The sequence below is a fragment of the Kitasatospora sp. CB01950 genome (assembly GCF_001905465.1).
Lineage (GTDB): Bacteria > Actinomycetota > Actinomycetes > Streptomycetales > Streptomycetaceae > Kitasatospora.
Window position 1 is genome coordinate 1 of sequence record NZ_LISX01000021.1, and the last position, 57,671, is coordinate 57,671.

44 protein-coding genes (1 of these 44 running past the window's edge) are annotated in these 57,671 nt (G+C 72.4%); 13 read left to right on the top strand and 31 right to left on the bottom strand.

Features of this window, described 5'->3' with window-relative positions; all coding sequences use genetic code 11:
• Nucleotides 1-278: 278 nt before the first annotated feature.
• The 9 genes from AMK19_RS32190 to eccD form a co-directional block, all read right to left on the bottom strand.
• Nucleotides 279-1,964 carry a ribonuclease J gene (locus AMK19_RS32190; protein WP_073818779.1) on the bottom strand — a complete coding sequence of 562 codons (1,686 nt, stop codon included), beginning with the start codon at nt 1,962-1,964 and terminating at the stop codon, nt 279-281.
• Nucleotides 1,965-2,136: 172 nt separating this feature from the next.
• The gene (dapA, locus tag AMK19_RS32195; protein WP_073818781.1) at nt 2,137-3,036 is read right to left on the bottom strand and encodes a 4-hydroxy-tetrahydrodipicolinate synthase; all 900 of its coding nucleotides are present in this window, start codon (nt 3,034-3,036) and stop codon (nt 2,137-2,139) included.
• A 318-nt stretch (nt 3,037-3,354) separates the two neighbouring features.
• Nucleotides 3,355-4,140 (bottom strand): FAD-dependent thymidylate synthase, encoded by a 786-nt coding sequence (thyX, locus tag AMK19_RS32200; protein WP_073818782.1) that lies wholly within the window; start codon nt 4,138-4,140, stop codon nt 3,355-3,357.
• Between the two features lie 33 nt (nt 4,141-4,173).
• Nucleotides 4,174-4,635 carry a hypothetical protein gene (locus AMK19_RS32205; protein WP_073818783.1) on the bottom strand — a complete coding sequence of 154 codons (462 nt, stop codon included), beginning with the start codon at nt 4,633-4,635 and terminating at the stop codon, nt 4,174-4,176.
• A gap of 1 nt (nt 4,636) precedes the next feature.
• On the bottom strand, nt 4,637-5,383 hold the full coding sequence (gene dapB / locus AMK19_RS32210; protein WP_073818785.1) for a 4-hydroxy-tetrahydrodipicolinate reductase: 747 nt from the start codon (nt 5,381-5,383) through the stop codon (nt 4,637-4,639).
• A gap of 30 nt (nt 5,384-5,413) precedes the next feature.
• On the bottom strand, nt 5,414-6,769 hold the full coding sequence (locus tag AMK19_RS32215; protein WP_241844693.1) for a M16 family metallopeptidase: 1,356 nt from the start codon (nt 6,767-6,769) through the stop codon (nt 5,414-5,416).
• Nucleotides 6,770-6,872: 103 nt separating this feature from the next.
• Entirely contained in the window at nt 6,873-9,083 is a 2,211-nt protein-coding gene (locus tag AMK19_RS32220) for a polyribonucleotide nucleotidyltransferase (protein ID WP_073818789.1), read from the bottom strand.
• A 376-nt stretch (nt 9,084-9,459) separates the two neighbouring features.
• Nucleotides 9,460-9,750 (bottom strand): 30S ribosomal protein S15, encoded by a 291-nt coding sequence (rpsO, locus tag AMK19_RS32225; RefSeq protein ID WP_073818791.1) that lies wholly within the window; start codon nt 9,748-9,750, stop codon nt 9,460-9,462.
• 91 nt (nt 9,751-9,841) lie between these two features.
• On the bottom strand, nt 9,842-11,308 hold the full coding sequence (gene eccD, locus AMK19_RS32230; RefSeq protein WP_073818793.1) for a type VII secretion integral membrane protein EccD: 1,467 nt from the start codon (nt 11,306-11,308) through the stop codon (nt 9,842-9,844).
• A 588-nt stretch (nt 11,309-11,896) separates the two neighbouring features.
• Between eccD and eccCa the strand changes: the two genes are divergently transcribed.
• Nucleotides 11,897-15,856 carry a type VII secretion protein EccCa gene (gene eccCa / locus AMK19_RS32235; RefSeq protein WP_073818795.1) on the top strand — a complete coding sequence of 1,320 codons (3,960 nt, stop codon included), beginning with the start codon at nt 11,897-11,899 and terminating at the stop codon, nt 15,854-15,856.
• 471 nt (nt 15,857-16,327) lie between these two features.
• Nucleotides 16,328-17,737: an APC family permease gene (locus AMK19_RS32240; protein WP_073818797.1), complete on the top strand. Its 1,410-nt coding sequence runs from the start codon at nt 16,328-16,330 to the stop codon at nt 17,735-17,737.
• Nucleotides 17,738-17,836: 99 nt separating this feature from the next.
• Here AMK19_RS32240 and AMK19_RS32245 read toward each other — a convergent pair whose 3' ends face one another.
• From AMK19_RS32245 to eccB, 4 genes are all read right to left on the bottom strand, one after another.
• The gene (locus AMK19_RS32245; protein ID WP_241844694.1) at nt 17,837-19,144 is read right to left on the bottom strand and encodes a S8 family serine peptidase; all 1,308 of its coding nucleotides are present in this window, start codon (nt 19,142-19,144) and stop codon (nt 17,837-17,839) included.
• Nucleotides 19,145-19,275: 131 nt separating this feature from the next.
• Nucleotides 19,276-19,560 carry a WXG100 family type VII secretion target gene (locus AMK19_RS32250; protein ID WP_073818801.1) on the bottom strand — a complete coding sequence of 95 codons (285 nt, stop codon included), beginning with the start codon at nt 19,558-19,560 and terminating at the stop codon, nt 19,276-19,278.
• 72 nt (nt 19,561-19,632) lie between these two features.
• Complete coding sequence (locus AMK19_RS32255) at nt 19,633-19,935, bottom strand: WXG100 family type VII secretion target (RefSeq protein WP_073818803.1); 303 nt, start codon at nt 19,933-19,935, stop codon at nt 19,633-19,635.
• Nucleotides 19,936-20,116: 181 nt separating this feature from the next.
• Nucleotides 20,117-21,685, bottom strand: coding sequence for a type VII secretion protein EccB (gene eccB, locus AMK19_RS32260; RefSeq protein WP_073818805.1), 1,569 nt, complete (start codon nt 21,683-21,685; stop codon nt 20,117-20,119).
• Between the two features lie 255 nt (nt 21,686-21,940).
• Between eccB and eccE the strand changes: the two genes are divergently transcribed.
• The 3 genes from eccE to AMK19_RS32275 all read left to right on the top strand — a co-directional run bounded on the left by eccE (nt 21,941) and on the right by AMK19_RS32275 (nt 26,364).
• Entirely contained in the window at nt 21,941-23,326 is a 1,386-nt protein-coding gene (gene eccE, locus AMK19_RS32265) for a type VII secretion protein EccE (RefSeq protein WP_083647545.1), read from the top strand.
• Nucleotides 23,326-24,084, top strand: coding sequence for a hypothetical protein (locus AMK19_RS32270; protein ID WP_073818807.1), 759 nt, complete (start codon nt 23,326-23,328; stop codon nt 24,082-24,084). The genes eccE and AMK19_RS32270 overlap by 1 nt, the downstream gene beginning before the upstream one ends.
• 210 nt (nt 24,085-24,294) lie before the next feature.
• Nucleotides 24,295-26,364, top strand: a complete 2,070-nt coding sequence (locus AMK19_RS32275; protein ID WP_073818809.1) for a MinD/ParA family ATP-binding protein — start codon at nt 24,295-24,297, stop codon at nt 26,362-26,364.
• A 60-nt stretch (nt 26,365-26,424) separates the two neighbouring features.
• On the opposite strand, the gene AMK19_RS32280 is transcribed toward AMK19_RS32275, so the two are convergent.
• Together AMK19_RS32280 and AMK19_RS32285 are read right to left on the bottom strand one after the other, a co-directional pair.
• Nucleotides 26,425-27,369, bottom strand: coding sequence for a bifunctional riboflavin kinase/FAD synthetase (locus AMK19_RS32280; RefSeq protein WP_073818811.1), 945 nt, complete (start codon nt 27,367-27,369; stop codon nt 26,425-26,427).
• A 63-nt stretch (nt 27,370-27,432) separates the two neighbouring features.
• Nucleotides 27,433-30,876 carry a serine protease gene (locus AMK19_RS32285; RefSeq protein WP_073818813.1) on the bottom strand — a complete coding sequence of 1,148 codons (3,444 nt, stop codon included), beginning with the start codon at nt 30,874-30,876 and terminating at the stop codon, nt 27,433-27,435.
• A 199-nt stretch (nt 30,877-31,075) separates the two neighbouring features.
• Here AMK19_RS32285 and AMK19_RS32290 point away from each other — a divergent pair, with 199 nt between their 5' ends.
• On the top strand, nt 31,076-31,642 hold the full coding sequence (locus tag AMK19_RS32290) for a GNAT family N-acetyltransferase (RefSeq protein ID WP_073818815.1): 567 nt from the start codon (nt 31,076-31,078) through the stop codon (nt 31,640-31,642).
• 7 nt (nt 31,643-31,649) lie between these two features.
• Here AMK19_RS32290 and truB read toward each other — a convergent pair whose 3' ends face one another.
• From truB to rimP, 8 genes are all read right to left on the bottom strand, one after another.
• On the bottom strand, nt 31,650-32,555 hold the full coding sequence (truB, locus tag AMK19_RS32295) for a tRNA pseudouridine(55) synthase TruB (protein WP_073818817.1): 906 nt from the start codon (nt 32,553-32,555) through the stop codon (nt 31,650-31,652).
• A 75-nt stretch (nt 32,556-32,630) separates the two neighbouring features.
• Nucleotides 32,631-33,749: a DHH family phosphoesterase gene (locus AMK19_RS32300; protein WP_241844696.1), complete on the bottom strand. Its 1,119-nt coding sequence runs from the start codon at nt 33,747-33,749 to the stop codon at nt 32,631-32,633.
• Nucleotides 33,746-34,183: a 30S ribosome-binding factor RbfA gene (gene rbfA, locus AMK19_RS32305; protein WP_073818819.1), complete on the bottom strand. Its 438-nt coding sequence runs from the start codon at nt 34,181-34,183 to the stop codon at nt 33,746-33,748. Before rbfA ends, AMK19_RS32300 begins: the two co-directional genes overlap by 4 nt.
• 144 nt (nt 34,184-34,327) lie before the next feature.
• The gene (locus tag AMK19_RS32310; protein WP_073818821.1) at nt 34,328-34,624 is read right to left on the bottom strand and encodes a DUF503 domain-containing protein; all 297 of its coding nucleotides are present in this window, start codon (nt 34,622-34,624) and stop codon (nt 34,328-34,330) included.
• A gap of 124 nt (nt 34,625-34,748) precedes the next feature.
• The gene (gene infB / locus AMK19_RS32315) at nt 34,749-37,850 is read right to left on the bottom strand and encodes a translation initiation factor IF-2 (protein ID WP_073818823.1); all 3,102 of its coding nucleotides are present in this window, start codon (nt 37,848-37,850) and stop codon (nt 34,749-34,751) included.
• Between the two features lie 192 nt (nt 37,851-38,042).
• On the bottom strand, nt 38,043-38,345 hold the full coding sequence (locus tag AMK19_RS32320) for a YlxR family protein (RefSeq protein WP_073818871.1): 303 nt from the start codon (nt 38,343-38,345) through the stop codon (nt 38,043-38,045).
• A 70-nt stretch (nt 38,346-38,415) separates the two neighbouring features.
• Nucleotides 38,416-39,417 carry a transcription termination factor NusA gene (gene nusA / locus AMK19_RS32325; protein WP_073818825.1) on the bottom strand — a complete coding sequence of 334 codons (1,002 nt, stop codon included), beginning with the start codon at nt 39,415-39,417 and terminating at the stop codon, nt 38,416-38,418.
• Between the two features lie 2 nt (nt 39,418-39,419).
• Entirely contained in the window at nt 39,420-39,962 is a 543-nt protein-coding gene (rimP, locus tag AMK19_RS32330; protein ID WP_073818827.1) for a ribosome maturation factor RimP, read from the bottom strand.
• 225 nt (nt 39,963-40,187) lie between these two features.
• On the opposite strand from rimP, the gene AMK19_RS38355 reads away from it, so the two are divergent.
• The 3 genes from AMK19_RS38355 to AMK19_RS32345 are packed head-to-tail and all read left to right on the top strand — an operon-like array spanning nt 40,188 to nt 42,712.
• Nucleotides 40,188-41,150, top strand: coding sequence for a ferritin-like domain-containing protein (locus AMK19_RS38355; RefSeq protein WP_083647546.1), 963 nt, complete (start codon nt 40,188-40,190; stop codon nt 41,148-41,150).
• Nucleotides 41,151-41,196: 46 nt separating this feature from the next.
• Nucleotides 41,197-42,111, top strand: coding sequence for an aminoglycoside phosphotransferase family protein (locus AMK19_RS32340; protein WP_073818829.1), 915 nt, complete (start codon nt 41,197-41,199; stop codon nt 42,109-42,111).
• Between the two features lie 49 nt (nt 42,112-42,160).
• Nucleotides 42,161-42,712 (top strand): GNAT family N-acetyltransferase, encoded by a 552-nt coding sequence (locus AMK19_RS32345; protein ID WP_073818831.1) that lies wholly within the window; start codon nt 42,161-42,163, stop codon nt 42,710-42,712.
• Between the two features lie 7 nt (nt 42,713-42,719).
• Here AMK19_RS32345 and AMK19_RS32350 read toward each other — a convergent pair whose 3' ends face one another.
• The 7 genes from AMK19_RS32350 to AMK19_RS32380 all read right to left on the bottom strand — a co-directional run bounded on the left by AMK19_RS32350 (nt 42,720) and on the right by AMK19_RS32380 (nt 53,096).
• Nucleotides 42,720-43,595: a GNAT family N-acetyltransferase gene (locus AMK19_RS32350; protein ID WP_073818833.1), complete on the bottom strand. Its 876-nt coding sequence runs from the start codon at nt 43,593-43,595 to the stop codon at nt 42,720-42,722.
• Nucleotides 43,596-43,678: 83 nt separating this feature from the next.
• Nucleotides 43,679-44,839, bottom strand: a complete 1,161-nt coding sequence (ispG, locus tag AMK19_RS32355; RefSeq protein ID WP_073818835.1) for a flavodoxin-dependent (E)-4-hydroxy-3-methylbut-2-enyl-diphosphate synthase — start codon at nt 44,837-44,839, stop codon at nt 43,679-43,681.
• Nucleotides 44,840-44,961: 122 nt separating this feature from the next.
• Nucleotides 44,962-46,269: a M50 family metallopeptidase gene (locus AMK19_RS32360; protein WP_143200517.1), complete on the bottom strand. Its 1,308-nt coding sequence runs from the start codon at nt 46,267-46,269 to the stop codon at nt 44,962-44,964.
• Nucleotides 46,270-46,294: 25 nt separating this feature from the next.
• Nucleotides 46,295-47,524, bottom strand: a complete 1,230-nt coding sequence (gene dxr / locus AMK19_RS32365; RefSeq protein WP_073818837.1) for a 1-deoxy-D-xylulose-5-phosphate reductoisomerase — start codon at nt 47,522-47,524, stop codon at nt 46,295-46,297.
• 238 nt (nt 47,525-47,762) lie between these two features.
• The gene (locus AMK19_RS32370) at nt 47,763-49,205 is read right to left on the bottom strand and encodes an aldehyde dehydrogenase family protein (protein WP_073818838.1); all 1,443 of its coding nucleotides are present in this window, start codon (nt 49,203-49,205) and stop codon (nt 47,763-47,765) included.
• Between the two features lie 139 nt (nt 49,206-49,344).
• Entirely contained in the window at nt 49,345-50,910 is a 1,566-nt protein-coding gene (locus AMK19_RS32375; protein WP_073818840.1) for a PucR family transcriptional regulator, read from the bottom strand.
• A gap of 176 nt (nt 50,911-51,086) precedes the next feature.
• Entirely contained in the window at nt 51,087-53,096 is a 2,010-nt protein-coding gene (locus AMK19_RS32380; protein ID WP_198953512.1) for an ATP-binding protein, read from the bottom strand.
• Between the two features lie 223 nt (nt 53,097-53,319).
• Here AMK19_RS32380 and gabT point away from each other — a divergent pair, with 223 nt between their 5' ends.
• The 3 genes from gabT to AMK19_RS32395 all read left to right on the top strand — a co-directional run bounded on the left by gabT (nt 53,320) and on the right by AMK19_RS32395 (nt 56,870).
• A complete protein-coding gene (gene gabT / locus AMK19_RS32385; RefSeq protein ID WP_073818842.1) occupies nt 53,320-54,660 on the top strand; it encodes a 4-aminobutyrate--2-oxoglutarate transaminase in 1,341 nt (446 codons plus the stop codon).
• Between the two features lie 376 nt (nt 54,661-55,036).
• Entirely contained in the window at nt 55,037-55,669 is a 633-nt protein-coding gene (locus AMK19_RS32390; protein ID WP_073818843.1) for a phosphatase PAP2 family protein, read from the top strand.
• A gap of 121 nt (nt 55,670-55,790) precedes the next feature.
• Nucleotides 55,791-56,870: a glycoside hydrolase family 18 protein gene (locus AMK19_RS32395; RefSeq protein ID WP_143200519.1), complete on the top strand. Its 1,080-nt coding sequence runs from the start codon at nt 55,791-55,793 to the stop codon at nt 56,868-56,870.
• Between the two features lie 2 nt (nt 56,871-56,872).
• On the opposite strand, the gene AMK19_RS32400 is transcribed toward AMK19_RS32395, so the two are convergent.
• A complete protein-coding gene (locus AMK19_RS32400) occupies nt 56,873-57,205 on the bottom strand; it encodes a DUF2218 domain-containing protein (protein ID WP_073818847.1) in 333 nt (110 codons plus the stop codon).
• 132 nt (nt 57,206-57,337) lie between these two features.
• On the opposite strand from AMK19_RS32400, the gene AMK19_RS32405 reads away from it, so the two are divergent.
• On the top strand, nt 57,338-57,671 hold the 5' portion of the coding sequence (locus AMK19_RS32405; RefSeq protein WP_073818849.1) for a MarR family winged helix-turn-helix transcriptional regulator. It continues 137 nt past the right edge of the window; 334 of the gene's 471 nt are visible here — the first part of the coding sequence; it begins with the start codon at nt 57,338-57,340; its stop codon lies beyond the right edge, outside the window.

Sequence of the window (57,671 nt, forward strand, 5' to 3'; positions counted from 1 at the left end):
AAGGAACGGACGCTTCCTTCAGGCGGCCTTCCGACCGGCCCTCCGGGCGCTTCGTTCTTTCGTGTTTCCAGCTTATCAGATGTTTTCCGCTCCGTTTTCCGGAGTTTCATTCGATCCGATTTGCTTTTGCCTTTCGGCGCTCCCGAACTCTATCAGAGTTTCTCGGCCTGTTTTCCCCGCCCCATTCGAACGAATTCGAATCCGGAGCGAAGCCGCACGACCGTGGGGCAACCCGGAGAACATTACGCACCGGGCTGCCCCAGGTCAAATCAGGTCGGTCAGACCTCGACGACGACCGGGAGGATCATCGGGCGGCGCCGGTAGTTGTCGGCGACCCACTTGCCGACGGTCCGGCGGACCAGCTGCTGCACCTGGCGGACCTCCAGGACGCCTTCCCCGGCGGAGCGGGTGAGGGCTTCCTCCAGCTTGCCGGCGATGGACGCGAAGGCGCCGTCGTCGATGCCGGAGCCGCGGGCCTGGATGGTGGGGCTGCCGACCATCTTGCCGTTGGCGGAGTCGACCACCACGAAGACGGAGATGAAGCCCTCTTCGCCGAGAATGCGGCGGTCCTTGAGCGACGCCTCGGTGATGTCGCCGACGGAGGAGCCGTCCACGTAGACGTAGCCGGCCTGGACCTTGCCGACGATCCGGGCGACGCCCTTCTCCAGGTCGACGCAGACGCCGTCCTCGGCGATCACCACGCGGTTGCGCGGAATGCCGGTGGCGATGCCGAGGTCGGCGGCGGCACGCAGGTGCCGCCATTCGCCGTGCACCGGCATCAGGTTCTTCGGCTTGCAGATGTTGAAGAAGTACAGCAGTTCGCCGGCCGAGGCGTGGCCGGAGACGTGCACCTTGGCGTTGCCCTTGTGGACGACCTTCGCGCCCCAGCGGGTGAGGCCGTTGATGACCCGGTAGACGGCGTTCTCGTTGCCGGGGATCAACGAGGAGGCGAGGACGACGGTGTCGCCCTCGACGATGCGGATCTGGTGGTCACGGTTGGCCATCCGGGACAGCGCGGCCATCGGCTCGCCCTGGGAGCCGGTGCAGATCAGCACCACCTCCTTATCGGGGAGGTCGTCGAGGGTCTTGACGTCGACGATCAGGTTGCCGGGGACCTTCAGGTAGCCGAGCTCACGGGCGATGCCCATGTTGCGGACCATCGAGCGGCCGACGAAGGCGACCTTGCGCTTGTACTCGTGCGCGGCGTCCAGCACCTGCTGGATGCGGTGCACGTGGCTGGCGAACGACGCGACGATGATCCGGCGGTCGGCGTTCGCGAAGACGTTGCGCAGCGCGGCGGAGATGTCGCGCTCGTGCGGGATGAAGCCGGGGACCTCGGCGTTGGTGGAGTCCACCAGGAGGAGGTCCATGCCCTCTTCGGCCAGCTTGGCGAAGGTCGGCAGGTCGGTGAGACGGCCGTCCAGCGGGAGCTGGTCCATCTTGAAGTCACCGGTGGCGACGACCATGCCCGCGGGGGTGCGGACGGCGACGGCCAGGGCGTCGGGGATGGAGTGGTTGACCGCGATGAACTGGCAGTCGAAGGGGCCGATCCGCTCGCGGTCGCCCTCGGTGACCTCCAGCACGTAGGGGCGGATCCGGTGCTCGGCGAGCTTGGCCTCGATCAGGGCGAGGGTGAGCTTGGAGCCGATCAGCGGGATGTCCGGGTTCTCCCGGAGCAGGTAGGGGACGGCGCCGATGTGGTCCTCGTGGCCGTGGGTCAGGACGATGCCGTCGATCTTGTCGAGGCGGTCCCGGATGTAGCTGAAGTCGGGGAGGATCAGGTCGACGCCGGGCTGCTCGTCCTCGGGGAAGAGCACGCCGCAGTCGATGATCAGGATGCGGTCGCCGTACTCGAGGACCGTCATGTTGCGGCCGATCTCGCCGAGACCGCCCAGCGGGGTGATGCGGAGGGCGCCCTCCTTGAGTGCGGGGGGAGCGCCGAGTTCGGGGTGCGGGTGGCTCAAAAGACTCTCCTCACGACGCACGCCATATGCCCGGGGGGTTCCTCCCCCGGTGACATATGGCGTGCGTCCATCGTGGTTACCTGACTGCCGATTGCCGCGCGCCTTCGGTCCCGGTCCAGCGGCGGACCCGGGTGGGGTCCGGCGAGCCGGGGGCGCGCACGTCTGTTGTTGGTTACAGGTGTACCCCGCCGGCGGCGAGATCCTCCTTCAACCGGGCGATCTCCGCGTCCGTGGCGGAGATCAGGGGCAGCCGGAGCGGGCCGGCCGGGTGTCCCTGCAGGTTCAACGCAGCCTTGGAGAGGATCACTCCCTGGGTGCGGAAGATTCCGGTGTAGACCGGCAGCAGGGCCTGGTGGACGGCGAGTGCCTTGGCGTGGTCGCCGGCGACGAACGCCTCGATCATGGCGCGCATCTCGGCGGCGACGACGTGGCCGACCACGCTGACCACGCCGACGGCTCCGACCGAGAGCAGCGGCAGGGTCAGGTTGTCGTCGCCGGAGTACCAGGCGAGGCCGGTGTCGGCGATGGCGCGGGCGGCGGCGGCGACGTCGCCCTTGGCGTCCTTGTTGGCGACGATCCGCGGGTGCTCGCCGAGGCGGACCAGGGTGTCGTGTTCGAGGGCGACGGCGGCACGGCCGGGGATGTCGTAGAGCATGACCGGCAGGTCGGTCGCGTCGGCGACGGCGACGGTGTGCCGGTACAGGCCTTCCTGCGGGGGCTTGCTGTAGTACGGGGTGACCGCGAGCAGGCCGTGGGCGCCGGCGGCCTGGGCCTGGCGGGCCAGTTCGACGCTGTGGTGCGTGTTGTTGGTGCCGACGCCGGTGATGACGTGGGCGCGGTCTCCGACCGCCTCGACCACGGCCCGGACCAGCTGGGCCTTCTCCGCTTCGGTGGTGGTGGGGGATTCGCCGGTGGTGCCGTTGAGCACCAGGCCGTCGTTACCGGAGTCCACCAGGTGGGCGGCGAGGCGCTGGGCGCCGTCGAGGTCGAGCTCGCCGTCGGCGGTGAACGGGGTGACCATCGCGGTCAGGACCCGGCCGAAGGGCGTCTGCGGTGTGGAGGTCGGAGCCATGGGTCCAAAGCTACTCGTAGGGCGGGGTCCGTCAGCCACGCAGGTCCAGGGTTTGGACAGTCCCGGAGGCCGTGAGCCGGGCCCGACATGGGATTCCGGTGCTGCGCGCTCGGGGGTTCACGCAGCACCGGAATCCGTGTCCTGAGCGTAGGGAGCGCCCGAGAACGCCGCAATCCGGGCATCTCGGACGAGTCCGGCCATCTGCCCGTCGGCGCAGGTCAGCGGCCGGTTCGCGGCGCGCTGCGAGGTGGCCGCACGAGTGAGCAGGCCCGGGCCGGGGTCCGACGGTCCGTCAGACCCCGGTTCCGAGGTCGGACGTCAGACCTTGTGCCAGCCGGGGACCCAGGCGCCGTCCTCGACGGTGTAGTCGCCGAACAGCGAGGGCGCCTCCTTGACCATCAGCTCGCCGATCTTGCCGAACAGCAGCCGGATCTCCTCCTCGGCGCCCGGCGCGGTGCGGTTCTCGATGACGTGGCGCAGGGTGCGCACGTTCGCCGTCCAGACCAGGCCGGTGGCCAGGCCCTCGGGGGCGAAGCGGCGCATGAAGGAGGTCTTCTCCTTCTTCTCGTGGAACTTGACGCCTTCCTCGTCCAGCCCGAAGTGGTCGGCCATCCAGTGCTGGAACTCCTCGATCTGCTGCATCAGGCCGGTGGCGCGGCCCATCAGCTCCTCGTCCTGCTGGGCCCACTCGGGGAACCAGAACGGGATGTCGTCGAGGCGGACGAAGCGCAGCGACTCCTGGGAGACGGCGACGCCGGCCCGGTGGCGGACCAGTTCGTGGGTGACCACGCGGCTGACGTTGTGCAGCACGAAGGTGAAGGAGACGTGCTCCAGCACCGAGCCGTGCGCGCTGGCCAGGATGTTCTTCAGGTAGACGTCCTGGTCGGTGCGGACCTTGGTGACGTTCGGGTTGAGGCCCGGCTTCCACGAGCGGTAGCAGATCCGGCCGGCGAACTCGGCGAGGTTCTGGGCGTCGTCCAGGTCACCGCGGTCGACCCGCTCCAGCCAGCTCTCGCCGCCGACGTCCTGCAGGTAGGCCGCGACCTCGTCGTAGTCGAGCTCGGGGCGGGCGATCAGGTGGACCTGGGGTTCGACTGCGCGCATGGGTGATGTCCTGGCTGTTGGGGGCGGTACGTGTCAGTTTACGGCGGGCGCCGCGGCGTCCCGGCCATGCAGCTTGATCGCGTGCTGCATGGCTTTACGGGCCCGCGGGACGTCTCCGGCGTCCGCGTAGGCGACGGCGAGCCGGAAGAAGTTCCGCCAGTCGGTCGGGTCGGCCTCGGCCTCGCGCTTGCGGCGGGCGAACACCGCGTCGGCGGAGGCCCGGTCGATGCGGCCGCCGCCGGTGCGCCGGAGCTCGTCCACGGGCAGGCCGCCCTCGGCCTCCAGCTGGCGGGCGAGCCGCTCGCCGGCCCGGCCGAAGCGGACGGTCTGGCGGAGGAACCAGACGCCGATCACCGGGATGACGAAGGCGCACGCGCCGATGCCGATGCCTAGCGGCTTGCCGGTGGCGACGAGCTGGACGCCCTCGCCCACGCAGACCACGCTGACCAGCAGCAGGATGCCGGAGAGGACGAAGAAGCCGGTGCGAGAGGTCATGTCACAGGTCCAGGAAGTGTTCCAGGCCGAAGGTCAGGCCCGGGTGGTCGGCGATCTTCCGCACGCCGAGCAGGATGCCGGGCATGAAGCTGCTGTGGTGCATCGAGTCGTGCCGGATGGTCAGGGTCTCGCCGGTGTCGCCGAACATCACCTGCTGGTGGGCGAGCAGGCCGCGCAGCCGCACCGCGTGCACGGGGACGCCGTCCACGTCGGCGCCGCGGGCACCGGGCAGGCTGTGCGTGGTCGGGTCCTGCTGCGGCGGCAGGCCGGCCGCGGCGCGGGCGGCGGCGATCAGCTGCGCGGTGCGGGTGGCGGTGCCGGACGGAGCGTCGGCCTTGCGGTCGTGGTGTAGCTCGACCACCTCGACGGACTCGAAGTACTTGGCCGCCAGCTGCGAGAACTTCATGCCGAGGATCGCGCCGATGGAGAAGTTCGGGGCGATCAGCAGGCCGACGGCCGGGTTCTGGTCGAGCAGGCCGCGGACGGTCTCCAGGCGCTCCTCGGTCCAGCCGGTGGTGCCGGTGACCACGTGGATGCCGTTGCGCAGGCAGTGGTCGAGGTTGCCCATCACCGAGTCGGGGTGGGTGAGTTCGACGGCGACGTCGACCCCGGCGTCGGTGAGGTCGGTGAGCTTCGAGTCGCGGCCGAGGGTGGCCACCAGCTCCAGGCCGTCGGCGGCCTGTACGGCCTTGACCGCCTCGGAGCCGATCCGGCCCTTGGCGCCGATCACGGCGACGCGCAGCGTCATGTCAGTTGTCCTTCCGAACGAACGGGCGAATCAGGCGAGCAGGTCGGCCAGTTTGGCGGCCCGCCGGTCGTTGATCGGGCCGATCAGCGCGAGCGAGGGCCGGTGCGCCCCCAGCACATCACGGGCGACGGCGTGCACGTCCTCCAGGGTGACCTCGGCCATCTTGCGCAGCATCTCGTCCACCGACAGGTGGTGGCCGTAGGAGAGTTCGGCCTTGCCGATGCGGTTCATCAGCGAGCCGGAGTCCTCCATGCCGAGCACGGTGGAGCCGGAGATCTGGCCGATCGCGCGGCTCAGTTCCTCCTCGGTGATGCCTTCCTCGACGACCCGGGCGAGTTCCTCGCGGCAGATCTTCAGCACTTCCTCGACCCGCTTGGGCTGGCAGCCGGCGTAGATGCCGAACAGGCCGGTGTCGGCGTACGAGGAGGAGTAGGAGTACACCGAGTACGCCAGGCCGCGCTTCTCCCGGACCTCCTGGAAGAGGCGGGAGCTCATGCCGCCGCCGAGGGCGGCGTTCAGCACGCCCAGCGCCCAGCGGCGCTCGTCGTGGCGCGGGATGCCGGGGACGCCGAGGACCAGGTGGGCCTGCTCGGTGGGGCGGTTGAGGACGGCGGCCTTGCCGGAGGTGCGGACCGCCTTGACGCCGCGCCGGGGGTCGGCGGGGTGGCCCTGGGACTTGGCGAGCACCGGCGCGAAGGCCTTCTCGACCAGCTTGACCACCTTGGCGTGGTCGAGGTTGCCGGCCGCCGCGACCACCAGGTTCTCCGGCTTGTAGCGGCGGTGGTAGAAGCCCGCGATCTGCTCGCGGCTCAGCGCGGAGACGGTCTCCTGGGTGCCCAGGATCGGGCGGCCGAGCGGGCCGCTCCCGAAGATCACCTTGGCGAACAGGTCGTGCACCACGTCGCCCGGGTCGTCCTCAGCCATCGCCATCTCTTCCAGGATGACGCCGCGTTCGGACTCCACGTCCTCGGGGCGGATCAGCGAGCCGGTGAGCATGTCGCACACCACGTCGATGGCCAGCGGCAGGTCGGTGTCCAGCACCCGGGCGTAGTAGCAGGTGTTCTCCTTGGCGGTGAAGGCGTTCATCTCGCCGCCGACCGCGTCCAGCGCGGCGGAGATCTCCAGTGCGTCGCGCCGGGCGGTGCCCTTGAAGAGCAGGTGCTCCAGGTAGTGCGTGGCGCCGTTCAGGACGGGGGTCTCGTCCCGGGAGCCGACGCCGACCCAGATGCCGAAGGTGGCGCTGCGCACCGTCGGGAGAGTCTCGGTGACGACCCGCAGGCCGCCGGGGAGCACGGTGCGGCGGACGGTGTTCGCGCCGCCTTCGGTGCCCTTGAGCAGGGTCCGGGTGGTGCCGGGGCGCTGCTTCGCCGCCGAGGCCTGGGCCACGGGTCTTCCTTCCAGCTACTGCTTCACGAGGGGAGCTTCACGAACAGGGCGCGGCCCGCACGCGCCGAGTGGGGCGTGCGGGCCGCAGGGTGTTACCGGGGTGTCACTCGGAGGCGGCGGCGTCGCCGCCCTCCTCGCCCTCGATGACGGGGATCAGCGACAGCTTGCCGCGCGGGTCGATCTCGGCGATCTCGACCTGCACCTTGGCGCCGACGCCGAGGACGTCCTCGACGTTCTCGACGCGCTTGCCACCGGCCAGCTTGCGGATCTGCGAGATGTGCAGCAGACCGTCCTTGCCCGGCATGAGCGAGACGAAGGCGCCGAAGGTGGTGGTCTTCACCACGGTGCCCAGGTAGCGCTCGCCGACCTCCGGCATGGTCGGGTTGGCGATCTGGTTGATCGTCGAGCGGGCGGCCTCGGCGGCCGGGCCGTCGGAGGCACCGATGTAGATGGTGCCGTCGTCCTCGATGGTGATCTCGGCGCCGGTGTCCTCCTGGATCTGGTTGATCATCTTGCCCTTGGGGCCGATGACCTCGCCGATCTTGTCCACCGGGATCTTGATGGTGATGATCCGCGGCGCGTTCGGGGACATCTCGTCGGGCGAGTCGATGGCCTCGTTCATGACGTCGAGGATGTGCAGGCGGGCGTCGCGGGCCTGCTTCAGCGCGGCGGCCAGCACGGAGGCCGGGATGCCGTCGAGCTTGGTGTCCAGCTGCAGCGCGGTGATGAAGTTGCGGGTACCGGCGACCTTGAAGTCCATGTCGCCGTACGCGTCCTCGGCGCCGAGGATGTCGGTGAGCGTCACGTAGTGGGTCTCACCGTCGATCTCCTGCGAGATCAGGCCCATGGCGATGCCGGCGACGGCGGCCTTCAGCGGCACACCGGCGTTCAGCAGCGACATGGTGGACGCGCAGACCGAGCCCATCGAGGTGGAGCCGTTGGAGCTCAGCGCCTCGGAGACCTGGCGGATCGCGTAGGGGAACTCCTCGCGGGTCGGCAGGACCGGGAGGATCGCGCGCTCGGCGAGGGCGCCGTGGCCGATCTCGCGGCGCTTCGGCGAACCGACGCGACCGGTCTCGCCCACCGAGTACGGCGGGAAGTTGTAGTTGTGCATGTAGCGCCGACGGGTCTCCGGGGAGAGGGTGTCGAGCTGCTGCTCCATGCGCAGCATGTTCAGCGTGGTGACGCCCAGGATCTGGGTCTCGCCGCGCTCGAACAGGGCCGAGCCGTGCACCCGCGGGATGGCCTCGACCTCGGCGGCCAGGGTGCGGATGTCGGTGACGCCGCGGCCGTCGATGCGGACCTTGTCCTTGATGACGCGCTCGCGGACGATCTTCTTGGTGAGCGCGTTGTAGGCGCCGCTGATCTCCTTCTCGCGGCCCTCGAACTCCGGGAGCAGCTTGTCGGCGGCGACGGCCTTGATGCGGTCCAGCTCGTTCTGGCGCTCCTGCTTGCCGGCGATGGTCAGCGCCTTGGCCAGCTCGTCCTTGACGGCGGCGGTCAGCGCGGCCAGCACGTCGTCCTGGTAGTCCAGGAAGCGCGGGAACTCGCCGGTCGGCTTGGCGGCCTGCTTGGCCAGCTGGGCCTGCGCGGCGCACAGCACCTTGATGAACGGCTTCGCGGCCTCCAGGCCGGAGGCGACGACCTCTTCGGTGGGAGCGTCGGCGCCGCCCTCGACCAGCTTGATGGTCTGGTTGGTGGCCTCGGCCTCGACCATCATGATCGCGACGTCGCCGTCCGGCAGGGCGCGACCGGCGACGACCATGTCGAAGACGGCCGACTCCAGCTCGGAGTGGGTCGGGAAGGCCACCCACTGGCCGTTGATCAGCGCGACGCGGACGCCGCCGATCGGGCCGGAGAACGGCAGGCCGGCCAGCTGGGTGGAGGCGGAGGCCGCGTTGATGGCCACCACGTCGTACAGGTGGTCGGGGTTGAGCGCCATGACGGTGACGACGACCTGGACCTCGTTGCGCAGGCCCTTGACGAAGGACGGGCGCAGCGGGCGGTCGATCAGGCGGCAGGTGAGGATCGCGTCCTCGGACGGCCGGCCCTCACGACGGAAGAACGAGCCGGGGATGCGGCCGGCGGCGTACATCCGCTCCTCGACGTCCACCGTCAGGGGGAAGAAGTCGAAGTGCTCCTTGGGCTGCTTCGAGGCGCTGGTGGCCGACAGCACCATGGTGTCGTCGTCCAGGTAAGCCACGGCGGAGCCGGCGGCCTGACGGGCCAGACGGCCGGTCTCGAAGCGGATGGTGCGGGTACCGAAGCTGCCGTTGTCGATGACGGCTTCGGCGTAGAAAACGTTCTCTTCCACCTGGAAGATCTCCTCTTTTGTACGTCTCCCCAGGAGCGCCGCTGCGCTTGCCTGCCGTGGCCCGGGCAGTTGGGCCGGTCTTCGATCGAAGCCACCGGGTCCGTCCCCGCATGTCGGGGGTTCCGGCGGCCACTACCGAGGACCGGCGCCTTTCGGCGTGCGGCGGCGTCTGCGTGTGGACGCTCCTGCGGTGCGGGCGGCTTCCGTTTGAAGCCTTGTCGGCCCGCAAGGGCGGGCATGCCCTTTACCTTACAAATTCACACCCTATCGAGCGCGCCTTTACGGCCGGGCTGTTCGCGGGGTGTGGTCGCGGGGTGGCGCGGAAAGCGCCGAAGGGCGGCTCCCCCGGTGAGGGGAGCCGCCCCTACGAGCGGTGTCAGCGGGCGCCGCCGGCGGCACCGCGGCGGATGCCGAGGCGGTCCACCAGGGTACGGAAGCGCTCGATGTCCTTCTTGGCCAGGTACTGCAGCAGGCGGCGACGCTGGCCGACCAGGATCAGCAGGCCACGGCGCGAGTGGTGGTCGTGCTTGTGGAGCTTCAGGTGCCCGGTCAGGTCCGAGATGCGGCGGGAGAGCATGGCCACCTGGACCTCGGGGGAGCCGGTGTCGCCCTCCTTCTGGCCGAACTCGGCGATGATCTGCTTCTTGACGTCAGCGGCGAGGGCCACGGGCATCTCCTTCGGTATGAGTGACCGAGCGGTCCTGGTCGAAAGCACAGGACCTGACAAGACTCGGACGGGTCAACGATACCAGCGCGGCTCAGCCGGTCGCGCCGCGCACCACGTTGTAGATGTTGAGCACGGCCAGCGCCAGCGGCACCAGGGCGATCAGCATCAGGCTGTCCACCATGTCCAGGATGCGGCCCCAGAACGGGGACACCCCGGAGCGGGGGACGATCAGCGCGATCGCGGTCATGATCGCCGCGCCGGCCGCGATGGACGCGGACAGCCACACGGTGCGCAGGTCGCCGCTGCCGCCGCCCGGAGTGGCCGCGGCCAGTGCCAGGTGCAGCGGGGTGTGCAGGGCGAGGCCGAGGATCAGCAGCGCCAGGCCGACCAGGCCGGCGATGGTGAGCGCGAACACCTGGGCGGTGTAGCGGAACAGCCGGGCGCGCAGCATGGTCGAGACGCCGATGGTCAGGGCCAGCAGTTCGGCCCAGGTGCGGTCGCTGAAGCCGAGCACGGTGCAGGCGCCGACGATGGTGGTGGCGGCGCCGCCCACCAGGCCGACCAGCACCTCGTGGCCGCGGCGGGCCTGGGCGGCGATCCGCTCGTACTGGACGGTCTCGGCGTTGCTGTTCTCCTCGCCGTAGGCGGTGCCGCGGGTGCGGGCCTGGCCGGGGGCGCTGAAGCCGACGGGCAGTCGGGCGAAGCGGGCGGAGAGCGCGGGCAGGAAGCCGACCGCGGCGACCGAGGCGACGCCGGTGACGGCGGCGATGTCGGTGATCGCGGTGCCGGACATCAGCACTGCGGCGAAGGTGGCCAGGGTGCCGGCCGCGGCGACGAAGGCGGCGGCGACGAACACCGAGTCCTTCTCCGGCAGCAGGCCGACCAGCAGGACGGAGACCACCAGCACGGTGACGCAGCCGACCAGGAACTGGAGGCGTCCGGGGCCGTCGCCCGCGTTCGGGACGTCGATGATGCCGGAGCCGGCCAGCATGGCGTGCGGCAGCGCGCCGAGGCCGAGCGCGAGCGCGGCGACGTGGTCGTCGTACACCCGGGCGCGGACGGCGGAGAAGGTCACCAGCACGACGGCGGTGACGCCGGACAGGATGCCCGGCAGGCCGAACATGTTGTGCCGCAGGTCGGAGTACCACAGCGCGAACGCCAGCAGCACGAGCAGCATCGTGCCGGCGATCAGGCCGAAGGCCCGCATCAGGTCGGGGCTCCAGAACCGGCGGTCGGCCTCGACCGCGGAGGCGATGGCGTCGGCGACGTCGTCGTAGACGGCCGGCGGCAGCGACTCGGAGAACGGGCGCAGGCTCAGCAGGTCGCCGTCGCGAACCTGCTGGGCTGCCAGCGGAAGTCCGCTGTCGAGCACGGTGCCGTCCCGCCGCACCAGGTGGAACCCGGTCGGCGTCCCGTCCACCTGCGTCTGCCCGGAGAGCCGCAGCACTTCCGGGTAGATGTCGGCGAGCGGGACGTCCTCCGGCAGTGCGACGTCGATCCGGCTGTCCGGTGCCACCACGGTGACCCGGCAAAAACCGGTCGTAGCGTTGTTGCTCACCGGCCTTCTCCCCCTCGTTGGCTAGTCGGCAAGTCTGCAGACCACTCGTCGACGGGGTTCCGGAACTGTCACGGCCCGAACGAGAGTTGGCGCGGCGTCACCTTACCCCCTCAGGGCAAGGGTGCACTGCGGTGGGGGCGCGCACGGTGCGGAGGCGGCGTGCGGGGGTGGAGGCGGTGCGCAGGTGCGCCGAGGGTTGTGTGCTGACGGCAGGTCAGTACTCTGCGGGTGGGCGACCCCGTGGACGAACGGCTTGGCCCGCGCAGTAGGATCGGCCCCTGCGCACGGCGTACGGGGGCGGCGATCGAGACGCGACAGCCCCGCGCGCCTGCGGTTCGGCGGAGCGGGGGCGGCGTCATCACACGGGGCGCCCTCACCGTACGTATCCAGATGCGTGAGGGCGGATTGTGAGCGAGCGATGGGGGTGCCCCCGACCCTGTGCCCGGGGAGGGCGCACCGTTGACGACGGGGAGTCGCGCGCTGCGGCTGCCGCTGGGGGCGGGGTGGTCGCGTGAGTGAGCGAAGCGAGCTCACCATCAAGAGGCGCGTGTGTACGAAGTGCCCGCCGAGCGCCAGCGAGGTGGTCGCATGAGTACGGTGACGGTGAAGCGCCCGCCACGGGCGTTCCCGCCTCCGGCGTCGGAGGAGCCGGTCGAACTGGTTCCGCCGCCGGAGCTGCCGCGGGGCGGTGGCGAGGACTGGATGATGTCGCTGCTGCCGCTGCTCGGCATGGGCGGTTCGGCAGCGTTCTTCTTCTCTCCGGGCGCACAGGGCCCGATGAAGATGATGGGTGTCCTGATGGTCGCGTCGACCGCCGCGATGGCGGTGGCGCAGATCGTCAAGGCGCGCAAGGGCGGTAGTGCGGCCACCTCGGACGAGCGCCGCGACTACCTGAAGTACCTGCAGCAGAAGCGCCGCGAGGTGCGTCGAACGGCCGAGCGTCAGCGCGGGTCGCTGCTGTTCACCCACCCGGAGCCGGACCAGCTGTGGTCGATCGTGGCCGAGGGCCGCCGGCTGTGGGAACGCAGGCCGACGGATGCGGACTTCGCGCAGATCCGGGTGGGCCTCGGCCCGTTGCAGCTGTCGACGCCGCTGGTGGCGCCGCAGACCGCCCCGATGGACGAGTTGGAGCCGCTCGCCGCGGAGGCGATGGGCACCTTCATCAAGACCCACGGCACGCTGCAGGACCTGCCGTTGGCGGTGTCGCTGCGCGCCTTCTACCACATCACGGTGTGCGGCGACCCGGACTCGGTGTACGGCAACGTGCGGGCGATGGTGGCCCAGTTGGCGACCCTGCACTCCCCCGAGGACCTGATGATCGGGGTGGCCGCCGCGCCCGGCGCGGTGGAGGAGTGGGAGTGGGCGAAGTGGCTGCCGCACACCCAGCACCGCAAGGAGAGCGACGGCGCCGGTTCGCGTCGTCTGATCGCCGCCGGGCTGGGCGAGTTGGAGGAGCTGCTGGCCAACGAGCTGGCCGGCCGCAAGGGCTTCTCCCGTGACAGCACGCCGAGTTCGGACCAGCCGCACCTGGTGGTCATCATGGACGGCGCCTCGGTGCCGGTCGACTCGGTGATCGCCGGTCCGGAGGGCGTCCAGGGCGTCACCGTGATCGAGGTCGTCCCGGGTGACCTGGACGAGCCGAACGGCCACCTGGTGATCACCGTCGGCAAGAACGAGCTGCTGCTGGAGGCCGCCTCCGGGGCGAGTTACCCGGGCACGCCGGACACCCTGTCGAGCTGGCAGGCCGAGGCGCTGTCACGCCAGTTGGCGCCGTTCCGGGCGTCCGCGGGCGGCGACGACAGCGACCCGTCGCTGGTGTCGATGGACTTCACCGAGATGATGCACACCGGCGACCCGGGTTCCTTCGACCCGGCCCGGCACTGGCGTCCCAAGCCGATCCGGGAGAAGCTGCGCGTCCCGCTGGGCGTCGGCTCGAACGGCGAGTACGTCTGGCTGGACATCAAGGAAGCCTCGCTGGAGGGCATGGGCCCGCACGGCATGTGCGTCGGCGCGACCGGTTCCGGCAAGTCCGAGGTGCTGCGCACCATCGTGCTGGCGCTGGCGGTCACCCACTCGTCCGAGGTGCTGAACCTGGTCCTCGCGGACTTCAAGGGTGGTGCGACCTTCGCCGGTATGTCGGAGATGCCGCACACCGCGGCCGTGATCACCAACCTTGAGGGCGAAGCCACCCTGATCGACCGCATGCGCGACGCGATCGAGGGCGAGATGAACCGCCGTCAGGAGCTGCTGCGTGCGGCGGGCAACTACGCGAACATCAACGAGTACGAGCGGGCCCGTACCGCGGGCGCGCCGCTCGACCCGCTGCCCTCGCTGCTGATGATCATCGACGAGTTCTCCGAGCTGCTCACCGCGAAGCCGGACTTCATCGACCTGTTCATCCAGATCGGCCGTATCGGCCGTTCGCTCGGTATGCACATGCTGCTCGCCTCGCAGCGACTGGAGGAGGGCAAGCTCCGCGGTCTGGACACCTTCCTCTCCTACCGCCTGGGTCTGCGCACCTTCTCGGCCGCCGAGTCGCGGGCCGCGATCGGTGTGCCGGACGCCTACCACCTGCCGCCGATCCCCGGCGTGGGCTACCTCAAGTTCGGCTCCGACGTGATGGAGCGCTTCCGGGCCGCGTACGTGTCCGGCAAGTACCGTCCGCCGGGCCAGCAGCGCGCGGTCGGCGGCCGGGTGGTCACCGCCCAGGCGGTGCTGTTCACCGCCGCCGAGGTCGAGATCATCGAGCCCGAGGTGGAGGAGATCCTCCCCGACCCGACCGAGGAGGAGGAGAAGGACGACGCGCTGCTGGACACCATGCTCGACGTGTTCGTCCAGCGCATGATCGGCCAGGGCCCGCCGGCCCACCAGGTGTGGCTGCCCCCGCTGGAGGCTCCGCCGTCGGTGGACAGCCTGCTGGAGCCGCTGCTGGTCAGCCCGGAGCGCGGTCTGACCCCGGCCTCGATCCGCCAGGGCAACCTGGTCGTCCCGGTCGGCATCGTCGACAAGCCGCGCGACCAGCGCCGCGACGTGATGTATCTGGACTACGCGGGTGCGGCCGGTCACGGCATGATCGTCGGCGGTCCGCGGTCCGGAAAGTCGACCATGGTGCGCACCATCGTGGCGGGCTTCTCGGTCACCCACACTCCGGTGGAGACGCAGTTCTACCTGCTCGACTTCGGCGGTGGCGGTTTCGGCTCCTTGGCCGACCTGCCGCACGTCGGCGGCGTCGCGGGCCGACTGGACGTCGAGAAGGTCCGCCGCATGGTCAGCGAGGTGCACGGGGTGCTCAACCGCCGCGAGGAGCTGTTCCGCTCCTCCGGCATCGACACCATCACCACCTACCGCACCCGTCGGGCCAACGGGCAGCTGCCGGACGAGCAGTTCGGCGACGTCTTCCTGTTCATCGACGGCTGGCTGACCTTCAAGCAGGAGTTCGAGGTCCTGGAGCCGGTCATCGCCGACATCGCGCTGCGCGGTCTCGGCTACGGCGTCCACGTGGTGATCACCGCGGCCCGGTACGCCGAGGTCCGACCGGCGCTGAAGGACCAGCTGCAGAACCGTGTCGAGCTCAAGCTCGGTGACTCCATGGAGTCGGAGATCGGCCGCAAGGCCGCCGCGAACGTGCCGGCGATCCCGGGTCGTGGTCTGACCCACGAGCAGCTGCACTTCCTGTCCGGTCTGCCGCGCATCGACGGTGCCAGCTCCACCGAGGACCTGGTCGACGGCGTCGCCGACATGATCGCCCAGATCAACGCGGCGTGGACCGGCCCGCGCGCGCCCCAGGTGCGCATGCTGCCGCCGGTGCTCGACGGCAACTCGCTGCCCAAGGGCTTCGAGCACCCCGAGCTGGGTATCGCGTTCGGTGTCGACGAGGTCGAGCTGGCGCCGGTGTTCATCAACTTCGACACCGACCCGCTGTTCGTCGTCTTCGGCGAGAGCGAGTCCGGCAAGTCGGCGATGCTGCGCATGCTGATCAAGCAGATCACCGAGCGGTACACCCCGGACCAGGCCGGCATCGTGGTCGGTGACTTCCGCCGCTCGCTGCTGGGCGTCGTCCCGCCGGAGTACCTGGTGGAGTACGCGGCCGCCGCGCCCGCCATGTCGGCGATCGTGGAGATGCTGCGCGGCGCCTGCGGGCGTCGTCTGCCCGGTCCGGACGTCACGCCGGAGCAGCTGCGCAACCGCAGCTGGTACACCGGCAAGGACATGTTCGTGATCGTGGACGACTACGAGCTGGTCGCCACCCAGTCGGGCAACCCGATGGCGCCGCTGGCGGAGTTCCTGCCGTTCGCGCGCGACATCGGTCTGCGTCTGATCATCGCCCGTAACGCGGGTGGCGCCGGCCGCTCGCTGTTCGAGCCGGTGATGCAGCGCATGCGCGAGCTGGGCGGCCAGGGTCTGGTCATGTCCGGTGACAAGGGCGAGGGCGCGCTGCTGGGCACGGTCAAGCCGCAGCCGCAGCCGCCGGGCCGTGGTGTGTTCGTCTCCCGCCGCATTCAGGCGGGCCAGACGGTGCAGACGGGTTGGCTGCCGATCCAGCAGTAGCCGTGGGGCGGACGTCACGCACCGTGACCGATGGGGCCGGGTTCCGAAAGGGATCCGGCCCTTCGGCATCCCGGACCCCGAACGGTGTCATAACGTTATCTTCTGACTTTTGGCCGTCTCCTTCGGTTCCCGTACCTCGAAGGCCGGGCGGCCTTGGTTTTCGGGCCATCGATCGTTCCGGCACAGCGCCTTTGAATCGGAGTTGCGCAGATCACTTCACCTTCGATTCAAGCGCAGTTCACCGGAGTTGACACCACCGAAACATGCGCCCGACCGACCGCGGGGCTGTGTTCCGCAGGAAAAGCTTGGTTTCCGCAACGGATTCCGCAGCCGATCGCGCGTTGACGACGCCTTTTCCCCCAGGCAACCTGGCGCATCAGGGAGCGAAGCAGAACCAGACCCGCGAGAACGTGTTTCGGAGGCGATACCGCTCCCACCCCCATCACCGCCGTACAGCCGATCGGATGCCCCATGACCGACACGCTTCCTCCGCAGGCAGCCGCCCCCGCCACGGGGACCGCCACTGGCGCGGACGCCCCGAAGAAGCTCGCCCGATCGCTCGGCGTCGTGGGCGGCACGCTCCTCACGCTCTCCTGCGTGACTCCGGCGTCCTCACTCTTCGTGCTCGTCCCCGAGCTGTTCAAGGGCCTCGGCACCTTCACCCTGATGGCGATCGTCATCGGCACGGTGATCTGCATCGCGGTGGCGTTCTGCTACTCCGAGCTCGGCACCCTGGTGCCCTCGGCCGGCGGCGAGTACGCGATGGTCGGCACGCTGGCGGGCAAGTTCGCGGGCTGGCTGGTCTTCATCCAGTCGCTGATCGTGGTGATGATCGTCCCGTCGATCATCGCGATGGGAACCGCCGAGTACCTCGAACCGATCATCCACGTCGACCCGATGATCGCCGGCGCCGTGGTGATGATCGCGGCCACCGTCGCGGGTCTGCTGGACCTGCGGGCCAACGCCTGGATCACCGGCGTCTTCCTGGTGCTGGAGGTCATCGCCTGCGCGGTCGTCTCCTTCCTCGGCTTCACCCACACCGAGCGCGGCGCGGACACCATGCTGCACGGCACCGTGGCCGACGCCGCCGGCGCCACCTCCGGCGTGGGCCTCGGCGCGATCCTGGCCCTGATGGGCACCGCGCTCTTCGTCACCCAGGGCTTCTCCACCGCGATCTACCTCTCCGAGGAGCTGGAGAACCCGCGCAAGAACGTCGCCCGCACCGTGCTGTGGACGCTGGGCCTGTCGGTCGCCATCATCGTGATCCCGGTCGCCGCCATCACCATGGGCGCCCCGGACCTGACCGCGCTGACCGAGGGCAACATCTCGCAGCTGGTGATCGGCTGGAGCAACAGCGGCGTCGGCACCTTCATCAGCCTCTGCATCGCGCTGGCCATCATCAACGCCGGCATCGTGATGGTCATCCAGAACTCCCGGGTGCTGTTCGCCTCCGGCCGCGACAAGGCCTGGCCCGAGCCGGTCAACAACGCCTTCGGCACCCTCAACAAGTTCAGCGCCCCGTGGGTCTCCACCCTGGCGGTCGGCATCCCCGGCGCGGTGCTCTGCTTCGTGCCGCAGACCCTGCTGATCGACATCACCGGTGTCGCGGTCGCCGCGCTGTACCTGCTGGTCGCCGTCGGCGCGCTGTTCTCCCGCCGCGGCCACCACAAGCACGCCCCGGCCTGGCGCCAGCCGCTCTGGCCCGCGCTGCCGGTCCTGGTGATCGTGGCGCTCTGCTTCACCCTCTTCAAGCTGGCCGGCCCCGGCCTCTGGTGGACCCTCGGCATCACCGCCGCCGCCAGCCTGTACTGGCTCGTCTACCTGCGCCCCCGCCAGGAGACCCGCTGGGTGATCACCCTCCCCGAGGACGAGCGGGTCTGACCCCCCTGCAGTCCGCTCCCTCCCGGCCCCGTCGGTTCCCCGAAACCGACGGGGCCGACCCCTTTCCAGGAGCCGGCCCCGCGCGGTGTCCACAGGCCGTCAGGGGCGGCGGCGACGCCCCATGTCACGGGTGACGATCGCGCCGCCGGCCAGGCCCGCCACCAGCAGGCCGCCGGCGCCGAGCACGAAGGTGGCGGTCCTCCGGTCCCGGTCGGCCTGGGTCTCCGCGATGCCGAGCGGCTGCGCGATCAGCGGAGCGGCGTCCAGCTTGGTCGGCGCGTCGGGGTGCGGGGTGGCCTCGGGCACGCCTTCGAAGTTGACCGCCTTGACCGGGTCGACGACGCCCCAGCCGATCCACTTGTTGGGGCCGTGCTCGGTGCGCTGGGCGGTCTGCTCGATCACGGTACGGATCTGCTTGGCGGTCCAGTCCGTGTGCTGGCCCTTGAGCACCGCGGCCAGGCCGGCGACGTAGGGCGCGGAGAAGCTGGTGCCGTTGTCGGTGCACTGGCCGCCCCCGGGGACGGTGGAGAGCATGTCGACACCCGGCGCGACCACGTCGACGAAGTCGCCGTACTGCGAGAACGGAGCCCGCTCGTTGTTGCGGTCGGACGCGCCCACGGCCAGCACGGTGTCGTACTTGGCCGGGTAGGTGGGGCCCTCGGCGCCGTCGTTGCCGGACGACGCGACCACCACGATCTGCCTGGACTCGGCCTTGTTCAGCACCGCCTGCAGCTGCGTGTCCTCGGCGAACGCCGGTGCGTCGGCGGGCTTGGTGGCATCCACCTCGACCCGGACGTCCTGCGAGATGTTGATGACGTCGACCTTCGCGTCGATCGCCGCGTTGATGGCATCGATCAGCGTCTTGACGCTGCCGTGGCCCTCCGCGTCGTTCTGCCGGATCGAGAGGATCGTGGCGTCCTTGGCCAGGCCGACGAAGCCGACCTTGTCCTTCTGCGCGGCCCCGATGATGCCCGCCACCTTGGTGCCGTGCCCGACCGGATCGGTCCGGCTGTCGCCCTCCGGCTTCTTCTGGTCGGCCGGCGTCGAGGAGCCGAGCAGGTCCGGCCCCGCGATCACCTTGCCCGGGGCGCTCAGCTGCTGGTTGACGACGTCCACGCCGGTGTCGATCACTGCGACCTTGACCCCGGCCCCGGTGTGCGGGTTCTTGGAGTTGGTCCCCCACAGCTCGTCCAGGAAGACCCGCTGGAGGGCCCAGGGCTTGGCCTCGACGTCCTTCGAGGGGAAGGTGCAGTCACCGGCCGCCGCGATGACCGGCCGAGCCCGGTGCTTGTCCCCCTCCGAGGCTGTGGGTGACGGCTCGGCGAAAGCGGGTCCGGCGGCGGTAGTGCCGACCACACCGAGCACCAGCAGCACCGCGCCGGCCCGGCGCAACGATCCTGACGACACCTGAACTCCACCCCTCATTGCATCCACCCGTGTTCGGCGCGTGCCCCGTGCAACGCGCGAAGGGCGGGCGCCCCGTGGGACGCCCGCCCTTGAGAAGTGCGCTGGTCGCGCAGAGTCCCCGAGTGGGAGACTCAGCCCCAGAGCGACGCGTTCGAGTTCTCGGTCTGCTGGTAGCTCTGCGCGGCGTTGTCCAGCGCGGTCGCGATCTGGGTCAGCGTCTGCTGCAGGTCGGCGGCCTTGGCGTCCCACTGGGCCTGGCGGGCCTGGTAGCCCTCCTGAGCCGAGCCCTCCCACGAGGAGGCGATGCGCTGCACGCCGGACTTCAGGTCGTCGAGCTGCGACTGGACACGGGCCGCGGTCTGACGGACCTCGGAGCTCGCGTTCTGGATGGTCTGAAAATTGACGAGAATGGCCATGATTGTCTCCCCTTCGATGGATGCACGGCGCGCCCCCGCGAGGGCGCGATGTGGCGGTTACCGAATCCGGCGTCAGCCGGAGACGCCACCGACCGCGGCAGCCTGCTCGTCTTCGGTCATCGAGTAGGCCTTGGTGGTCGCCTCGATCGCCTGACGGATCTCGTCGAGCACCTTGTTGAGCGCGTTCGCGTCGTCGTTGACCCGCGACTGCATCTGCTGGTACGCGGTCGCAGCCGCGCCCTTCCAGCCGGACGCGATCTCGGAGACCAGGTTGTTCAGGCGGCTGATCTCGCCCTGGACCTGCTGGTTGACCTCGCCGATGCGGTTAGCGAACGCGGTCATTTCTTCCGCGGTCGTCGTGAACTGACCTGCCATGATCCACCGTCCCCCATGAGACAGATTTCGTCCGGGCACCCCTGTGGCGAACGCCCGCACGGGCACCACTTGGTGTGGTGCTCTGTAGCACTGTAACGGCCAAGTGCGGTTGGCCCAACACCGGGTAGCGGGTAGTTACCAGACCATGACACTGAACTCCCGCACCGGCGTTGACGCTTCGTCAGGCGTTCTGGGCCTGAAGTGCGGTGTTCGTGTTGAGCACCGGTCCGGCCGGCACCAGCCTCGACCATTCGTCCGGTACGAACTGCGGATTGATCGACTTGTAGCCCAGTCGCACCTGGGACTCGTTCGTACCCTTCTTGTCGCCGCCCTGCGCATTCGGACTGGGGCTCGGCGTCGCACCGGCGCCGCCGTCGTTGTTGGCGGGCAGCGAGTAGCGCAGACCGGAGTCGGTGATCAGGAAGTCGCGACCGGAACTGCCGTCGTTGGGCCCGACCTTGCCCTCCAGCGCGCGGTACAGCAGGCCGTGGCCGGGCGTCATGTGCGCGCTGACCGCGTCCCCGCTGACGTCCGTCGGGTACGCGGTGCCGGCCCACACCGTCTGCTGGATCTTGTTGTCCACGTAGCCGTTGAACGTCGAACAGACCACCGTGCGGGCGTCCTTCTCGCCGAGGTTGACCGCCGGGGACTTCTGCTTGGGCAGGTTCCCGGACTTGTTCAGGAGTTCCGTGGAGGTCTTCCCCGCGAGGTTGTTCAGGTCGCCCGCGCCGAGCGTGCCGAAGGCCGGCGGGCTGCTGTACGCCTTCTGCGTCTCGGGGTCGTTGAGCATCAGGTTCGCCTGGAACTCGGTGATCTCGTACAGCTTGCTGAGCCCGACCACGTAGTACTTGTTGTCCTGGAACTTCAGCAGGCGGCCGACCTTCTTCTCCGAAGGCTGCGAGAGGTCGAGCGTGGACGCGGCGCCGACCGCGCCGTCGACCCGGGTGAACTCCACCGGGTCGCCGTCCTCCAGGGTGGCGAGCCACTCCTTGGTGACCTTCTGGGCCTGCGCGTTCGGGCCGAACAGCGCGGTGACCAGCGCGGTCCGGTCCGTGCCGGGGGTCTCCATGACGCCGACCGCGTGCCGCTTGCCACTGGGGTCCACCAGAAACCTCGTCCCGGTCTGGCTCGCCGACAGGTCCGGCTCCTGGACGAACAGCGACTGCCCGTCGCCGAGCTTCCGGTCCCCCTGGAGGGTCTTGGTGTCCGCCCCGGCCGCCACGAACACCGACTGGGCGATCGAGGACTGCAGGTTGTCCTTGCCCTGCTTGTCGCACACCGACCACAGCTTCACGGCGCTCGCGTCGTCCGCCTTGGGCAGCTTGTCCGGGGCGTACGGGATGCCGATCGCCGCGCCGCGGCGCGGGTACTTGTCGAGCACGTCGTCGGCCACGGTCTGCACGGTGGCGCCCTCGGAGAGCACCAGGCGGGCCGAGGACATGTTCAGCACCTGGTGCAGCGTCGGCTGACCGGTCTTCGAGTCGGGCAGGATCACGTAGCGCGTGGTCGACGACTTGCCCTGCAGGATGTACTTGCCGTTGTCCCAGTTCGGCGGCGCACTGGGCTTGATGACGCCCCACATGCCGAAGCCGGCGACGACCACCGCGCCGATCACGAAGCTCGGCAGCACCGCGCGGATCGGACGCGGCGCGTCCTCGTCGTTGCCGCCGCCCCCCGGCTGCAGGAAGGCCCCGACCATCCGCTTGCGGGCGAAGGTGTAGGCGTTCAGCTCGTCCCGGCGTGATGCCATGCTCGTCCCCGTCTCCCCTGTGTGACCCGACGTGCGGGTGTCAACGCGCTTGTGCTGTGCGTGAGTCTGCCACCCGACGGGCGTCCGGAACGGCCAACCCTCTACGATGCGACAGCAGACGGTGAGTACGGTAACGGGTAGGCTCCGACGGTCCGCCATCCGGGCTGTCGACCCGGCCCGCGACCGACGGCCCTGATGGCCGCAGCCGCACGGGGATCTGACGGCACATCTGAAGCAGAGAGGGCAATTCGGGGGATGCCAAGCCAGTCCGCTCCAGCACGACGACGCTCCACCTCGCAGGGCCGGAGGCCGGACGCCCAGGGCGGGCGGCGGGCCCGTACCGCCCCGGTCGCGGCGGCCACCGGCCCGGTCGGCCTGCGGCTGCTGCCCAGGCCCGGGCTGCTCGCACGCCGGCTGGAACTCAAGCAAATCGTCCAACTCGAGGTAGCCGTCGCCCTGGTGGCGGTCGGCTGGTCGGTGAACAAGCTGGTGGCCGCGGTGCTCGCGGTGCCCGCGGTGATCCTCGTGGTGGTGGCGCTGCTGCGTCTCGGCGGCCGCACCACGGGCGAGGCGTTGGGGGTCCGCTCCGCGTACAACTCCCGCCGCCGCGAGGCCAAGTACAACGTTCCGCCGCCCGGCACCGACCCGGCGCTGGCGCCGGTGATGGAGCTGGAGCCGGCGCTGAGCACCTGCACCCACGCCATCGAGACCGACCTCGGCGACGGACGTCCGCTGCGCCGGGAGACCGGCATGGTCGGCGACGGCACGTTCTTCACCTCGGTGCTGCTGGTGCAGTCCAAGGACCAGCCGCTGCGTCCGGGTCGCGCCAACTCCGCGCTGCCGCTGGACATCATCTGCTCGGTCCTGCGGGTCGACGACATCCCGCTGGAGTCGGTGCAGCTGATCCAGCACACCCAGCCGGCGCCCGCGCCGCACCTGCCGGAGCACGCGCTGGCCGCGCGCGCCTACCAGCAGGCACCCGGAGGAGTGAATACTCCTGCGCTGCGGTTGACCTGGGTCGCCATCAAGCTCGACCCCGAGCGCGCCTCCACCGCCGTCGTGGCGCGCGGCGGCGGCGAGGAGGGCGCCCGCAAGGCCCTCCAGCGCGTCACCGACCAGCTGGCCGGGCGGCTGAACAGCGCCGGCTTCACCGCCACCGTCCTGGACGAGCGGGAGCTGATCGCGGCGCTGGCCATCTCGGTGTGCGCCAACCCGGTGGCGGTGGCGGGCCGTCAGGGTTCCGGCGGCGGCGGGGTCGGCGTCCGCCGGGCCCAGGAGTCCGCGAAGTTCTGCCGGATCGACGATCGCTGGCACGCCACCTACTGGATCTCCAAGTGGCCGGAGCTGACCCGGCCCGGCGCCGGCGGCGGCCGGGTCACCGCGCCCGAGCTGGTCAACCAACTCACCAGCACCCCGGCGGCGTTCGCGTCCACGTTCTCCGTCACCGCGACCCGCGCGATGGGCGGCGCGGTGGCGCTCAGCGGGCACGTCCGGCTGACCGCGCGCAGCGAGAGCGAGATCGCCCAGGTGGGCCGTCTGGTGGAGTCCCGCGCGCAGCACTCCGGCACCGCGCTGACCCGCCTCGACCAGGAGCACGGCCCGGGCCTGCTCGCCACGCTGCCCCTGGGAGGGACGTCCTGATGGCCTACCAGACCTACTCCGGCCAGGCCCCGCAGCCCGCCGATCAGCAGCGGGTGCGGGTCCGTCCCGGCTTCGGCCTGCGCGGTCCGCGCCGGGAGAAGCACGTGCTGACCGTCGAGGACCTGGCGGCGCTGGCCTTCCCGGTCGGCGACGACGGCGTCGTGATCGGCCTGGACCAGCAGCAACAGCCCGCCGTGATAGGGCTGTTCCGGCCCACCCAGTACGACGTGGTGCTGGTCGGCGGCATGTGGACGGCGCAGCTGATCGCGCTGCGCGCCGCGGCCACCGGCGCCCGGATCGCGGTGGAGACCGGCCGTCCGCAGGCGTGGGCGCCGATGGCGCAGGCCGCGGGCGGCGGGCAGCCGTGCGTGACGGTCCACCAGGTCGGCCGTCTGGGCGCGCAGGGCGCGTCGGTGGCGTCACCCGTCCTGGTGGTTCGCGACCTGGGCGCGCGGCCCTCGCGCAGCCGGCTGTCGGCGGCGCCGTGGCAGACCACGCTGACGGTGCTGCCGTACCTGGGCCCGAACGCGAGCCGGGTGCTGAACGCGGCCGACCTGGTCGGCCTGCAGCGCGTGTCGCCGCAGGAGGCCGAACTCGTGGGCCGGCTGCTGTCGTTGTCGCCGGGCGACGTGAGCACGCTGCCGACGATGCCGGACCACATCACCCTGTGGGCGACCCGGATGCGCCGTCAGTACGTGATGACCAATCCGGGCGAGGCCGAGACCCAGGTGCTGGGCGGCCCGCGCCGCATGGACTGAAGCGGTGCGGCCGGGCGGGCCGCGTCGCACGGGCCGGCCGGCCGGTGCGCCTGACGGGGACGGTGTTTCCCGAGGGACGGACCGGTCGGCCGACCCGCTCCGATCTGCCGTCAGGTCGGGCTCCGCCTTCAGCGAAGCGGCCTGCACGGCCTAGTCTTGTTGCCCGAAGGCAACCGCCGAAGCAATGTCGGCGAGAACGAGGGAGCCCCAGTGAGCAGCGATCGGGACGGCGTCTACGTCGGCGACAACGCGGCCGAGGACGACGATGACTGGTCCGATGCCCCGGACTACACCGCTCCGTCCTGGTACACCCAGAGCGCCGCTCCCGGCCCGGCCCAGCCGCCCGTCCAGCAGCAGCCTCCGGTGCAGCAGGCTCCCGTCCAGCAGGCTCCGGTGCAGCAACCGCCGGTCCAGCAGGCCCCCGTGCAGCCCGAGGTGCAGCAGCAGGCGCCCGCGCCGCAGCCTCCGGTGGCCCCCGAGCAGCCCCAGCCCCAGCTCGTACAGCCCCAGCCCGTGCAGCCCCAGCCCGTGCAGGCGCAGGTTCCGCCGGTCGCCGCACCGCCGGTGACGGGTGTTCCGGAGGCGGCTCCGCAGCAGCCCGTGCCGGGCCCCCAGCAGCACGCCGGTCCGGCCACCAACGGGCAGGGCGTGGCCTCGCCGCCGATGGAGCTGGCGTCCGCGCCGCCGCCGGTGCAGGAGGCCCCGCAGCAGCAGCCCCCGGTCCAGCAGCCGCCCGTGCAGCAGCCGCCTCCCGTGTACCCGCAGCAGGGTCAGCAGCCACCGGTCCAGCAGCCGTGGCCCAACCAGCCGCAGCCGCCGGCGTATCCGCAGCAGGGCCAGCAGCCGCCCGTGCAGCAGCCGCCGGTCCAGCAGCCCCCGGTCCAGCAGCCGCCCCCGGCGTATCCGCAGCAGGGTCAGCAGCAGTGGGGCGGGCAGCCGCCGGCCGATCCGCGGGCGGGCGGCTGGCCGCAGGCCGGTCCCGGTCCCGGCCCGGCCTACCAGCAGCACTCGGGCCCGCAGAACGCCCCGCAGGCGCCGGCCCATTTCCAGCAGCCCGGCCCGCAGGCGGCGGCGCACGGCGCGGCGCTGGGCTACACGGCGGCCGTCGAGCTCTCCTCGGACCGACTGCTGCGCGGCCAGCCGAAGGTGCAGAAGCAGCCGCGGTTCCAGTTCGGCGGCAAGTCGGCGCAGGCCGGCAAGCAGCAGAAGCTGGAGCTGATCCGGCACCCGGTGATGACCTGCTACCGGATCGCGGTGATCAGCCTCAAGGGCGGCGTCGGCAAGACCACCACCACCACCTCGCTGGGCGCGACGCTGGCCAGCGAGCGGCAGGACAAGGTCATCGCGATCGACGCGAACCCGGACGCGGGCACCCTGGGCCGCCGCATCAAGCGGCAGACCGGGGCGACCATCCGCGACCTGGTGACGGCGATCCCGCACGTGCGCAGCTACATGGACATCCGTCAGTTCACCTCGCAGGACCCGAACTCGGGCCTGGAGATCGTCGCCAACGACGTGGACCCGGCGGTCTCCACCACCTTCGACGACTCGGACTACCGCCAGGTCATCCAGGTGCTCGGGCAGCACTACCCGATCATCCTGACCGACTCGGGCACCGGTCTGCTGTACTCGGCGATGCGCGGTGTGCTGGACCTCGCGGACCAGCTGATCGTGGTGGCCACGCCCAGCGTGGACGGTGCGTCCAGTGCCTCCACCACGCTGGACTGGCTGTCCGCGCACGGCTACGCGGACTTGGTGCAGCGGTCGATCACGGTGGTCTCCGGGGTGCGCGAGACCAGCAAGATGATCAAGATCGAGGACATCGTGGCGCACTTCCAGACCCGCTGCCGCGGCGTCGTGGTGGTGCCGTTCGACGAGAGCCTGGCGGCCGGCGCCGAGGTCAACCTGGCGATGATGCGGCCGAAGGTCCGGGACGCCTACTTCGAGCTGGCGGCGCTGGTCGGCGAGGACATCGCCCGGGCCCAGCAGCAGGGCGGCTGGCAGGCGCAGCAGCAACAGCAGCAGGGCGGCTGGCAGCAGCAACAGCAGGGCGTCCCGCCGCAGCAGCAGCCCTACCCGCAGCAGTACCCGCAGCAGGGCGGCTACCCGGCGGCCGGTCAGCCGTGGCAGCAGCCGCCGCAGCAGCCGTACCCGCAGCAGGGGGCTCCGCAGCAGGGCGGCTACCCGCCGCAGGGCCCGCCGGTGCCGGGGTACGGCTACCCGCCGCCGCACGAGGCGCCGCCGCCCGGTTACGGGTACCCACCGCCGCAGCACGGCTGAGCGAGCGACAGAAAGCCCCCCGCGAAGGGTTCTTCGCGGGGGGCTTTCCGACGGCCGGGGTCAGGGGCGCTCGGTGAGCTCCCGGGCGCGCTTGACGTCCTCGGCCATCCGCTCCAGCAGGGCGTCGATGCTGTCGAACTTCTCCATCCCGCGCAGCCAGGTGAGGAAGTCGACGGCGACGTGCATGCCGTACAGGTCGAGGCCCACGCGGTCGATGGCGTAGGCCTCGACGGTGCGGGTGGTGCCGTCGAAGGTCGGGTTGGTGCCGACCGAGATCGCGGCGGGCATGGTCTCGCCGTCGGCGGTCAGCCAGCCCGCGTACACGCCGTCGGCGGGGATCGCCGAGTGCGGCACGGTGTCCACGTTGGCGGTGGGGTAGCCGAGTTCGCGGCCGCGCTGGGCGCCCCGGACGACCTCACCCTCGACCCGGTGCGGGCGGCCGAGGACCTCGGCGACGCCCGCCATGTCGCCGGCCGCGACCAGGCGGCGGCACAGGCTGGACGAGAACGGCTCGCCGTCGCCGGCGGTGCCGCGCACCTGGAGGTCGACCACCTCGACCGCGAAGTCGTCGGCCCGGCCGAGTTCGGCGAGCAGTTCGACGTTGCCCGCCGCGCGGTGTCCGAAGCGGAAGTTGGGGCCCTCGACGACGGCCTTCGCGCGCAGCGCGTCGACCAGCACCGACTGCACGAACTGCTCGGGCGACTCCTTGGAGAACGCCGCGGTGAACGGCAGCACCAGGACGGCGTCCACGCCGAGCTGCTCGACGAGTTCGGCCCGCCGGGGCTGCGGGGCGAGCAGCGGCGGGTGGCTGCCCGGACGGACCACCTCGCTGGGGTGCGGGTCGAAGGTGACGACGACGGACTTCGCCCCCAGTTCCCCGGCGAGCTCGACCACCCGATTGATGATCAACTGGTGTCCGCGGTGGACCCCGTCGAACGATCCGATGGTGACGACGCTGCGCCCCCAGTCCCCGGGGATCTCCTCCAGGCCGTGCCAGCGCTGCACCTGACCGCTCCTTGTTCCTACGGTGTGCACACCCGGTGCACTCGAAAGACCGAAACCGAACCCCTATAGCGTGCCATGCGACCGGCCCTGTCCAGGTACCGGAAGGCCTCCGGTGTGACCGGTCAGACGGCCGCCGGGGCGGTCGACCTGCCGTTCGGCCTCCGCGGCGGCGTACTGCGGGTCGCGGCCGGCCGCGGTGAGCGTCCGCATCCTGGTCAGTCGGGGCCCTTCGGGCGGCGGTGCGGCGTCTGCGGGCCAGTCGGCCAGCAGCCTGGCGAAACCGGCCCAGCGGCCCGCGCAGCGCACCAGGACGGCGTCCGCGCCGGGCCAGTGGTCGGCGATCCGGCGGAGCAACTCGCGCACCCGGGACGGCGGGTGGCCGGCGTGGCGGGCCGCCAGCGCCTCCACCACGGCGCCCAGCACCACGGGTGCCCGCTCGGCGGCCAGCAGGGCGTCCAGCAGCCCTGCACGGCCCGTGCCGGGGGCGGCCAGCACCGGGGCGAAGCGGGCCCGCGCCGGGGGCGCTGCGGCGAGCACGGCGGGCAGCAGCGGGCGGCCGTCCCGTCCGGCGTCCAGCAGCCGGTCCAGGTGGTCGGCGACCTGCCCGGCCCGCTCGGGCTGTTCGCGCAGCAGTTCGGCGGCGAACAGCAGCCCGGACCGCACCACCTCCGGGTCCGCGGCCCGGCCGAGCGCCCGCAGTCCGTCGCCGCCCCGGGCCCCGGGCAGCCGCAGCCGTTCGCGGACGGCGGCCAGCACCTCGGCCGGGTACTCCTCGACGAGGTCGCCGAGGACCTCCTCGGTGAGGAACGGGTCGCCGTCCCGGTAGGCGGCCAGCGCGGCGGGCAGGTGCTCGGCGCGGGCCTGCGGGTCGCGCACCAGCAGCGCCAGCGCGGCGCCGTGCAGCGCCGGTTCGTCGTCCCGGCCGAGCAGGGTGCGGGCGGCCAGCCGCAGCAGTTGCGCGCCCGATCCGCCCGCGTGCGGCGCGGTGCGCAGGGCGTGGACGGCGGCCGCGACGTGGCGTTCGGGGCGCGGGTCGTGGCTCCAGCGGTCGACGGCGCGGCACAGCGCGGACGGTTCGCGTTCGGCGAGGCGGCCGAGCAGCGCGTCGGCCCGGGGGTGCGCGGCGGCGACCAGAGCCTCCGTCAACTCGTCGAGGGCGAACTCCCGGTGGTCGAACAGCAGGGTGTCGGCGAGGTCGGCGGCGCCCGGACCCGCGTGCTCGTACCAGCCGCACAGCAGCGGCAGCACGGTGTGCGGGTCGGCGGCGAGCAGGTCGGCGACCCGCTCGCGGACGGCGCGGGCCAGGTCGGCGGGGCCGTCGGCGAGGCGGCCGAGCAGCGCGACCCGGTCGGCGGCGGGCAGCGGCAGGGCGGCCCAGAACGCCGGGCCGAAGCGTTCGTCCCGGCCGGCCCGGTCGGTGAGCAGCTCCAGCAGCTCGCGGTGCGCGCCCGGCTCGGGGCTGCCGGCGATCCCGGCGGCCAGCAGGCGGCCGGCCCACCAGTCGGGGGCGCCGCCGGGTTCGGCGCGTTCCAGGGCCAGCCGGATGCGGTGCAGCCAACCGTCCAGCGCGGCCGCGCCGCGGGCCGCCGCGACCCGGCGCAGCGCCCCCGCCACGACGCCGACCCGGGCCCGGCCGACGGCGCCCTGGCGGCTCTTGGCCGCGGCCGCCGCCACGGGCGGGAGGACGTTGCGGGCCACCGGGTCGCGGGGGGTGTCGCGGGGGGTGTCGGCGGGGGTGTCGCCGCCGGTGGCCTCGTCCTCGGCGAGCAGCAGGCGCAGCGCCGCGTCGAGGTCCAGGTGCAGGCTCTGCAGCCACTCCCCCCACTCCTCGTGGCCGGCCCGGTGGCCGGTGCCGGCGGGCACCAGCAGGCGTTCCTCGTGGACGGCCCGCGCCCAGCCGCCGGCGGCGGGGAACAGCCGGTCGAACTCCTCGGCGGGCAGCGCCCCGTCGCCCGCGCCGAGCATCAGCCGGGCGGCCTCGTGCAGCCGTCCGGCGGCGACGGCGGCCAGTCGGCGCACCTGGCGGGCGTCCTCACCGGGCGGGACGGGGCCGCCGCGCCGGTGGCGGCGCTGGCCGCCGGAGGCGAGCGCGATCCGGCGTGCGACGGTCAGGCAGGCCAGGTCGAGCCAGCCGTCGAAGAGTTCGGTGCGGTCGGCGACCGGCCCGTGCACGCCGGCGCCGTGCAGGTCGCCGGCCAGTCGCAGCGCCAGCGGGTGGCCGTGGTCGGCGGGGCCGAGGAAGGACTCGGGCAGGCCGTAGCGCCGGCCGGCGCGGGCGGCGGCGTCGTCGGTGAGCGGGCCGAGCCAGAGCGCCCGGGCGGCGGCCCGCCAGGGGCCGAGCTGCTGCCAGCCGTCGGGGCGGCAGGCGACCAGGGCGCGCGCCCGGTGGGCCCGCAGCCAGTCCAGGCCGTCGGCCAACCAGCGGGCGGACAGCGCGAGTTGGGCCTCCTCGGGCCCGTCGAGGACGAGCAGCAGCGGGCGTCCGCCGTCGGCGCAGCGTTCGGCGAGCTCCGCCGGGGCGACCTCGGGGACGCCCAACTGTCGGGCGGCGGCGGCGAGTCGGCGGCGCAGGGTGTCGTCGAGGGCCTGGTCGTCGAGGGCGAGGTCGGCGCCGCGCAGCCAGAGCGTGGGCAGGGGTTCGGCGGCGCCGGCCCGGCGGACGGCGAGCGCGGCGAGTTCGGTGGTGCGCCCGCTGCCGGCTTCGCCGAGCAGCACGGTGAGGGTGTCCTGCGGTTCCTCGCCGCTGAGGCCGTCGGGCCGGTCGACGCGGTCGGCGGCGAGTTCGGTGATCCGGCCGGGCCCGGCGGTGGCGGCGTCCAGCTGGGTGGCCGTCAGGCGCAGTCCGCCGGCCAGGTTGAGGGCGCGGCCGAACGCGGGCACGCCGGAGGCGTTGCGGGCCAGCAGCAGGCCGAGCGGGCCGTCTCCCGGCGGTCCGGCCACGGACAGCGGGACGGCGGCCACCCCGGCCCCGCCGGCGGTGCGGACCCGGGGTGCGACGACGGCCAGCACCGCGCCGGTCTCGGGGTCGAGGACGGGCGCGCCGGCCACCGGCGCCGCCGGGAGGTCGAGCAGCAGCACGCCCGGCACGGTACGGGTCTGCGCGCCCTCCCCGCAGCGGCCGTTCTCCCGACCGAGCAGGCCGCCGCGGGCCAGTGCGGGCGCGCCGTCCTCCCAGCGCTGGTGCGGCACCACGACGGCCCCGCCGACGTCGCCGCGCCCGATCGGCAGCGCGCGGCCGGGCACGCCGCCGACGGCGGTGGTGCGCAGCAGGGCGAGGCCGTGCTCGGGCAGCAGGTCGACGCTGTCCGGTCCGAGCACCCTGGACTGCCCGCCCGGGGTGTGCAGCACCAGCCTGGGCAGGCCTGCCACCGCCTCGTGCGCGGTCACCACCGTGCCCTGCCGGTCGGCGACGAACCCGAGGCCGCACAGCCGGCCCTGCACGTCCCGGATCCGCAGCAGCCCGTGCGCCGGGTCGCCCGCGAAGCCGGCGCTCGCGCCCTCGCCCATCCCGCCGGTCCTCCCTCCGCTCTTCCGGCCGCTGTTCCGGCCGCCGGTCAGCCTGCCCCCCACCAGCCCCACAGCACCCCGCGCGCCCCGCTCACCACACCCGTTCACCTCGCGCGCCCCCGCCGACACGCCGTGCAATGCCGCGTCCGCCCCCGAAAACCGGTGGGCCGGGCGGCGGCCGCTCTGCCACCATCCCGGCATGGACGTCCGTCTCGACCCCTGGTCCGACTCCCGTTTCGCGCTGCTGGAGCGCATCAACACCCCGGCGATGCGCCGGCACGTGGGCGGTCCGGAGACGCCGGAGCAGCTGCTGCACCGCCACCGCCGCTACCTCGCACTCCCCGCGCAGGGCGGCGTGATGTTCGCGGTCCTGGCCGACGGCGCGCCCGCCGGTTCGATCGCCTACCACCGCCGCGAGTGGCGGGGCGAGGAGATCTGGGAGACCGGCTGGAACGTGCTGCCCGAGTTCCAGGGCCGCGGCCTGGCCGTCGCGGCCGGGCGCCTGATGCTGGCCGCGCTGCGCGAGGCGGTCGCCGCGGACGCCGCCGCTCCCGGCACGCTGCACGCCTTCCCCGCCGCCGACAACGCCGCCTCCAACGCCCTGTGCGCCCGCCTCGGCTTCACCGACGCGGGCCCGTGCGAGTTCGAGTACCCGCAGCGCTCCGGCCGCTTCCTGCACAGCCACGACTGGCGCCTGGCCCTGCGCCGAAACGCCGGGCGGCCCCGGCGGAGAATCTCCACCGGGGCCGCCCCGCAAACTTGTTGACGCCGCGTCAGCCGACGAACACCGCGACCGGCTTGGCCTTGCCGCCGTGCTCCTCGACCAGCGCCAGGAACCGGCCGTCCGGGTCGAAGACCGCGATCGGCCCGTCCACGCCGAGGCCGGGCGCGGGCAGCCGCACGCCGTTGGAGAGCAGCTTGGCCTGGTCGGCGTCGATGTCCCAGCGCGGGAACGCGGCCGCGGCGGCCTCGGCGATCGGCAGGACCTCCAGCTTCTCCTCCAACTGCTCGATGGTGTGCGCCGATTCGACCGAGTACGGCCCGACCTTGGTGCGCCGCAGCATGGTCAGGTGCCCGCCGACGCCGAGCGCGGCGCCCAGGTCGCGGGCCAGCGCGCGGATGTACGTGCCGGAGGAGCACTCGACGGTGACGTCGAGGTCGAGCACCGGCGTGCCGTCCTCGGCGACCGCGGGGCGCACCTCGTGCACCGTGAAGGAGTGCACGGTGGTCGGCCGGGCGGCGAGTTCGAAGTCCTCGCCCTCACGGACCCGCGCGTACGAGCGCTTGCCGTCGATCTTGATGGCGCTGACCTTGGACGGCACCTGCATGATCTCGCCGGTGAGCTTCGCGATCTCGGCGTCGATCGCCTCCCGCGCCACCCCGTCGGCGGGGGCGGAGGCGGTGACCTCGCCCTCCCGGTCGTCGGTGATCGTGGTCTGCCCGAGCCGGACGGTGGCGTCGTAGGTCTTGGCGGTGAGCATCAGATGCCCGAGCAGCCGGGTGGCCCGCTCGACGCCGATCACCAGCACGCCGGTGGCCATCGGGTCGAGGGTGCCGGCGTGCCCGACCTTGCGGGTGCCGGCCAGCCACCGGAGTTTGGCGACCACGCCGTGCGAGGTGATGCCCTCCGGCTTGTCGACGATGACCAGCCCGTCGGGGCCCGTCCCTTTACGCTTCATCGCTCATCGTTCCAAAATCCGTGCGCATTCTCTGCGCAACCGCCTTGCGCGGACCGTCCACCGAACCGGACGAGCCTAGCGCGCGGTCTCCTCCGCCAACGCCGCCCGGAACCGTTCGACGGTCTCCGGCACCCCGGCGCGGGCCGAGAACCCGGCCGCGAAGACGTGCCCGCCGCCGTCCATCCGGGCGCACGCCGCGGCCACGTCGACCGCGCCCCGGGAGCGGCAGGAGCCGCGCAGGGTGCCGTCCGGGTCCTGCTTGAGCACCAGCGCGACGTCCGCCTCGGCGGGTTTGCGCAGCACGTCGATCAGGCCCTCGATCTCCTCGACGGTGACGCCGAACAGCGCGAGGTCCTGGTACGGCACCCAGGTCCACACCAGCCCGTGCCCGCCGGCCTCCTCGGGCTCGAACACGGCGCGCTCCAGCGCCCCGGCGAGCACCTTCAGGTAGCCGAACGAGGTGGTGTCCCACAGCTGCCGGGAGATCAGGTCGTGCCGGATCCCGGTGGCCAGCATCCGCCCGGCCATCTCGTGGGTGGCGGGCGTGGTGGCCCGGTACTTGAACGAGCCGGTGTCGGTGGCGATGCCGGTGTACAGGCAGGCCGCGATCGCCCGGTCCGGCTGGACGCCCAGCCGCCGCAGCAGCTCGTCGACCAGGACGGCGGTGGCGGGCGCGGACGGGTCGATCAGCCGGACGTCGCCGAAGCCGGGGTTGGAGGCGTGGTGGTCGAGGACGACCAGGTCGGCGGCGGCGAACGCCTTGTCGCGCAGCAGGCCGAGCCGTTCCTCGGAGGCGGCGTCGAAGGCCAGCACCAGCGCGGGTGCGTCGGGCACCGCGGCGGCCGGGACGATCAGCTCCTGCCCGGGCAGGAAGGACAGCGACTCGGGAATGATCTGCGGGTCGTCGCCGAACGACACCCGCACCCGCTTGCCGAGGCCGCGCAGCGCCAGCGCGGCGGCCAGCGCGGAGCCCAGCGCGTCGCCGTCGGGGCAGATGTGGCAGATCAGGTCGATCTCGTCGGTGCCGGCGATCAGTTCCAGGGTCCGCGCCCAGGCGGCCTCGAACGGCCGGCCGGGCTCGGGGGTCGACGACCCGCTGCGCGGGCCCGGAAACACCGCGAGGGCGGTCTCCACCTCGACAGTGGAGACCGCCCCCGCGGCGCCGGACTCGGCCGGGATTCCGGCCGTGGTCACTCGTCCTCGTCGTCGTCGCGGGCCGACTTGTACGGGTCGGCCTCGCCTGCGTAGTCGGCCCCGGCAGCGACGGTGCGGACGGCGGCGTCGGAAGCCCGGGCCTTGTCCAGCAGGTCGTCGATGTTCCGGGCGTTGTCCGGCAGGGCGTCGGCGACGAAGGTCAGGGTCGGCGTGAACCGCACCCCGGTCTGCTTGCCGACCTCGGAGCGCAGGATGCCCTTGGCGCTCTCCAGCGCGGCCGCGCTGGACTCCCGCTCGGTCTCGTCGCCGTAGACGGTGTAGAAGACGGTGGCCTCGCGCAGGTCACCCGTCACCCGGGCGTCGGTGATGGTGACGTACCCGAGTCGCGGGTCCTTGATCCGGCGTTGCAGGGTCTCCGCCACGACCACCTGAATGCGGTCCGCGAGCTTGCGCGCCCTTGCGGTGTCGGTCACGTTGCCTTGCCTCCTCGTGCAGTAGGCGCGTACCCGGGTCATGACCTCGACCCGGTGGGGCCATCTCCCCAACGTACCCGCCCGCGCCCAGCCTTGTGGGCGCTCCGGTTCCGATGCGGGTGTGACAGTGGTGACGCCCGCAGGTCATTCGTCGTCGTCGTGGTGGTGGCGCCTCCTCGCGGAGAGCAGCATCACCTCGGGGCGGCCCGCCACGAGCCGCTCACAGCTGTCCAGGATCTCGTTGACGTACCCGGCGTCGCCGGACACCACCGCAACGCCGATCTCGGCCCTGCGGTGCAGATCCTGGTTCCCGACCTCTGCGGCGCACACGCTGTACTTGCGCTGCAGTTCGGCCACGATGGGCCGCACGATCGACCGCTTCTCCTTCAGCGAGTGAACGTCGCCGAGGAGCAGGTCGAAGGTGAGAGTACCTACATACATGTAGTGACAGGCCTGGCCGGCCTGGGGGCCTCGAAGGATTCCCGACAGCCAGGACCCTAACAGCGCGGCCGGGGCCGGTCGACGGGATAACTGCACCCCGTCGGCCGACCCCGGTCAGCAGCCGTTACGCGCGCGGCTTCTCGCGCATCTCGTAGGTCTCGATGACATCCTCGATCTTGATGTCGTTGAACGAGCCCAGCGTGACACCGGCCTCGAAGCCCTCGCGGACCTCGGTCGCGTCGTCCTTGAAGCGGCGCAGACCCTCGATGTTGAGGTTCTCCGCCACGACCTTGCCGTCGCGCAGCAGGCGGGCCTTGGTGTTGCGGCGGATGATGCCTTCGCGCACCAGGACACCGGCGATGTTGCCGAACTTGGAGGAGCGGAACACCTCGCGGATCTCCGCGGAGCCGAGGCGCACCTCCTCGTACTCGGGCTTGAGCAGGCCCTTGAGCGCGGCCTCGATCTCCTCGATCGCCTGGTAGATGACCGAGTAGTACCGGATGTCGACGCCTTCGCGCTCGGCCGCGGTACGGGCACGCCCCTCGGCGCGCACGTTGAAGCCGATGATGATGGCGTCCGAGCCCATCGCCAGGTCCACGTCGGACTCGGTGATGGCACCCACACCGCGGTGCAGGACCCGCAGCTCGACCTCTTCGCCCACGTCCAGCTTGACGAGAGCGTCTTCCAGGGCCTCGACCGAACCGGAGACGTCACCCTTGATGATGAGGTTGAGCTTCTCGATGTTGCCGGCGGCCAGCGCGGCCTCGAAGCCCTCCAGCGACACGCGGACGCGACGCTGGGCCATCGAGGCGTTGCGGTCGCGGGCGGCGCGCTTCTCGGCGATCTGACGGGCGGTGCGGTCCTCGTCGACGACGATGAAGCTGTCGCCGGCGCGGGGCACCGAGGTCAGACCGAGCAGCAGCACCGGACGGGACGGGCCGGCCTCGGAGAGGCTGTTGCCGTTCTCGTCCAGCATCGCGCGGACGCGGCCGTAGGAGTCGCCGACGACGATCGAGTCGCCGACCCGCAGGGTGCCGCGCTGGACGAGCAGCGTCGCCATGGCGCCGCGGCCCTTGTCCAGGTGGGCTTCGATCGCGATGCCCTGGGCGTCCTGCTCGGGGTTGGCGCGCAGGTCGAGCGAGGCGTCCGCGGTCAGGACCACGGCCTCCAGCAGTTCCTCGATGTTGAGGCCCTGGCGGGCGGAGATGTCGACGAACATGGTCTCGCCGCCGTACTCCTCGGCCACCAGACCGAACTCGGTCAGCTGACCGCGGACCTTGGTCGGGTCGGCGCCCTCGACGTCGATCTTGTTGACGGCGACCACGATCGGCACACCGGCGGCCTTGGCGTGGTTGAGCGCCTCGACCGTCTGCGGCATGACACCGTCGTTGGCCGCGACCACCAGGATCGCGATGTCGGTGGACTTGGCACCACGGGCACGCATGGCGGAGAACGCCTCGTGACCCGGGGTGTCGAGGAAGGTGATCGGACGCTGTTCGCCGTTCACCTCGGTGACCACCTGGTAGGCACCGATGTGCTGGGTGATGCCGCCGGCCTCGCCCGCGACCACGTTGGTCTTGCGGATCGCGTCCAGCAGTCGGGTCTTACCGTGGTCGACGTGACCCATGACGGTCACCACCGGCGGACGCGGAGCCAGCTGCTCCTCGTCGCCCTCGTCGACACCGAAGTCGATGTCGAACGACTCCAGCAGCTCACGGTCCTCGTCGTCCCGGCTGACGATCTCCAGCACGAAGCCCATCTCGTCCGCCAGCAGCTGCAGCGTGGCGTCGGAGACCGACTGGGTGGCGGTGACCATCTCACCGAGGTTGAACATGACGGAGACGAGCGCGGCCGGGTTGGCGTTGATCTTCTCCGCGAAGTCCGTCAGCGACGCACCGCGCGACAGGCGAACGGTCGAACCGTTGCCGCGCGGCAGCATCACACCGCCGACGGACGGGGCCTGCATGGCCTCGTACTCCTGGCGCTTCGCGCGCTTCGACTTCCGGCCACGCGCCGGACGGCCACCGGGGCCGCGACCGAACGCACCCTGCGTGCCACCACGGGCACCCGGGCCGCCGGGACGACCGCCGAAGCCACCGGGACGGGCACCGCCGCCGCCGAAGCCGCCGCCACCGGTGCCACCCGGACGGGGACCGCCGAAGCCGCCACCGGCCGGACGCGAGCCCGGACCGGCCGGACGGCCCTGGAAGCCCGGACGGGCGCCACCCGGAGCACCCGGACGCGCACCGGGACCACCCGGACGCGCACCGGCACCCGGACCCGGACGCGGGCCCGGACGCTGCGGCATCATGCCGGGGTTCGGACGGGGCATGCCGGACGGGCTCGGCGCGCCGGGGCGCGGACCGGCCGGACGGGGCATGCCGTCGGGACGCGGAGCACCGGCACCCGGAGCACCGGGACGCGGGGCGCCACCGGGACGGGGACCGCGCTCACCGGCCGGGGCACCGCCCGGACGGGGGGCACCCGCACCCGGACCGCCGGAACGGGGACCGCGCTCGCCACTGGGACGGGGACCGCGCTCGCCGGCCGGACCACCCGGACGCGGAGCACCGGCGCCCGGAGCACCCGGACGCTGGCCGCGCTCGCCGGACTGACCGCCCGGACGCGGGGAGGACGGACGGGCCATGCCCGACGCGCCACCCGAGGTGAAGGGGTTGTTGCCCGGACGCGGACCGGCCGGACGCGGGCCCGGACGGGCCGCGGGGTTGGCCGGAGCCGGCCGCGGGGCGGCCGGACGCGCCGGAGCCTCACCGGCCGGAGCCGGGGAGGAGAACTCGGCCGCCGGGGCGGGCGCGGCAGGCGCGGCCGGCGAAGCCGGACGGGCAGCCGGGCGCGGACCCGGGGTCGGCGCCCCGGCGGGCTTCGGCGCAGCCGAGCCCGCGGCGGGCGCGGGAGTGGTCGGACGGGGGCCCGGCGTCACGGTCGGACGCGGGCCGGGGGTGGGGGCACCCGGCTTGGGTGCGGCCGAACCGGCGGTGCCGGACGGCTGGGGCGCCGCGGGCTTCCGCGGGCCAGGCTTCGCGGAGGACGCGCCGCCGGACGGCGGGGTCGCTCCCAAAGCGTCAGTCAACTTGCGCACGACCGGCGCCTCGATCGTCGAGGACGCCGAACGCACGAACTCGCCCAGCTCGGTGAGCTTGGCCATGACGGCCTTGCTCTCCAGACCCAGCTCCTTGGCGAGTTCGTAAACCCGGACCTTAGCCACTTCGCTCCTGTCTATACGTCCGGGGTATTCGTCCGCCGGACTGTCGCTACTTCATGGGCGTACTCATCGCGTACTCATCGAGTGCTCATCGCAATCTCGACCTACTTCCATCTCGCGAGGTACCTGACTTTGTGGCACACGGCGATGTACCCACTGCCGTGCGCTGGTGCGTGTTGCCGGACGCAAGGCCCGTCAGTGGGCCAACTGACCGTCGGCCGGACTTGCTCCTGCCCCGACGTACTCCCGCAGGGCACCGGGTTCGAGCGTGCCCTGGACCCGGAAGGCCCTCGGGAACGCCCGGCGGCGGACCGCGAGGTCGAGGCAGTTCGGTACGGGATGCAGATACGCGCCCCGGCCCGGCAGTGTGGCGCGGGGATCGGGGACACACTCGCCCTCGCCCGCCACGACACGCAGCAGCTCATGCTTGGCCGCTCGCTTGCGGCAGCCCACGCAGGTGCGTTCAGGGCATGCACGGGCATACGTCCGGCCAGACACGCTCAAGTCTACCCCTCCGAAGGGACTCGCCGCCGCCGAGTAGATCTCCGGAGGCTGGGAACAACGCTTGCTACCGGCTCGACGAGTCCTCAACCGGGACTTCGGTGTCCGGACGGATGTCGATCCGCCAGCCGGTGAGACGGGCGGCGAGGCGGGCGTTCTGCCCCTCCTTGCCGATCGCCAGCGACAGCTGGTAGTCCGGCACGATCACCCGGGCGGACCGCTGCGCCAGGTCGACGATCTCGACCTTGGTCACCCGCGCGGGCGACAGCGCGGCCGCGACCATCTCGGCCGGGTCCTCCGACCAGTCCACGATGTCGATCTTCTCGCCGTGCAGCTCGGCCATCACGCCGCGCACCCGCATGCCGTTCGGGCCGATGCAGGCGCCCTTCGCGTTCAGGCCCTGGCGACGCGACCACACCGCGATCTTGGTGCGGTGGCCGGCCTCGCGGGCGATCGCCGCGATCTCCACCGAGCCGTCCGCGATCTCCGGGACCTCCAGCGCGAACAGGCGCTTCACCAGGCTCGGGTGGGTCCGCGACAGGGTCACGGACGGGCCGCGGACACCGCGACGCACGCCCACCACGTAGCACTTCAGGCGGGTGCCGTGCCGGTAGTCCTCGCCCGGGACCTGCTCCTGCGGCGGCAGGATGGCCTCCAGCTTGCCGATGTCGACCAGGATGTTCTTCGGGTCGTTGCCCTGCTGGACGACACCGGTGACGATGTCGCCCTCCTTGCCGGCGTACTCGCCGAAGGTCTTGTCGTCCGCAGCGTCCCGCAGCCGCTGCAGGATGACCTGCTTGGCGGTGGAGGCGGCGATCCGGCCGAACCCGCTCGGGGTGTCGTCGAACTCCTTGGGCTCCACGCCCTCGTCCAGCTCGGCCGCGTCCTCCAGGGCCCACACCGTCACGTGGCCGCTCTTGCGGTTCAGCTCCACCCGCGCGCGGCGGCGCGAGCCCTCGGTGCGGTGGTACGCGATGAGGAGGGCCGACTCGATCGACTCGACCAGCAGGTCGAACGGCACGCCCTTCTCGGTGACCAGCCCGCGCAGGGCACTCATGTCGATGTCCACGATTACGCCTCCTCTTCCTCTTCGTCCGTGTCCGCGATGTCGGCGGCGGCGTCGAGCAGTTCCTCGTCCTTGCGGTTGAACTCGACCTGCACCCGGGCCCGCGCGATCTCCGCGAACTCCAGTCGGCGCTCCTTGGGGCGGCCGCGCCCCTTCACCGGCTGCACCTCGACCAGCGCGCCGTCCTCGTCGCTCTCCAGCACCCGCGCGGTCAGTTCCGCGCCGTCCACCAGCTTGATCGCCGCCAGCCGGCCGGTCGCCCGGCGCCAGTGCCGCGGCTCGTTCAGCGGGCGCTCGGCGCCCGGCGAACCGACCTCCAGCAGGTACGCGGCGTCGCCCATCAGGTCGGACTCGTCCAGCGCCTGGCCGACCAGGCGGGAGAACTCCGCGATCGCGTCCAGGTCGACGCCGCCGTCGGCGTCCACGTCGATCTGCACCTGGCGGCGGCTGCCGGCCTGGGTCACCTTGACCTCTTCGAGATCCAACCCTGCCTCGGCGGCCAGCGGCTCCAGCAATGTGCGCAGCCGGTCAGTGGGGGTGGTGCTCATCCGGGTGACTCCTCGGCCGCGTCTGCTGTTGTCAGAGGTGCTAACTCAGGTGGAAGCCTATCCGGTCAACCCCCGAACCGCCGATTCCGACCCGGGCCCCGGCCACCCCGCTGCGAGCAACGTCACAACCACCCGGTACTGTCCGAGCTTTCGCCGGGAGTGCCCGGCTCCGGTAGAGATTCTCCCGACGGGGGCGTCCGGCCCCACGAACACGCTGGAGTGCCGATGCCCGCGCCCACACGGCGGTCCTTCCTGACCCTCGGGGCGCTCGCCCTGCTGTGCGGCTGCACCTCCGGCCCCGACAGGGCCCGGCGACCCGCCGCCGAGGACGCCGACCGGCCGCTGCGACTGCGCCAACTCGCCGCCACCGACGCGCTGCTCGCCGACTACGACGCGGTGCTCGCGGCGAACCCCGGCGACGCGGACCGGCTCGGCAACCTGCGCGACGACGTCGTCCAGCACCGCGAGGCGCTCGCCCAGTCGCTGCCCGCCTCCTCGCCCGCGGCCTCCCCCTCGGCCGCCTCGCCCGCCGCCCGCACCGTCGCCGACCTGGCCGCCGCCGAACTCCGCACCGCGGGCCTGCGGTTGGCCGACCTGGCCGCCGCCTCCCCCGCCCTCGCCAGGACGCTCGCCTCGGCCGCCGCCGCCGGCGCCGCGCACGCCGCCGCCCTCGGCGACACCGGGCCGATCGCCGCCGACGGGCCCTCACCCGCACCCTCCGCATTGGCCGCCGCCGACACCGAGGCGCTCCAGTCCGCGCTCGCCGCCGAGCACGCCGCCGTGTACGGGTACGGCGTGGTCGGCGCGTTCCTGCCGGCCGGCCCGCAGCGCGAGGACGGGCGCGCCGCCTACGCCGCCCACCAGTCCCGCCGGGACGCCTGGCAGCGCCTGCTCGCCGCCGGCGGCGCCTCCCCCACCGCCGCCGCACCCGGCTACCGGCTGCCGTTCCCCGTCAAGGACGCCGCCACCGCCGGCCAACTGGCCGCCCACCTGGAGATCCAACTCACCGCCGCCTACGCCGACCTGTGCGCCAGCACCGCACTGCGCCCGCAGGCTGCCACCGCCCTCCGCGAATGCACCCTCCGCGCCGCCCACTGGGGCGCCGACCTCCCCGCCCTCCCCGGCCTCACCCCCGCCGAACCCGCCGACCCCGCCCCGACCACCGGCGCCGGCCCCGGCGCCGGCTAGGGCCTGTCTCGCCGTCCGCGTCGCCGCTCTGCGCGATGATGGCGGCATGTCCGCACAGCCTCCGCAGTTCACCGTCCCCGAGCGTCTGGCCGCGTCGGTCCGGGCTGGGGGTGATCCCGTCGAGGCGGCGTGGCTGGCCGCGCTGCCCGGCCGGTTGGTGCGTCAACTGGCCGACTGGGGGCTGGTGTTGGAGCGGGTGGCCGAGCCCGGCGGGGGCCGTGGGCTGGTCGGGTACGGGTACCGGGTCGAGGACCGTACGCCGGTGGCGGTGAAGGCGGTGCGGCCGTCCGCCGACCCGGCGGGCGAGGCGGCGGCGCTGCGGGTCTGGGCCGGTCGCGGGGCCGTGCTGCTGCTCGCCGACGCCGACCGGACGCTGCTGCTGGAGCGGCTGCACGGCGAGATCCCGCTGCGTTCACTGGTGGAGGCGAAGGCCACCCTGGAGGCGACCAGCCTGCTGCGCCGCCTCTGGGTCGAGCCGCCGGCCGGGCACGCGTTCACCGCCCTCGCCGAGCACGCCGACGGACTGGCCGCGCGGATCGCCGAGCGGCGGACGCTGCCGGGCGCGGCCGACGCGGGGCCGCTGGTGGACGAGGCGCTGGAGGCGGTGGCGTTGGCCGCGGACGGCGGCGGGTGGCTGCTGCACGGGGACTTCCACCACGGGCGGGTGCTGGCCGCCGACCGTTCGCCGTGGCTGGCGGTCGGTCCACGTCCGGTGGTCGGCGACCGGGCGTTCGACCTGGCCCGCCTGGTGCTGGACCGGGTGGAGACGCTGGCGGCCGCACCGGGCCCGCGCGGTGCGGCCCGGCGGCGGCTGGCGCAGCTGTCGGAGGCGGTGGAGCTGCCCGCCGACCGGGTGCGGGCCTGGACCCTGCTGCGGGCCGTGGACACCGCGTTGGCGGCGCTCGCCCGGGGCGACTCGGCGGGCGCGGAGCTCCATCTGGAGTTCGCGGCCTGGCTGTGAGGACGGGCCGCGCGTCCGCCCGCGACGGCAGGTAGTAACGTCCCGCTTCATGGAGCAGCGCACCGGGGTGACGATCGAGGCCATCGACCTGGCGGCGTGGGCGCCTGCCGTGCTGGAGGTCCAGGCGGTCGCGTTCGGGCTGGGTCCGCAGGAGGTGGCGGTGCGGCTGCCGATCGTCGGCCGGCACGCGTTGCAGCCGGGGGTGCTTGCGCTGGGGGCGATGGCGGAGGGCCGGTTGGTCGGGTTCGGCTACGGGATGCCCAATCAGCGCACCCACTGGTGGTCGACGGTGATCGAGCCGTACCTGGCGGCGCGTGGCCACGAGAGCTGGCTGGACGGGGTGTTCGCGGTGACGGAGCTGCACGTGCTGCCCGAGTTCCAGGGCCTGGGGGTGGGCACCCGGCTGATCCGCACCCTGTGCGGGCACTCGGGTCTGGACCGTTCGATCCTGTCGGCGATCGACGCGGAGACGCCGGCACGCCGGCTGTACCGCTCGCTCGGCTACCGGGACCTCGCGCCGGCGGTGCGTTTCCCGAACACGGCCCGGCCGTACGCGGTGATGGGCGCCCACCTGCCGCTGCGCGACCCGGCCGAGGCCTGAGGGCCCGTCAGAACAGCACGCTCATGAAGGTGCCGACCTCGCGGAAGCCGACCCGGCGGTAGGCGGCGCGGGCCCGCAGGTTGAAGTCGTTGACGTACAGCGACACCACCGGGGCGACCTCGGCGAGCGCGGTGTTGACCACGGTGGCCATGCCGCTCTCGGAGAGTTTCCTGCCACGGTGCTCGGGGGCCACCCAGACGCCCTGGACCTGGCAGGCCCCGGCCGTGACGGCGCCGATCTCGGCCTTGAAGACGACCTTGCCGTCCTCGTCGAAACGCGCGAACGACCGTCCGGAGGAGACCAGTTCGGCGACCCGGGCCTGGTAGAGCAGGCCGCCGTCGCCGGCCAGCGGGGAGATCCCGACCTCCTCGGTGAACATGGCGACGCAGGCGGGGATCAGCGCCTCGATCTGGGAGCGCTGCACCCGTCGCACCAGCGGGTCGGGTTCGACGTCGGTGACGGGCGTGGAGGTGGCCATCAGCGGCTGGTGGCCGCGCACCTCGCGGGCCGGGCCCCAGGAGCGTTCCAGCAGCGCCCACAGGGCGGCGGCGGCGTCGGCCGGGCCGACGATCGAGGAGCAGCGGCGACCCTGTCGGCGGGCGCGTTCGGCGAAGGCCCGGACGGCCTCCGGGCCGGCGTTGACGGGGACGAGGTTGGCGCCGGCGTAGCAGAGCGATTCGAGTCGCCCGTCGGCGTCGTGCCAGCCCCACATCTCGCCGCCGAGCCGCCACGGGTCGAGGCCGACGGCCTCCACCCGGGTGGCGACGAAGGCGTTGGCGACCGGGTCGCGGCGCAGGATCTCCAGCGCGTCGTCGAGGTCGGACGTCTCCAGCACGCGGGTTGCGGCCAGCGCCCGGGCGACCTGGAACGGGCCGGGCAGCATCACACCTCGATCGAGCACGGGAGGCACCTCTCGCAGCGGGCGGGACCGCCGAAAGAAGCGGTCCCGCCGGGAACTTCAGACCGTCACTCGGCGGCCACGACGACGGGGGCGCCGGACTCGACGCCCTCTTCCTGCATCTGCTCGGCCAGCTTCATGGCCTCTTCGATCAGGGTCTCGACGATCTTCGACTCGGGCACGGTCTTGATCACCTCGCCCTTGACGAAGATCTGGCCCTTGCCGTTGCCGGAGGCGACGCCGAGGTCGGCCTCGCGGGCCTCGCCGGGGCCGTTGACGACGCAGCCCATGACGGCCACCCGCAGCGGCACCTCCATGCCCTCCAGGCCGGCGGTGACCTCCTCGGCGAGCTTGTAGACGTCCACCTGGGCGCGGCCGCAGGACGGGCAGGAGACGATCTCCAGGCCGCGCTGGCGCAGGCCGAGCGACTCCAGGATCTGGTTGCCGACCTTGATCTCCTCGGCCGGCGGGGCGGACAGCGAGACCCGGATGGTGTCGCCGATGCCCTCGGCGAGCAGCGCGCCGAACGCCACGGCGGACTTGATGGTGCCCTGGAAGGCGGGGCCGGCCTCGGTGACGCCCAGGTGCAGCGGGTAGTCACAGGCGGCGGCGAGCTGGCGGTAGGCGTTGATCATCACGACCGGGTCGTTGTGCTTGACCGAGATCTTGATGTCGCGGAAGTCGTGCTCCTCGAACAGCGAGCACTCCCACAGCGCGGACTCGACCAGCGCCTCGGGGGTGGCCCGGCCGTACTTCTCCAGCAGGCGCTTGTCGAGGGAGCCGGCGTTGACGCCGATCCGGATCGGCACGCCGGCGCCCTTGGCGGCCTTGGCGATCTCGCCGACCTTGTCGTCGAAGGCCTTGATGTTGCCGGGGTTGACGCGCACCGCGGCGCAGCCGGCGTCGATCGCGGCGAACACGTACTTGGGCTGGAAGTGGATGTCGGCGATCACCGGGATCTGCGACTTCCTGGCGATGATCGGCAGCGCGTCGGCGTCGTCCTGCGAGGGGACCGCGACCCGGACGATCTGGCAGCCCGAGGCGGTCAGCTCGGCGATCTGCTGGAGCGTCGCGTTGACGTCGGAGGTCAGCGTGGTGGTCATCGACTGCACCGAGACCGGCGCGTCACCGCCCACCGGTACGTTGCCGACCATGATCTGCCGCGAGTACCGGCGCTTGGCCAGCGGCTTGAGCGGCAGGGAGGGGATACCGAGCGAGATCGCGGTCATGTGCGCAGTGTTTCCTCTGCAGAAATTCGGTGAGCCGACGCGCGCCGCATCCGGCGCGCCCGGCGTCCAACGGTACGGCACGGCCGGGTGGCGGAGCACACCCGGCCGTGGGTGGCGCGCGGCTAGTTGATGCGCACCGGGTTGATGATGTCGGCGGCCATCACCAGGGCCGTGAAGCAGATGAACACCCCGGCGACCACGTAGGCCAGCGGCATCAGCCGGGCCACGTCGAACGGTCCGGGGTCGGGGCGGCGCAGCACCCGGGCGACGCCGCGGCGCAGCGACTCCCACAGGGCGCCGGCGATGTGTCCGCCGTCCAGCGGGAGCAGCGGCAGCATGTTGAACAGGAACAGCATCAGGTTGATGCCGGCCAGCAGTTGGACGAAGAACGCGAGCTGCTGGGTGGCGGGCAGGTCCATCGCGAACACGTCGCCGCCGAGCCGGGCGGCGCCGACCATGCCGATCGGCGAGTCGGTCTCGCGCGGGGCGCCGTCGACCACGGCGTGCCACAGGCCGGGGATCTTGCCGGGCAGCTGGGCCAGCGACTCGACGCTGTGCCGGGCCATCGAGTCCATCTGGTCGACGCTCTCGCCGAGCGACAGGTGGTGCACGCCGGTGGCGGGGGTGATGCCGAGGAAGCCCGCGGTGACGGTCTGCCCCTTGACCGGGTTGTTGTCCTTGTCCAGCGCCTGCAGCGTGTTGGTGGTGATGTCGGCGTTCAGCGTGGCGAGGCCGCCGTCCTTGTGGCGGACCTCGATGGCGACCTGCTTGCCCGCCGAGTCCCGGATCAGGTTGGACAGCTGCGGGTAGTCGTGGATCTGCACCCCGCCGAAGCTCAGCACGGTGTCGCCGGCCCGCAGGCCCGCCAGGTTGGCCGGGGACTTCGCGTCCTCCGGCTTGCAGGTGTCGGTCTTCTGGCTGACCGGCACCACGCACTCACTGACGGACTGCACGGTGGGCACCGACTGCTGGATGCCGATGCCCATGAACAGCGTCAGGAACAGGCCGATCGACAGGATCAGGTTCATGCCCGGGCCGGCGAACATCACGATGACGCGCTTCCACGGCTTGCGGGTGTAGAACAGCCGGGTCTCGTCGCCGGACCGGACCTCCTCGTAGGAGGCCTCCCGGGCGTCCTCGATCATCGATCGCCAGGGCGAGCTGGAACGCTTCGTTATCCGGCCGTCCGCGCCGGGCGGGAACATGCCGATCATCCGGATGTAGCCGCCGAACGGGATCGCCTTCAGGCCGTACTCGGTCTCGCCCCGCTTGGTCGACCAGATGGTCTTGCCGAAGCCGACCATGTACTGCGGCACCCGGATGCCGAACAGCTTCGCGGTGGAGAGGTGGCCGAGCTCGTGCCAGGCGATCGAGAAGAGCAACCCGATCACGAAGATCAGGACGCCCAGCACCCACATCAGCTTGTCCACCGCGTCGCCTCCGTCGTCCTACCGCTCAGCCTGCCGCCAGTTCGCGGGCCCGGGCCCGGGCCCAGCTCTCCGCGTGGAGTACGTCCTCCACCGTGAGCGAAGTTCCCGCCCGGGGGGCGCCGTGTTCGGCGACCACCTTCGCCACAGTGTCCACGATTCCGGTGAAGGGCAGAGCGCCCTTCAGGAAAGCGTCCACACATTCCTCGTTGGCGGCGTTGAAGACCGCCGGGGCGGTCCCGCCGAGCGTACCCACCTCGCGGGCGAGCTCGACGGCCGGGAAGGCCTCGTTGTCGAGCGGGAAGAACTCCCAGGTCGCGGCCTTGGTCCAGTCGCAGCCGGGGGCGGCGTCCGGCACCCGGTCCGGCCAGCCGAGGCCGAGCGCGATCGGCATCCGCATGTCCGGCGGGCTGGCCTGGGCGAGCGTGGAGCCGTCCAGGAATTCCACCATCGAATGAACGACCGACTGCGGATGGACGACCACCTCGATCCGGTCGAAGGGCACGTCGTACAGCAGGTGCGCCTCGATCACCTCCAGGCCCTTGTTCACCAGGGTCGCCGAGTTGATCGTCACGACCGGGCCCATCGCCCAGGTCGGGTGCGCCAGCGCGTCGGACGGCGTGACGCCGGCCAGCTGCTCGCGGGTGCGGTTGCGGAACGGGCCGCCGCTGGCCGTCACCACCAGCTTGCGGACCTCGGCGCGGGTGCCGCCGGCCAGCGCCTGGAACAGCGCGGCGTGCTCGGAGTCGACCGGCACGATCTGGCCGGGCTGCGCCACGGCCTTCACCAGCGGGCCGCCGACGATCAGCGACTCCTTGTTCGCCAGCACCAGCACCCGGCCGGCCCGCAACGCGGCCAGCGTCGGCGCCAGGCCGATCGAGCCGGTGATGCCGTTCAGCACCGAGTGGCACTCCGTCGCGGCCAGCTCGGTGGCCGCGTCCGGGCCCGCCAGCACCTGCGGCAGCGGGGCGCCCTGCGCCTTGGCGGCCAGCGCCTCGCGCAGCGGCCGCTCGGCGGCCGGGTCGGCCACCGCGACGGTGTGCACGCCCAGCGCGACGGCCTGCTCGGCGAGCAGCTCCACCCGTCCGCCGGCGGCGGACAGCGCGACCACCCTGAACCGGTCCGGGTTGCGGAGCACCACGTCGATGGCCTGGGTGCCGATCGAGCCGGTGGAGCCGAGGATGACCAACTCCCGCGGCCCGTCCGGGTCGGCGACGGTCGGGGTGAAGCGCAGCTGCGGGTGGGCGAGCGAATTCATGCCCCCCATTGTGGCCTGTGCTACGCGGTGGTCACCGCCATGTCCGGAGCTTCCCGGCGGCCCCGCCGTCGACCGGGGCCACCCACTCGAACACGCCTACGACGCCGCGCAGTCCGATCGAGAACTCCACCGCGGGCGGCGGGCCGCGCTCCCCGGCGGCATCCGCCGGAAGCGTGTCGAGGCAGGCCGACGCCCCGCCGCCGCAGATGCGGTGACGGGGCGTCGGGTCCGGGCTCGATCAGAGGTCGAGGCCGGTCAGCACCATGACCTTCTCGAAGGTGAAGTCGTCCATCGCGTAGCGGACGCCCTCGCGGCCCACGCCGGAGTCCTTCACGCCGCCGTACGGCATCTGGTCGGCGCGGTAGGACGGCGCGTCGCCGATGACCACGCCGCCGACCTCCAGCTCGCGGTGGGCGCGGAAGGCGGTCTGCACGTCGTGCGTGAAGACGCCGGCCTGCAGGCCGAAGTCGGAGTCGTTGACCATCGCGAAGGCCTCCTCGGTGGAGGACACCTTGTGCAGCGACAGCACCGGGCCGAACACCTCGCAGGTGGCCAGGATGGCGTCCGCCGGCATCTCGGCGAGCACGGTCGGCTCGACGGCCGCGCCGTCCCGCTTGCCGCCGGTGAGCAGCTTGGCGCCCTTGGCGACGGCGTCCTCGATCCAGGACTCGACGCGCTTGGCGGCGTTCTCGTCCACCAGCGGGCCCACGTCGGTGGCCGCGTCCCGCGGGTCGCCGGTGACCTGCGCCTGCACCTTGGCGACGACCTTCTCGACCAGGCGGTCGTAGACGGTCGCGTCGGCGATCACCCGCTGCACCGAGATGCAGGACTGGCCGCCCTGGTAGTTCGCGAACAGCGCGATCCGGCTCGCGGCCCAGTCGAGGTCCGCCTCGGAGCTCCAGTCCGCCAGCACCACGGCCGCGGCGTTGCCGCCGAGCTCCAGGGTGACGTGCTTGCGCGGCACCGAGTCCATGATCTGGTAGCCGACCTTGTCCGAACCGGTGAAGGAGATCACCGGCAGGCGCTTGTCCTGCACCAGCGCGGGCATCTTGGCGTTCTCGACCGGCAGGATGCTCCAGGAGCCCACCGGCAGGTCCGTCTCGGCCAGGATCTCGCCCAGCACCATGGCGGAGAGCGGGGTGGCCGGGGCGGGCTTCAGGATGATCGGCGCGCCGACCGCGATCGCCGGGGCCAGCTTGTGGGCCACCAGGTTCAGCGGGAAGTTGAACGGCGCGATGCCCAGCACGACGCCGCGCGGGAAGCGGCGCACCAGCGCGTAGCGACCGGTGCCGCCCGGGTCGGTGTCCAGCCGCATGGTCTCGCCGTTGGTGCGGCGGGCCTCCTCGGCGGCCCAGCGGAACACCGACACGGCACGGCCCATCTCGCCGCGCGCCCACTTGATCGGCTTGCCGTTCTCGGCGGTGATCAGCTGGGCGATCTCCTCGGTGCGCTCCGTCAGCCGCTTGGCGACGTGGTCCAGCGCGGCGGCGCGCACGTGCGCCGGGGTCGCGGCGAACACCGGAACAGCGGCGGCGGCGGCCGCGACGGCCTCCTCGACCTGCGCGTCGGTCGGCACACTGACCTTCGCCACCAGGCTGTTGTCGTGCGGGTGGCGGACCTCGAAGTCCGTCTCACCGCTCGCGCGCTGCCCGGCCAACCAGAACTCGTACGTGGTGGTCACGGTCGCACCGGCCCCTTCCCTCGAAGACTTCGCTTTCCCATTCACGGTAGGGGGAGGGGGACGGCTTTCCGATTGGACGGACGGGTGGAAAGCACCCGTTCGATTACTACGGACAGGACAGGGCCGTCCGGGGCGGGGCTCAGTCCTCGCCCGCCCGCAGCGCCAGCCACAGCTCCATCCGGACGTCCGTGTCGTCCAGCGAGCGGCCCAGCAGCTCCTCGACCCGCCGCATCCGGTACCGCAGCGTGTGCCGGTGCACGCCGAGGTCGGCGGCGGCCGCGTCCCACTGCCCGTGCCGGGACAGCCAGGCCCGCAGCGAGGCCACCAGGTCGCCGCGGGCGGTGCGGTCGTGGTCGCGCAGCGGGCGCAGCAGGCCCTCGGCGAACGCGGTGACGGCCTCCTCGCCGAGCAGCGGCAGCAGCGAGCCCGCGCCGACCTCCTCGTGGTCGACGGTGCGGCGGCCGCCGCGCTGGGCGACCGCGAGAGCGCGCTCGGCCTGGGCCTGCGCGGTGCCGGCGTCCTCCAGCGCGGCCGGGGCGGAGACGCCGAGCGCCAGGCCCTCGTGCTCCTCGACCGCGCCCAGGCAGGCCCGGTGCACCGAGCCGTTGTCGATGGCGAGCACGGTCAGGCGCGGCCCGTGCGCGCCGTCCTCGCGGGCCACCAGCAGCTTCTCGCCGACCTTGCCGCCGGCCTGCTCGACGCGGTCGCCGAGCTCGCCGAGCGCCTCGGCCGCCTCCGGGCCGGGGCCGGCGGCGGCCACCAGCACCCGGACGGTGCCCTCGGGCAGGCCGCCGAACAGCCCCGACGCGACCTGCCGGGCGGTGCCGACCTCGCCGGCCAGCACCATCCGCAGCAGCGCCGCGCCCATCTTCTCCTCGGCCTGCCGCAGCTCCCGGGAGCGCTCCAGGGTGAGGGTGAGCAGCGCGACGGCGGCGTTCAGCACGTACCGCTCGGTCGGGGTGATGCGGTCCTCGGTGCCGACTGCGAGGAAGCCGCGCGGGCGGCGGTCCGCGCCCAGCGACTGCACCACCACGTAGTCCTCGTCGGCGGTGTCGATGGTGCCGGCCCGGCCCTGCAGCGCGGCGCTGGACGGCGCGGGGCGGCGGCGCAGCCGGTCCACCTCGGCGGCCAGCCGGCCGGCCCGCCGGGCGGCCCAGTCCGGGGCGACCGCGGACAGCGCGCCCGAGCCGTCGTACAGCGCGGCCCAGCCGCCCAGCCGGGCGGCCAGCCGGCGCACGATCGCGGTGGTGCCGTCCTTGCCGAGCGCGGCCCGGGTCAGCTCCTCCTGCGCCTCGAAACTGGTGGTGACGGCCTCGTACTGCTCGGCGGCCAGCGCCGCGGAGACCGCCTTGGAGATCGCGATGAACGGCGTCGCCTCGGGCACCCGCAGCAGCGGCAGCCCGCGCTGCGCGGCCGCGTCCACCAGCGCCTGCGGCACCTCGGTGTGCGACAGGCCGACCCCCAGCCCGAGCCCGACCACGCCGGCGTCCGCCAGCCGGTGCACGTAGGCCTGCAGCCGGGCGGCGCTCTTGCCCAGTTTGATGCCGGTGGTGAGGAGCAGCTCGCCGCCCTCGAGGAAGGGAGTGGGATCGTCCAGCTCGCTGGTGTGCACCCAGCGGACCGGGCGTTCCAGGTGGTCCGCGCCGGCCAGGACCGTCAAATGGAGCGTGCTGGTACGGACGACGGAGGCGAGTGTGGGGGGCATGGCACCTTCGGTGGTTCGACCTGGTCGCGCCGTTGCGATCCGGGCGAGTGAGGGTTCTCCTCCCATTATGGACGCTCCGGACAACCCGGGATGCCGAAATCCGCCGGTCCGTACCTTCCGTGACCCAACGCTGACCGCTCCGCGACCCGCCGCCGGCTCCGGAGGCCGGACAGGCCCTAACTCCGGAGGTCGACCAGCAGCGGCGGCACCTGCTCCCCCGTCACCGAGGTCAGCGAGATCACCGCATGCCCGGACGGCAGCGCGTGCGCCAGGTCGGACGGCGACCAGCGGTGCCGCTCGACGTCCCGGGTGGTGACCGACTCGGTCTGCGCCGTGGTGCCGGACAGCGCCTTGCGCACCAGCCGGCCGGCCCGGCGCACCGTGCCGCCGGAGGTGTCCGGGGTGTGGGTGACGGCGGTCTCCCGGACCAGGTGGGTGCCCCAGGCCTCGGAGAACAGCCGGCCGTCCCAGGGCGCGATGCCCGGGAAGGCCATCCGGTTGCCGACCGCGCCGAACAGCGGTGCCCGCAGCGCCTCGGGCAGGTCGGACAGCGTGCGCAGCAACAGCACCACGCCCGCGTTGACGCCGCGCAGCCGCTGGATGCCGCGGATCGTCTGCGCGTCCACGGCGGCGGTGGCGTCGTCCAGCACCAGTCCGGCGAACAGCTCGCGGTCGCCGCGGTCGGCGGCGGCCTGGGTGAACTGGCCCAGCAGCAGCCGCGACAGCATCCGCGCGGCCTCCGGGTGCGCCCGCTCGGGCAGCTTCACCCGCACCCGCAGCGGGTGCTCCAGCGCCCGCATCGCGAACGCCGGCTTGGCGCCCGGGCCGCCGGAGAAACCGGCGGCGAGCGCGGGACGGTCCAGCAGCGCCAGCCGGTCGGCGAGCAGCGCGCCCGGGTCGTCCACCCGGCCGTGCATCCGCTCGCGCTGCTGCAGGTCCGCCTCGAACTCCGGCCGCCGGCCCGACTTCTGCAGCTGCTCCGCGAGCTCCGCCCACCCGTCCCGGTCGCCGGACAGCAGCCCGCGCAGCTCCCGCACCCCCGGATAACGGCCGTACGCCGCCCGGAACGGCCCGACCACCTGCTGCATCGACGTCCGCGCACTCTCCGCGCGCGACGCCAACTCGTCCGGCAGCAGCGCGTCCGCCAACCGCGCCGCCGCCTCGTCCGGATTCGGCGCCGCACCGTACAGGTCCAGTCCGTACGGGGCGGACGGGTCGCCGGGGGCGATCACCACGTCGTACCAGTCGTCCGGGCCGAGGTCCGCGTCGGCCGCGCCGACCACCACCGCGCAGGCCGCGCCCGCCAGCGCCTGCAGGCACAGCGCCTCCGCCACCGGGCGGGCCAGCGCCGCGGTCTTGCCGGTGCCGGCCGGGCCCACCGCGAGCAGCGAGGTGCCGAGCAGCGCCGGGTCCAGCGCGAAGCCCGCATGGCGATGGGTGGCCGGGTTCTTCGGCACGTCCTGCGCGACGCCCAACCGCACCTGCCGCACCATCAGGTCGTGCCGGGCGCGTCTCCCGCCGGGCAGGTCGCGCTGCTCCGAGGGGTGCGCGCAGGCAGCCGCGCCACGGCTCCCCACCTGCACGGCGAACTCCTGTCGGCCCGCCGCATCGACCCCGACACTCCGCCACGCCTGGTGCAGCCGCACATAGTCCACATCCCCGACCACCTCACCCTCCAGCCGCCGCACCACCTCCCCGACCGGCCGCAACTCGGCCCACACATCCACCACCGGCGCCGCCTCGGGCTCGGGCGGAATCTCGGTGACGGTACGGGAGAGGACAGGGGCGATCCAGCGGCGCCACACCTCGGCCCAGCGACCCATCCGCCCGAAGACCATGAACACCACGATGATCACCGCCACGTTCACGGCGGCGGCGATGAGGAGGGAGACGACGAAGGAGCTGGTGTAGGTGAGGCCCATCGTCGTCAGCAGCCCCTGGACCAGGGAAACGCCTTCGAGGTAGACGAAGAGCCCGACCGCGACGTTGAGCGCCGCCCGCAACAACAGCGGCCCCGCAGCAACATCCGCACCCCCCGCCTTCTTCGGGTCGTACGGCACGTGGTGCTGCCGGTAGACGCCGGGCGGGGCCTGGGGGCGGGGGGCGGTGACCCAGGTGGGGAGGTGGAAGGGGTTGCGGGGTGGCGGAAGGTGGGGGTGCTGGGTTCGCGCGTCGTTCAGTTCCACTTCGGGCCCCTCCTACGTTGCCGGCGGTGCCATACCCGCTCCGCCGTCCCACCGACACACCCGGGGCCAATGTAGTGGAGGGCCCGGGGGCGGGAGCCGATCTTCGGCCACTGGCCGTGCCGGACAATTCGTACAGCGCAGCAGTACCGAGTGGCGCATGCCGCCCGAACAGGGCCGGTCGTAGCCTGCGCTTACCGCGCCTTGAGAATTTGGAGAACACACGATGAGCGCTGCAACGCCGCTCCCGCAGGAGCGCCGCCTGGTCACCGCGATCCCCGGCCCGAAGTCGCAGGAGCTGCAGTCGCGCAAGCTCGGCGCGGTGGCCGCGGGCGTGGGCACCACGCTGCCGGTGTACATTTCGCGCGCCAACGGTGGCGTGCTGGAGGACGTGGACGGCAACCGCCTGATCGACTTCGGTTCGGGCATCGCCGTCACCAACGTGGGCAACAGCGCCGAGGCCGTGGTGGAGAAGACCACCGAGCAGCTGGCCGCGTTCACCCACACCTGCTTCATGGTGACCCCGTACGAGGGTTACGTCGCGGTTGCGGAGCAGCTGAACGAGCTGACCCCGGGCGACCACGCGAAGAAGACCGCGCTGTTCAACTCAGGCTCCGAGGCCGTCGAGAACGCGGTGAAGATCGCCCGCGCCCACACCAAGCGCCAGGCGATCGTGGTCTTCGACCACGGCTACCACGGCCGCACCAACCTGACCCTGGCGCTGACGGCGAAGAACATGCCGTACAAGCAGGGCTTCGGTCCGTTCGCCCCCGAGGTCTACCGCGTGCCGGTGGCCTACCCGTACCGCTGGCTGACGGGCGCGGAGAACGCCGCGACCGAGGCCGCCAAGCAGGCCATCGAGGCGATCAACAAGCAGATCGGCGCCGAGAACGTCGCCGCGATCATCATCGAGCCGATCCAGGGCGAGGGCGGCTTCATCGAGCCGGCCAAGGGCTTCCTGCCGGCGATCGTGGAGTTCGCGAAGGACAACGGCATCGTCTTCGTCGCGGACGAGATCCAGACCGGCTTCTGCCGCACCGGCCAGTGGTTCGCGTGCGAGGACGAGGGCATCGTCCCGGACCTGATCACCACCGCCAAGGGCATCGCCGGCGGTCTGCCGCTGTCGGCGCTGACCGGCCGCGCCGAGATCATGGACGCCGCGCAGACCGGTGGTCTGGGTGGCACCTACGGTGGCAACCCGGTGGCCTGTGCGGCCGCGCTGGGCGCCATCGAGACCATGAAGGAGCAGGACCTCAACGGCAAGGCGCAGCGCATCGGCGAGATCATGCTGGGCCGCCTGCGGGCGATGCAGGAGAAGTTCGAGATCATCGGTGAGGTCCGCGGTCGCGGCGCGATGATCGCCGTCGAGCTGGTGAAGCCGGGCGGCAAGGAGCCGAACGCGGAGGCCACCGCGGCCATCGCGAAGGCCTGCCACGCCGAGGGCCTGGTCGTGCTGACCGCCGGCACCTACGGCAACGTGCTGCGCTTCCTGCCGCCGCTGGTGATGCCGGAGCACCTGCTGGTCGAGGGCCTGGACATCCTGGAGACGGCCTTCACGGGCGTCTGAGCACCGGGCAGTACCCCCTGAGCGGCGCGGGGGCCGGACGGAAGCGGATCCCGTCCGGCCCCCGCGCGTTCTGCTGTTCGACCCGGGTCGTTCGACCCGGGTGGAGGTTGCCCCGCCGGTGGTGAAGATGCTGTGCACGAAAGCCCGTCGGCCGTTGGCGCGCCTCGGCTTTGACGTACTGTCATCACAGATGGACAGCGAACCTCAACCACTGCCCCCATCACCGTCCGCCGTCGACGCCGTCGAAGCGGACGCATTGGACCGATCGACCGGCCGTCCCGCCCACACCCCCCGGGCCGCACGGCGCGGCGATCGCCTTGGCCGCCCCGGAGCTCTCCCCCCTGCTCCGGGGCGGCCGACTTTTGCTGTCCTGCCCATGACACTCGCGGTGCTGCTGGTGGTGATCTCCTGGCAGGTGGCGGTGGACGGCCCGCTGCTGGGGATCGACCCGGCGGTGCGCGACGCGGTGCGGCAGGTCCGCCGCTCGCTGCACTCCACACTGCTGAACCATTTGGGCGTGGCGCTGTCCGACCTGGGCGGCGGGGTGCCGGCCGTGCCGGTGCTGCTGGGCTGCGCGGGGCCGGCGGCCTGGCTGGCCCGGCGTGACGGCCGGCCGCGCTGGTGGACGCCGGTGCCGGTGGCGGTGGCCGCGGCGGTGCTGATCCCGCTGCTGGTGGTGCCGGCCAAGGCCTGGTTCGCCCGGCCGGGCCCGTTCGACGTGCCGCTGGCCGCGGACCAGTGGGGCTGGTACCCGTCGGGCCACACCGCGACCTCGGCGATCGCGTACGGGACGGCGGCGCTGCTGCTGTCCCGGGTGCTGGAGCCCGCGCGGGCCCGGCAGGTCGGGTGGGCCACCGCGACTCTCTGCCTGGGGGTGGGCTTCGGGCTGGTGTGGAGCGACTTCCACTGGCTGCTGGACGTGGTCGCCAGCTGGTGCCTCTCGGGCCTGCTGCTGCTCGGCCTGCACCGCCTCCTCCCGCGCCTGCTGCCCGACCGCGCCAACACCTGACGTACCGTCAATTTGTGGCCCTGTCCGGGCCATTGACGCGCTCCCGGCCCGCACGCACCCTGTTCCCCACCCCTCCGCACGCGATCGCCGGGAGGCGAATGTGCGTTCCCCAGTCATGCCCATGACGCGCCTCTCGGCGGCGGCCTCGCTGCTCGCCCTGGCGGTGACGGCGCTTCCGACGCCGAGCGCCGCGGCGGCGGCCGCCCCGATGCAGGTCTACGGCGCCTGGCACTGCAGCAACGACGCCTGCACCTGGGCGAAGGTCCGGGACATGGCGGACTTCGACGCCGCCAATCACTGGCTGATCGACCGGGGCGACGGCCGCCCCTCGGTGAACGTGGTGGTGCTGAGCTTCGTCAACCCGCTGCGACTGCTGGACGGCACCACCGACGCGGGGGACGCCGCCGGAGTGCCCGTGGGCATGAACCAGCAGGTGGTGGACTACTTCACGGCCCGCGGCGTCCGGGTGATGCTCTCCATCGGCGGCATCACCTACACGGGCGACTGGGACTCCGCGCTGGCCCGGAACGGCACGCTGCTCGGCCAGAAGGCCGCAGCGCTGGCGTCGAAGCTCGGGGTCGGCGTCGAGATCGACTACGAGAACAGCAGCAGCCCGAACCTGACGGGCCTGCAGGCCTTCGTGGACGCCTACCGGGCCGCCCACCCGTACGACGCCTCGGGCGCCGACCCGACCGCCCGGCTGACCATCGACGTCGCGGCCGGCGACCGCTGGCTGAGCGGCATCGACCAGTACGCGACCGCGCACTGGCTGACCACCGCGAACCCGGTGCTGGACTACGCCAACGCGATGGTGCCCAACAAGCAGCCCTCGGCATCCACCGCGATCGCCAACTGGCAGGAGCACCTGGACGGCAAGCCGACCTACAGCCCGCCGATCCCGCCGCTGGCGCCGGCCAAGTTCACCGGCAGCCTGTACATCGCGGAGGGCTCGCAGGTCCGGCCGGAGTGCACGGGCTTCGCCAATTCGGTGCAGAGCGCCACCGGCAGCTGGGTGCAGAACGCCGCACCGAACGGCGCGGGCGCCAGTGCGGGCCTGCTGGGCTTCATGTTCTGGGCGGCCGAGAAGCCCTCCACCCGGGGCGTGACCACGGTGCCGCCGAACGGCTGCGCGGGCGGCGTCGGCGCGGGCGCGACGGCGTTCTCGGTGCCGGTGCCGATGCCGCCGCTGCGGCAGGGCTGAGGTCAGGCCTCTTCGCCGGTCAGGCGCTGGACGGTGCCGGCCTCGCCGCCGTCCCGCTGCCAGGCGACGACCAGTTCGTCGCGGGTGCCGAAGCGGACCAGGTGGCGGCCGACCACGTCCTCCAGCTGGGCGAGGTCCTCTGCGGCGCCCTCGACGGCGAGCAGCAGGGCGCCCTCCTCGGCGGTGAGTTCGGCCTGTCCGGCCTTGAAGGCGAGGGTGCCTCGGCCGGTCTCCTCGGACCATTCGGCGGGGACCTTGCGGCCCATGTGGGCGGCGAGCTGCTTGGCGTAGCGGCCGGGGCGGTCGGTGGCGACGCGGGCGGTGGAACGGGGCATGACGGGACTCCTCGGAAGCACGAGCGACTTAGGCTGCCCTAAGCTACTTGAATACTGAGTCAAGCTCAACATATTTCCCGGCGTCCCGATCGGCCCGCCGACCGCCGGCGGGCCGACCGCTACCCTGTGCCCATGACCTCCCCCGGCCCGGCCGACACCGCCGCGGAACTCGCCGACGCCCTCACCCGGGCGATGAAGCGGATCCGCCGGCGGACCATGCAGCGGCTGGAGCCGTACGACATCACCCCCGCCCAGGCCCGGGCCCTGCGCACCCTCGCGCACGCTCCCGGCTGCGAGAGCGCCGAGACCATGCGACTGAGCGAACTCGCCGAGCGCCTGCACATCGCGCCGCGCTCGGCGACCACCGTGGTCGACGCCCTGGAGGAGGCCGGCCTGGTCGCCCGCACCCCCGACCCGGCCGACCGCCGGGCGGTGCGCCTGGTGCTGACCGCCGCCGGGCACGGCG

What these genes read in the sequence shown, in the direction of transcription:
- AMK19_RS32290 (WP_073818815.1), top strand. Translation starts at nt 31,076, where the DNA reads ATGGACGTCCGTCTCGACCCCTGGTCCGACTCCCGTTTCGCGCTGCTG.
- AMK19_RS32270 (WP_073818807.1), top strand. Translation starts at nt 23,326, where the DNA reads ATGGCCTACCAGACCTACTCCGGCCAGGCCCCGCAGCCCGCCGATCAG.
- AMK19_RS32345 (WP_073818831.1), top strand. Translation starts at nt 42,161, where the DNA reads ATGGAGCAGCGCACCGGGGTGACGATCGAGGCCATCGACCTGGCGGCG.
- rimP (WP_073818827.1), bottom strand. Translation starts at nt 39,962, where the DNA reads ATGAGCACCACCCCCACTGACCGGCTGCGCACATTGCTGGAGCCGCTG.
- AMK19_RS32395 (WP_143200519.1), top strand. Translation starts at nt 55,791, where the DNA reads ATGACGCGCCTCTCGGCGGCGGCCTCGCTGCTCGCCCTGGCGGTGACG.
- AMK19_RS32350 (WP_073818833.1), bottom strand. Translation starts at nt 43,595, where the DNA reads ATGCTGCCCGGCCCGTTCCAGGTCGCCCGGGCGCTGGCCGCAACCCGC.
- AMK19_RS32375 (WP_073818840.1), bottom strand. Translation starts at nt 50,910, where the DNA reads ATGCCCCCCACACTCGCCTCCGTCGTCCGTACCAGCACGCTCCATTTG.
- eccCa (WP_073818795.1), top strand. Translation starts at nt 11,897, where the DNA reads ATGAGTACGGTGACGGTGAAGCGCCCGCCACGGGCGTTCCCGCCTCCG.
- dapB (WP_073818785.1), bottom strand. Translation starts at nt 5,383, where the DNA reads ATGACGCTGCGCGTCGCCGTGATCGGCGCCAAGGGCCGGATCGGCTCC.
- dapA (WP_073818781.1), bottom strand. Translation starts at nt 3,036, where the DNA reads ATGGCTCCGACCTCCACACCGCAGACGCCCTTCGGCCGGGTCCTGACC.
- AMK19_RS32390 (WP_073818843.1), top strand. Translation starts at nt 55,037, where the DNA reads ATGACACTCGCGGTGCTGCTGGTGGTGATCTCCTGGCAGGTGGCGGTG.
- dxr (WP_073818837.1), bottom strand. Translation starts at nt 47,524, where the DNA reads ATGAATTCGCTCGCCCACCCGCAGCTGCGCTTCACCCCGACCGTCGCC.
- gabT (WP_073818842.1), top strand. Translation starts at nt 53,320, where the DNA reads ATGAGCGCTGCAACGCCGCTCCCGCAGGAGCGCCGCCTGGTCACCGCG.
- AMK19_RS32310 (WP_073818821.1), bottom strand. Translation starts at nt 34,624, where the DNA reads ATGTATGTAGGTACTCTCACCTTCGACCTGCTCCTCGGCGACGTTCAC.
- thyX (WP_073818782.1), bottom strand. Translation starts at nt 4,140, where the DNA reads ATGCGCGCAGTCGAACCCCAGGTCCACCTGATCGCCCGCCCCGAGCTC.
- AMK19_RS32340 (WP_073818829.1), top strand. Translation starts at nt 41,197, where the DNA reads ATGTCCGCACAGCCTCCGCAGTTCACCGTCCCCGAGCGTCTGGCCGCG.
- AMK19_RS32285 (WP_073818813.1), bottom strand. Translation starts at nt 30,876, where the DNA reads ATGGGCGAGGGCGCGAGCGCCGGCTTCGCGGGCGACCCGGCGCACGGG.
- eccB (WP_073818805.1), bottom strand. Translation starts at nt 21,685, where the DNA reads ATGGCATCACGCCGGGACGAGCTGAACGCCTACACCTTCGCCCGCAAG.
- AMK19_RS32255 (WP_073818803.1), bottom strand. Translation starts at nt 19,935, where the DNA reads ATGGCAGGTCAGTTCACGACGACCGCGGAAGAAATGACCGCGTTCGCT.
- AMK19_RS32205 (WP_073818783.1), bottom strand. Translation starts at nt 4,635, where the DNA reads ATGACCTCTCGCACCGGCTTCTTCGTCCTCTCCGGCATCCTGCTGCTG.
- eccE (WP_083647545.1), top strand. Translation starts at nt 21,941, where the DNA reads ATGCCAAGCCAGTCCGCTCCAGCACGACGACGCTCCACCTCGCAGGGC.
- AMK19_RS32400 (WP_073818847.1), bottom strand. Translation starts at nt 57,205, where the DNA reads ATGCCCCGTTCCACCGCCCGCGTCGCCACCGACCGCCCCGGCCGCTAC.
- AMK19_RS32240 (WP_073818797.1), top strand. Translation starts at nt 16,328, where the DNA reads ATGACCGACACGCTTCCTCCGCAGGCAGCCGCCCCCGCCACGGGGACC.
- ispG (WP_073818835.1), bottom strand. Translation starts at nt 44,839, where the DNA reads ATGACCGCGATCTCGCTCGGTATCCCCTCCCTGCCGCTCAAGCCGCTG.
- truB (WP_073818817.1), bottom strand. Translation starts at nt 32,555, where the DNA reads ATGAAGCGTAAAGGGACGGGCCCCGACGGGCTGGTCATCGTCGACAAG.
- AMK19_RS32250 (WP_073818801.1), bottom strand. Translation starts at nt 19,560, where the DNA reads ATGGCCATTCTCGTCAATTTTCAGACCATCCAGAACGCGAGCTCCGAG.
- AMK19_RS38355 (WP_083647546.1), top strand. Translation starts at nt 40,188, where the DNA reads ATGCCCGCGCCCACACGGCGGTCCTTCCTGACCCTCGGGGCGCTCGCC.